The 56,719-nt window shown below is 66.5% G+C and carries 50 protein-coding genes (1 of these 50 cut by a window edge); 15 read left to right on the top strand and 35 right to left on the bottom strand.

The features are described from left to right. On the bottom strand, nt 1-1,114 hold the 5' portion of the coding sequence (locus tag ASF72_RS03180; protein WP_050684445.1) for an ABC transporter substrate-binding protein. The gene continues 158 nt to the left of window position 1, outside the view; the window shows 1,114 of its 1,272 coding nt (coding positions 1-1,114); the start codon lies at nt 1,112-1,114; the stop codon falls past the left edge of the window. A 271-nt stretch (nt 1,115-1,385) separates the two neighbouring features. Between ASF72_RS03180 and ASF72_RS03175 the strand changes: the two genes are divergently transcribed. The 4 genes from ASF72_RS03175 to ASF72_RS03160 all read left to right on the top strand — a co-directional run bounded on the left by ASF72_RS03175 (nt 1,386) and on the right by ASF72_RS03160 (nt 4,955). Next, the gene (locus ASF72_RS03175; RefSeq protein ID WP_050684444.1) at nt 1,386-1,826 is read left to right on the top strand and encodes a VOC family protein; all 441 of its coding nucleotides are present in this window, start codon (nt 1,386-1,388) and stop codon (nt 1,824-1,826) included. Between the two features lie 22 nt (nt 1,827-1,848). Continuing rightward, on the top strand, nt 1,849-2,802 hold the full coding sequence (locus tag ASF72_RS03170) for a 1,4-dihydroxy-2-naphthoyl-CoA synthase (protein WP_050684443.1): 954 nt from the start codon (nt 1,849-1,851) through the stop codon (nt 2,800-2,802). A gap of 14 nt (nt 2,803-2,816) precedes the next feature. Then, on the top strand, nt 2,817-4,001 hold the full coding sequence (locus ASF72_RS03165) for an AMP-binding protein (RefSeq protein ID WP_200933610.1): 1,185 nt from the start codon (nt 2,817-2,819) through the stop codon (nt 3,999-4,001). 72 nt (nt 4,002-4,073) lie between these two features. Continuing rightward, on the top strand, nt 4,074-4,955 hold the full coding sequence (locus ASF72_RS03160) for a 1,4-dihydroxy-2-naphthoate polyprenyltransferase (RefSeq protein WP_056596539.1): 882 nt from the start codon (nt 4,074-4,076) through the stop codon (nt 4,953-4,955). Between the two features lie 6 nt (nt 4,956-4,961). Here the strand turns inward: ASF72_RS03160 and ASF72_RS03155 are convergent, their stop codons facing one another. Beyond that, nucleotides 4,962-5,276 (bottom strand): DUF4229 domain-containing protein, encoded by a 315-nt coding sequence (locus ASF72_RS03155; RefSeq protein WP_050684474.1) that lies wholly within the window; start codon nt 5,274-5,276, stop codon nt 4,962-4,964. A 62-nt stretch (nt 5,277-5,338) separates the two neighbouring features. On the opposite strand from ASF72_RS03155, the gene ASF72_RS03150 reads away from it, so the two are divergent. Beyond that, a complete protein-coding gene (locus ASF72_RS03150; RefSeq protein ID WP_056596536.1) occupies nt 5,339-5,731 on the top strand; it encodes a PLD nuclease N-terminal domain-containing protein in 393 nt (130 codons plus the stop codon). A gap of 118 nt (nt 5,732-5,849) precedes the next feature. On the opposite strand, the gene ccsB is transcribed toward ASF72_RS03150, so the two are convergent. From ccsB to ASF72_RS03125, 5 genes are read right to left on the bottom strand one after another with little or no spacing between them, the layout of a single operon-like run. Then, nucleotides 5,850-6,938 (bottom strand): c-type cytochrome biogenesis protein CcsB, encoded by a 1,089-nt coding sequence (ccsB, locus tag ASF72_RS03145; RefSeq protein WP_056596533.1) that lies wholly within the window; start codon nt 6,936-6,938, stop codon nt 5,850-5,852. After that, nucleotides 6,938-8,665 carry a cytochrome c biogenesis protein ResB gene (gene resB / locus ASF72_RS03140; protein WP_056596530.1) on the bottom strand — a complete coding sequence of 576 codons (1,728 nt, stop codon included), beginning with the start codon at nt 8,663-8,665 and terminating at the stop codon, nt 6,938-6,940. Before resB ends, ccsB begins: the two co-directional genes overlap by 1 nt. After that, complete coding sequence (locus ASF72_RS03135) at nt 8,665-9,420, bottom strand: cytochrome c biogenesis CcdA family protein (protein ID WP_050684438.1); 756 nt, start codon at nt 9,418-9,420, stop codon at nt 8,665-8,667. The genes resB and ASF72_RS03135 overlap by 1 nt, the downstream gene beginning before the upstream one ends. Nucleotides 9,421-9,432: 12 nt before the next feature. Beyond that, nucleotides 9,433-10,011, bottom strand: coding sequence for a TlpA family protein disulfide reductase (locus ASF72_RS03130; RefSeq protein WP_050684473.1), 579 nt, complete (start codon nt 10,009-10,011; stop codon nt 9,433-9,435). Between the two features lie 59 nt (nt 10,012-10,070). Further along, nucleotides 10,071-10,751, bottom strand: a complete 681-nt coding sequence (locus ASF72_RS03125; RefSeq protein WP_050684437.1) for a histidine phosphatase family protein — start codon at nt 10,749-10,751, stop codon at nt 10,071-10,073. 197 nt (nt 10,752-10,948) lie between these two features. On the opposite strand from ASF72_RS03125, the gene ASF72_RS03120 reads away from it, so the two are divergent. Both ASF72_RS03120 and ASF72_RS03115 read left to right on the top strand, forming a co-directional pair. Continuing rightward, on the top strand, nt 10,949-11,497 hold the full coding sequence (locus ASF72_RS03120) for a YceI family protein (protein ID WP_050684436.1): 549 nt from the start codon (nt 10,949-10,951) through the stop codon (nt 11,495-11,497). A 243-nt stretch (nt 11,498-11,740) separates the two neighbouring features. After that, nucleotides 11,741-12,502 carry a Yip1 family protein gene (locus ASF72_RS03115; RefSeq protein ID WP_056596527.1) on the top strand — a complete coding sequence of 254 codons (762 nt, stop codon included), beginning with the start codon at nt 11,741-11,743 and terminating at the stop codon, nt 12,500-12,502. 52 nt (nt 12,503-12,554) lie between these two features. Here the strand turns inward: ASF72_RS03115 and ASF72_RS03110 are convergent, their stop codons facing one another. Both ASF72_RS03110 and ASF72_RS03105 read right to left on the bottom strand, forming a co-directional pair. Then, a complete protein-coding gene (locus tag ASF72_RS03110; protein WP_056596524.1) occupies nt 12,555-13,250 on the bottom strand; it encodes a redox-sensing transcriptional repressor Rex in 696 nt (231 codons plus the stop codon). 102 nt (nt 13,251-13,352) lie between these two features. After that, a complete protein-coding gene (locus tag ASF72_RS03105) occupies nt 13,353-13,607 on the bottom strand; it encodes a glutaredoxin family protein (protein ID WP_050684433.1) in 255 nt (84 codons plus the stop codon). A 76-nt stretch (nt 13,608-13,683) separates the two neighbouring features. Between ASF72_RS03105 and ASF72_RS03100 the strand changes: the two genes are divergently transcribed. Continuing rightward, complete coding sequence (locus tag ASF72_RS03100) at nt 13,684-14,502, top strand: HAD family hydrolase (protein ID WP_056596521.1); 819 nt, start codon at nt 13,684-13,686, stop codon at nt 14,500-14,502. Between the two features lie 121 nt (nt 14,503-14,623). On the opposite strand, the gene ASF72_RS19920 is transcribed toward ASF72_RS03100, so the two are convergent. The 10 genes from ASF72_RS19920 to ASF72_RS03055 all read right to left on the bottom strand — a co-directional run bounded on the left by ASF72_RS19920 (nt 14,624) and on the right by ASF72_RS03055 (nt 26,722). Then, on the bottom strand, nt 14,624-14,722 hold the full coding sequence (locus ASF72_RS19920) for a 30S ribosomal protein bS22 (protein WP_003792170.1): 99 nt from the start codon (nt 14,720-14,722) through the stop codon (nt 14,624-14,626). A gap of 189 nt (nt 14,723-14,911) precedes the next feature. Beyond that, nucleotides 14,912-15,124 (bottom strand): helix-turn-helix domain-containing protein, encoded by a 213-nt coding sequence (locus tag ASF72_RS03095; protein ID WP_050686732.1) that lies wholly within the window; start codon nt 15,122-15,124, stop codon nt 14,912-14,914. Between the two features lie 144 nt (nt 15,125-15,268). Continuing rightward, nucleotides 15,269-16,384, bottom strand: coding sequence for a 3-deoxy-7-phosphoheptulonate synthase (locus ASF72_RS03090; RefSeq protein ID WP_056596518.1), 1,116 nt, complete (start codon nt 16,382-16,384; stop codon nt 15,269-15,271). Nucleotides 16,385-16,712: 328 nt separating this feature from the next. Then, on the bottom strand, nt 16,713-17,792 hold the full coding sequence (locus ASF72_RS03085) for an Ig-like domain-containing protein (protein WP_056596515.1): 1,080 nt from the start codon (nt 17,790-17,792) through the stop codon (nt 16,713-16,715). Between the two features lie 119 nt (nt 17,793-17,911). After that, complete coding sequence (locus tag ASF72_RS03080; protein WP_056596512.1) at nt 17,912-18,931, bottom strand: acetylxylan esterase; 1,020 nt, start codon at nt 18,929-18,931, stop codon at nt 17,912-17,914. A gap of 46 nt (nt 18,932-18,977) precedes the next feature. Then, nucleotides 18,978-21,476, bottom strand: coding sequence for a glycosyl hydrolase family 95 catalytic domain-containing protein (locus ASF72_RS03075; RefSeq protein ID WP_162242787.1), 2,499 nt, complete (start codon nt 21,474-21,476; stop codon nt 18,978-18,980). A 101-nt stretch (nt 21,477-21,577) separates the two neighbouring features. Next, nucleotides 21,578-23,035, bottom strand: coding sequence for a rhamnulokinase (locus tag ASF72_RS03070; protein ID WP_056596507.1), 1,458 nt, complete (start codon nt 23,033-23,035; stop codon nt 21,578-21,580). Further along, nucleotides 23,032-25,068 carry a bifunctional rhamnulose-1-phosphate aldolase/short-chain dehydrogenase gene (locus tag ASF72_RS03065; protein WP_056596505.1) on the bottom strand — a complete coding sequence of 679 codons (2,037 nt, stop codon included), beginning with the start codon at nt 25,066-25,068 and terminating at the stop codon, nt 23,032-23,034. The genes ASF72_RS03070 and ASF72_RS03065 overlap by 4 nt, the downstream gene beginning before the upstream one ends. A gap of 6 nt (nt 25,069-25,074) precedes the next feature. Next, nucleotides 25,075-26,241: an L-rhamnose isomerase gene (rhaI, locus tag ASF72_RS03060; RefSeq protein WP_050686745.1), complete on the bottom strand. Its 1,167-nt coding sequence runs from the start codon at nt 26,239-26,241 to the stop codon at nt 25,075-25,077. A gap of 133 nt (nt 26,242-26,374) precedes the next feature. After that, a complete protein-coding gene (locus ASF72_RS03055; RefSeq protein ID WP_050686747.1) occupies nt 26,375-26,722 on the bottom strand; it encodes an L-rhamnose mutarotase in 348 nt (115 codons plus the stop codon). A gap of 151 nt (nt 26,723-26,873) precedes the next feature. On the opposite strand from ASF72_RS03055, the gene ASF72_RS03050 reads away from it, so the two are divergent. Further along, entirely contained in the window at nt 26,874-27,890 is a 1,017-nt protein-coding gene (locus tag ASF72_RS03050; RefSeq protein ID WP_050686748.1) for a LacI family DNA-binding transcriptional regulator, read from the top strand. A gap of 91 nt (nt 27,891-27,981) precedes the next feature. Here ASF72_RS03050 and ASF72_RS03045 read toward each other — a convergent pair whose 3' ends face one another. From ASF72_RS03045 to ASF72_RS03020, 6 genes are all read right to left on the bottom strand, one after another. Beyond that, nucleotides 27,982-28,647 (bottom strand): DUF1961 family protein, encoded by a 666-nt coding sequence (locus ASF72_RS03045; RefSeq protein ID WP_056596502.1) that lies wholly within the window; start codon nt 28,645-28,647, stop codon nt 27,982-27,984. Continuing rightward, on the bottom strand, nt 28,648-29,352 hold the full coding sequence (locus ASF72_RS03040) for a rhamnogalacturonan acetylesterase (RefSeq protein WP_056596500.1): 705 nt from the start codon (nt 29,350-29,352) through the stop codon (nt 28,648-28,650). A gap of 89 nt (nt 29,353-29,441) precedes the next feature. Beyond that, the gene (locus ASF72_RS03035) at nt 29,442-30,314 is read right to left on the bottom strand and encodes a carbohydrate ABC transporter permease (RefSeq protein WP_050686754.1); all 873 of its coding nucleotides are present in this window, start codon (nt 30,312-30,314) and stop codon (nt 29,442-29,444) included. Further along, entirely contained in the window at nt 30,314-31,324 is a 1,011-nt protein-coding gene (locus ASF72_RS03030; RefSeq protein ID WP_056596498.1) for an ABC transporter permease, read from the bottom strand. Before ASF72_RS03030 ends, ASF72_RS03035 begins: the two co-directional genes overlap by 1 nt. Nucleotides 31,325-31,411: 87 nt before the next feature. Further along, on the bottom strand, nt 31,412-32,941 hold the full coding sequence (locus ASF72_RS03025) for an extracellular solute-binding protein (RefSeq protein WP_056596495.1): 1,530 nt from the start codon (nt 32,939-32,941) through the stop codon (nt 31,412-31,414). A gap of 264 nt (nt 32,942-33,205) precedes the next feature. Then, nucleotides 33,206-33,928, bottom strand: a complete 723-nt coding sequence (locus tag ASF72_RS03020) for a YesL family protein (RefSeq protein ID WP_056596492.1) — start codon at nt 33,926-33,928, stop codon at nt 33,206-33,208. Nucleotides 33,929-34,167: 239 nt separating this feature from the next. On the opposite strand from ASF72_RS03020, the gene ASF72_RS03015 reads away from it, so the two are divergent. Both ASF72_RS03015 and ASF72_RS03010 read left to right on the top strand, forming a co-directional pair. Further along, nucleotides 34,168-35,382: a Gfo/Idh/MocA family protein gene (locus ASF72_RS03015; protein WP_056596487.1), complete on the top strand. Its 1,215-nt coding sequence runs from the start codon at nt 34,168-34,170 to the stop codon at nt 35,380-35,382. Next, on the top strand, nt 35,382-38,789 hold the full coding sequence (locus ASF72_RS03010) for a family 78 glycoside hydrolase catalytic domain (protein WP_056597401.1): 3,408 nt from the start codon (nt 35,382-35,384) through the stop codon (nt 38,787-38,789). The genes ASF72_RS03015 and ASF72_RS03010 overlap by 1 nt, the downstream gene beginning before the upstream one ends. A gap of 107 nt (nt 38,790-38,896) precedes the next feature. On the opposite strand, the gene ASF72_RS03005 is transcribed toward ASF72_RS03010, so the two are convergent. The 6 genes from ASF72_RS03005 to ASF72_RS02980 form a co-directional block, all read right to left on the bottom strand. Continuing rightward, the gene (locus tag ASF72_RS03005) at nt 38,897-40,183 is read right to left on the bottom strand and encodes an ABC transporter substrate-binding protein (RefSeq protein WP_082483988.1); all 1,287 of its coding nucleotides are present in this window, start codon (nt 40,181-40,183) and stop codon (nt 38,897-38,899) included. 105 nt (nt 40,184-40,288) lie between these two features. Beyond that, entirely contained in the window at nt 40,289-41,461 is a 1,173-nt protein-coding gene (locus ASF72_RS03000; protein WP_235504667.1) for an MFS transporter, read from the bottom strand. Nucleotides 41,462-41,663: 202 nt separating this feature from the next. Beyond that, nucleotides 41,664-42,293, bottom strand: a complete 630-nt coding sequence (locus tag ASF72_RS02995; RefSeq protein WP_056596484.1) for a hypothetical protein — start codon at nt 42,291-42,293, stop codon at nt 41,664-41,666. Nucleotides 42,294-42,304: 11 nt separating this feature from the next. Beyond that, nucleotides 42,305-43,222: a carbohydrate ABC transporter permease gene (locus ASF72_RS02990; protein WP_056596479.1), complete on the bottom strand. Its 918-nt coding sequence runs from the start codon at nt 43,220-43,222 to the stop codon at nt 42,305-42,307. After that, entirely contained in the window at nt 43,219-44,172 is a 954-nt protein-coding gene (locus ASF72_RS02985; protein ID WP_056596476.1) for a carbohydrate ABC transporter permease, read from the bottom strand. Before ASF72_RS02985 ends, ASF72_RS02990 begins: the two co-directional genes overlap by 4 nt. Before the next feature lie 30 nt (nt 44,173-44,202). Then, complete coding sequence (locus tag ASF72_RS02980; protein ID WP_050686768.1) at nt 44,203-45,492, bottom strand: ABC transporter substrate-binding protein; 1,290 nt, start codon at nt 45,490-45,492, stop codon at nt 44,203-44,205. Between the two features lie 176 nt (nt 45,493-45,668). Between ASF72_RS02980 and ASF72_RS02975 the strand changes: the two genes are divergently transcribed. Then, nucleotides 45,669-47,684 carry a beta-galactosidase gene (locus ASF72_RS02975; protein WP_050686770.1) on the top strand — a complete coding sequence of 672 codons (2,016 nt, stop codon included), beginning with the start codon at nt 45,669-45,671 and terminating at the stop codon, nt 47,682-47,684. Nucleotides 47,685-47,696: 12 nt separating this feature from the next. Here the strand turns inward: ASF72_RS02975 and ASF72_RS02970 are convergent, their stop codons facing one another. After that, nucleotides 47,697-48,284 carry a DinB family protein gene (locus ASF72_RS02970; protein WP_056597397.1) on the bottom strand — a complete coding sequence of 196 codons (588 nt, stop codon included), beginning with the start codon at nt 48,282-48,284 and terminating at the stop codon, nt 47,697-47,699. A gap of 162 nt (nt 48,285-48,446) precedes the next feature. On the opposite strand from ASF72_RS02970, the gene ASF72_RS02965 reads away from it, so the two are divergent. Then, the gene (locus ASF72_RS02965; RefSeq protein WP_056596473.1) at nt 48,447-50,192 is read left to right on the top strand and encodes an HNH endonuclease signature motif containing protein; all 1,746 of its coding nucleotides are present in this window, start codon (nt 48,447-48,449) and stop codon (nt 50,190-50,192) included. A gap of 157 nt (nt 50,193-50,349) precedes the next feature. On the opposite strand, the gene ASF72_RS02960 is transcribed toward ASF72_RS02965, so the two are convergent. The 3 genes from ASF72_RS02960 to ASF72_RS02950 all read right to left on the bottom strand — a co-directional run bounded on the left by ASF72_RS02960 (nt 50,350) and on the right by ASF72_RS02950 (nt 53,871). Beyond that, nucleotides 50,350-51,708 (bottom strand): ABC transporter substrate-binding protein, encoded by a 1,359-nt coding sequence (locus ASF72_RS02960; RefSeq protein WP_056596470.1) that lies wholly within the window; start codon nt 51,706-51,708, stop codon nt 50,350-50,352. A 281-nt stretch (nt 51,709-51,989) separates the two neighbouring features. Further along, nucleotides 51,990-52,937 (bottom strand): carbohydrate ABC transporter permease, encoded by a 948-nt coding sequence (locus ASF72_RS02955; protein WP_050684359.1) that lies wholly within the window; start codon nt 52,935-52,937, stop codon nt 51,990-51,992. Continuing rightward, on the bottom strand, nt 52,927-53,871 hold the full coding sequence (locus ASF72_RS02950) for a carbohydrate ABC transporter permease (RefSeq protein WP_050684358.1): 945 nt from the start codon (nt 53,869-53,871) through the stop codon (nt 52,927-52,929). The genes ASF72_RS02955 and ASF72_RS02950 overlap by 11 nt, the downstream gene beginning before the upstream one ends. Before the next feature lie 380 nt (nt 53,872-54,251). On the opposite strand from ASF72_RS02950, the gene ASF72_RS02945 reads away from it, so the two are divergent. Next, complete coding sequence (locus tag ASF72_RS02945) at nt 54,252-55,520, top strand: ABC transporter substrate-binding protein (protein WP_056596466.1); 1,269 nt, start codon at nt 54,252-54,254, stop codon at nt 55,518-55,520. Between the two features lie 51 nt (nt 55,521-55,571). Beyond that, nucleotides 55,572-56,719 (top strand): acetylxylan esterase (locus ASF72_RS19915; RefSeq protein ID WP_082484076.1); only part of this gene is annotated, 1,148 nt, incomplete at its 3' end.

The raw sequence follows: 56,719 nt of genomic DNA, 5'->3' as shown, positions 1-56,719 counted from the left end.
TGGCATCGTTCTCCGCGATCTGCTTCTGGTACAGGTCGAAGGACGGCTGCTGGAACTGGTACTCCACTTTGAGGTCCTTGGCCGGGATGTAGCCGCCCAGCTGTGCGAACTCGGTGTAGTTGGCGTCGTCGTAGAACCAGTCGATGAACTTCTTGGCTTCCTCATCGGCACCGGTGTCCTTGAAGGCGACCATAAAGCCGCCGCCGAGGTTGGTGGCGTTGACCGGCTGCTTGGGCAGCGGCACCGACATCCACTCGAAGTCCTTGATGTTTTTGTTGAAGTCCGCAACCTGCCAGCTGCCGGAGTAGTACGCGGCCACCTGGCCGGACTTGAACATCGCGTTGCCGTCCTCGCCGCTGAGCCAGACCGACTTGGGCATGGTTTTGTCGTCGTTGATCTTGGCAAAGTACTCAAGGGTTTCCACGGCTTTGTCGTCCGCAGCGTACTTGTCGCCCTCCTTGGCGAAGGCGGTGCTGCCGAACTCGTACATCATGGCGCGCAGGCGGTGGCCGGAGCGGTCCATCACCACGCCGTACTTGGCGCCGGCCTTCTCGCGCACTTCGGTGACTGCCGCGATGAACTCATCCCAGGTCCAGGCTTTGTCGATCTCGGTGGGGAACGCCACGCCGGCCTTTTCGAACAGGCTCTTGTTGACGAACAGGCCCACGGCCGTGAGGTCGGACGGGATGGCGGGGATGATGCCGTCCGGGGATTCCTGCAGGAAGTTTTCGCTGATGCCGTGGGACTTGGCGATGTCCGTGAGGTCCTGGAGCTGGTTGACCCAGAGCGGGTCGACGCTGGTGACCCGCGCCAGGGCCGGCAGGTCGTTGGCCGTGGCCGCGTTTTTGAGCTTGGTGGTGATGTCCGCGGTGGGGACGTCCACCACTTCGATGGTGATGCCGGTGGCTTCCTTGTACTTGGCCGCGGCGGCTGCGAACGCGCCGCCCTGGTTGGTGTCGCCGGAGAGGACCAGCTGAAGGGTCTTGGCGCCGCCGTCAGTGGAGCCGCCGCCACTGCCGCAGGCCGAGAGGCCCGCTGCCAGGGCTGAGAGTCCTAGTGCCGTCATGCCGAACTGCCGGCGGGTGATGCTGGAGATTCTTGTCTTCTCTGACAATGCCTTGTCCTGTCTCTCGCTAATGCTCCTGGGCCAGCTCGTAGCCCTTGGCTGGAGGCTTGTCCGCCACCGGCAACACCGCCGGGGGAAAAGCCTTTCCTGGTAAACTGTGACCCATGTCATGACATATTGTCAAGAGTACTTTCCAACGTTATAGGCGTTTTCCCGCAAGGCCTGGCAGCGCTTCCCCGCAGCCGCATGCCACCCCGATCCGAACCTGGCACGCAAGCGCAACCTTCCACCGGAGCACCTGCCACCGTACCTTGGTTGGATGGGACTGAATATCCAGATTGTCATTGATTGCCGGAACCCCCACCAGCTGGCCGACTGGTGGGCCGAAACCCTGCAGTGGGCGGTGGAACCGCAGGACGCAGCCTTCATCCGGTCCATGATCGAGCAGGGGTTCGCCACCGGGGACCAGACCATCACGCACCGCGGAAACCTGGTGTGGAAGGACGGCGCCGCCATCCGCCCGCCGGAGGAGATAGCGTCCAAGGCCCCCACCCGTCGGCTGCTCTTCCAGATCGGACTGGAGGAAAAGACCGGCAAAAACCGGGTGCACTGGGACCTGAACTTGGCAGGCCGGGACAAGGACGAGGTGCGCAGTGAGCTCGAAACCAGGGGCGCCACGTTCCTGTGGACCGCCAGCCAGGGCCCGCACTCCTGGCACACCATGGCGGACCCTGAAGGCAACGAGTTCTGCATCAGCTGAGGCCAATTACTAGACTTGCACGGTGAGCAATCAAATCCCCGCACCGGTGTCCGACGTCTTCGACCCCACCCGCTGGCGGGTTGTGTCCGGATTCGACGACTTCCAGGACATGACCTACCACCGCCAGGTGGAGCGGGATGCTGACGGCGGATGGGTCCGGGACCTGCCCGCAGTCCGGATCGCGTTCAACCGGCCCGAGGTCCGGAACGCCTTCCGGCCCGGCACCGTGGACGAGCTTTACCGCGCCATGGACCACGCCCGGATGAGCCCGGACGTGGCCACCGTCCTGCTCACCGGCAACGGCCCCTCGCCCAAGGACGGCGGGCACTCGTTCTGCTCCGGTGGGGACCAGCGGATCCGCGGCCGGGACGGCTACCGCTACGCGGACGGCGAGACCCAGGAAAGCATCGACCCCGCCCGCGCGGGCCGGCTCCACATCCTGGAGGTCCAGCGCCTGATCCGCACCATGCCCAAAGTGGTGATCGCCGTGGTCAACGGCTGGGCGGCCGGCGGCGGCCACTCCCTGCACGTGGTGGCTGACCTCACCATCGCGTCCCGCCAGCACGGAAAGTTCAAGCAGACGGACGCCACTGTGGGCAGTTTCGACGCCGGTTACGGCTCGGCGCTGCTGGCCCGCCAGATCGGCCAGAAGGCGGCCCGGGAAATCTTCTTCCTGGCCCGCGAATATTCCGCGGAGGACATGGTCCGGATGGGTGCCGTCAACGAAGCAGTGGACCATGAACGGCTCGAGGAAGTGGCCCTGGAGTACGCGGCGGACATCGCCCGGCAGTCCCCGCAGGCCATCAGGATGCTCAAATTCGCGTTCAACCTGGCCGACGACGGCCTGGCCGGGCAGCAGGTGTTCGCCGGCGAAGCCACCCGGCTGGCCTACATGACGGATGAGGCGGTGGAGGGCAAGGAAGCCTTCCTGCAAAAACGCGACCCCGACTGGTCCAACTTCCCGCACTACTTCTAAGGCAGGCAATGCAAATGAACAGTGCAGAGAACAGCACGGCAGCCCCCGGCGGGCCCCTGGACATCGATCCCGCACTCAAGGCCCTGGCGGCCGCCCTCCACGGTGAGGGTCCCGCCGTCGAACTTTCCCTCGGCGCGGACGGCGCCCTGGTGGTGGGACACGTCGAAACCCCCGGCTGCGACGACGCCGTGGCGGTGGTCCGCACCTCCGGATCCACCGGCACGCCCAAGGCGACCATCCTGACGGTGGAATCCCTGGCGGCGTCCTCCATGGCCACGGCGCTGGCGCTCAAGGGCGAGGGCCAGTGGCTGTTGGCGCTGCCCGTCCAGTACGTGGCCGGCATCCAGGTGCTGGTCAGGTCGCTGTTCGCCGGCACCCGGCCCTGGGTGATGGACATGTCCGGCGGGTTCACGCCGGAGGCCTTCACCCAGGCGGCCCTGGAACTGACGGACAAGATCCGCTTCACGTCCCTGGTCCCCACGCAGCTGCGCCGGCTGCTGGACCACCCCTCCCCCGAGACCCTCGCCGTGCTCCGCCGCTTCAACGCCATCCTGCTGGGCGGTGCGCCCGCGCCGGCGTCGCTGCTGGCAGCCGCCACGGAGGCCGGGGTCCGCGTAGTCACCACGTACGGTTCGGCCGAAACCTCGGGCGGCTGCGTCTACAACGGCTACCCGATGGAGGGCGTCTCCATGCGCGTGGCCGAGGACGGCCGGATCCTGCTGGGCGGCGACACCATCACCGCCGGCTACCTTGAGGCCCCGGATGAGGAAACCCGCACCTTCTTCGAGGAGGACGGCGTGCGCTGGTACCGGACCAGCGACCTGGGCAGCATTGACGGCGACGGCCGGCTCACCGTCCTGGGCCGGGCTGACGATGTGATCATCACCGGCGGCGTTAAGGTTTCCGCCGCGCTGGTGCAGGCTGAGCTGGAGAAGAACGACGGCGTCTCCGCGGCTTTTGTGGCCGGCGTTCCGTCCACGGAATGGGGCCAGGCCGTGGCGGCCTACGTCGCGTTCGCCGGGGCGGAGGGCGGCAGCGGGGACCCCGCCGCCGGGCTGGCCGCCGAATGGCACGATGCCCTGGGGCACCTCGCCCCCAAAACCGTGCTGGTGGCGCCGGACCTGCTGATGCTCCCCAACGGCAAACCTGACCGGCTGGCCATGACAGCGGAGCTCAGCGCCCGGCACGCGGGAAAGTAGAGTGGACCTGCACCATTGCGGCGGCCGCGTAGCCGGCCTGCCGTTTTCCCGAACCAACATGAGGTACTGACCGTGGCCACAGCCGCTCAATGGATCCAAGGCGCCCGACTCCGGACGCTGCCTGCCGCGATTGCGCCGGTGCTGATCGGCTCCGCCGCCGCCTACGGGATGGATTCATTCCTTCTGTTCAACGCCATCCTGGCGGCGCTCGTGGCGCTGCTGCTGCAGGTGGGCGTGAACTTCGCCAATGACTACTCGGACGGCATCCGCGGCACGGATGATGACCGGGTGGGTCCGCTGCGCCTGGTGGGGTCAGGGGCCGCCAAGCCGAACCATGTGAAACTCGCCGCGTTCGCGTGCTTTGGCGTGGCCATGGCGTTTGGCCTGGTCCTGGTGGTCATCACCCAGAGCTGGTGGTTGATCCTGGTGGGGCTGGGCTGCGTCATGGCGGCCTGGGGCTACACCGGCGGCAAAAACCCGTACGGCTACATGGGCCTGGGCGACGTGTTTGTGTTTGTGTTCTTCGGCCTGGTGGCCACGCTGGGCACCACCTATACGCAGGCGGGCCAGATCGACCTGCCTGCCATCATCGGCGCCGTGGGAACCGGCCTGATCGCCACCGCCCTGCTGATGGCCAACAACGTCCGGGACATCCCCACGGACTTGCAGGCCGGCAAAAAGACCCTGGCCGTCCGGCTGGGCGACAAGCACGCCCGGGAAAGTTACGTCCTGATGCTGGCCGTGGCCATCCTGCTGGTGGTCATCCTGGCCCCGACCCGCCCGTGGATGCTGATTGTCCTGCTGCTGATCCCCGCGTGCCTGATGCCCGCCTGGCTGATGATCAACGGCCGCAAGCGCAAGAGCCTGATCCCGGTCCTGAAGCAGACCGGCCTGATCAACCTCGGATACAGCGTGCTGTTCGCCGCAGGCCTGGTGCTCAGCCACGGCTTCTAGCAAACGCTAGCTGCGGGCCCCGGGGTCCTTGGTGTTGTTGCTGATGGCGATGTCCGGGTTGGCGTCCAGCAGGGCGTCCTCGGCGTTGGCGTCCTGGACCTCCCCGGCGGACCGCATGGGCTTGGCCTTGCCGGAGAACCGGTGGTGCAGGTTGGCTGCGGCGGCGTCACGCTGCTTCTGGAAAAAGAGGTAGCTGACGGCGAACGCAATCAGCGCAGCGCAGATGACTGACATCAGGGCGCCCAACTGCAGGATCGTGAACAACACAAAAAGCGGGACGAACAGCGCAAGACGGATGAGGGAATATTTCAAAAAGGCCACAGTCAAGTTTAGCGGCCTCCCGCCCGGGCCCTTGCCCTGCAGGTAACGATAGACTTGATGGCATGCTCTTCCGTGTGGCTCTGGCCGTCGCAGTCCTCGTCATCTTCGTGTATGGCCTCGTGGATGTGATCCGTACCGACGCCCGTCAGACCCGGGGCATCTCCAAACCGGCCTGGATCGTAGTGATGATCGTCCTGCCCGTGGTCGGCGCGATCCTGTGGCTGCTGATCGGCCGCCCGCGCGGCACCCCGCCGCAGCAGCAGGCCCGACGCCACCCCACCGCCCCGGACGACGATCCCGAATTCCTGCGGAACCTCGAGTCCCGCCGGCGCAACCAGGCTGAGGCGGAGCGGCTGAAGAAACTGCAGGCCGACCTTGAAGCCCGGGACCGGCAAGAGGGCACCGGCACGGACAAACACGAATCCGACGAACACGACGCAGACGGGCTGAAGTAGCAGCCCACTCCCCCGGCAACACCGCAACACCGACAACACACAACGGGCCCTGCCCGGCTGAATCAGCCAGGCAGGGCCCGTTGTGGTTTGCAGCCCCCTCCGGGGCGTTGCAGGTGCCTTACAGCCCCGAGTAGGAGTGCAGGCCGTTGAAGAACTGGTTCACGATGGTGAAGTTGAAGACCACGCACAGGTAGCCAACGATCGAGAGCCAGGCTGCCCGGGTTCCGGTCCAGCCCCTGGTGGCGCGTGCGTGCAGGTAGCCGGCGTAGACCACCCAAATGACGAAGGTCCAGACTTCCTTGGTGTCCCAGCCCCAGAACCGGCCCCAGGCCTTCTCGGCCCAGATGGCACCGAACATCAGCGTGAAGGTCCAGCCGATGAAAGCGATGGCGTTGATGCGGTAGGAGAGGTTTTCCAGGCTCAGCGCGGACGGGACCAGGCGCATGAAGCCCAGCTTGTCCGCGCCGCCGGCAGCCACGGTCTTCTGCCGGTGCGACTGCACCAGCTGCAGCGCGGACATGGCGAACGTCAGGGTGAACAGGGCGGAGGAGAGCACCGCGATGGAGACGTGGATGATCAGCCAGTAGCTCTGCAGGGCCGGCACCAGGTGCCCCACCGGGGTGAAGTAGGCAACGGATGCCGCCACCAGCATGATGATGGCCAGGCCCACCACAAAGGTTCCCAGGAACCGCAGGTCGCGGCGGATCAGCACCAGCAGGAAGACGGCAACGGCCACAAACGCGCCGGTGGTCAGGAATTCGTACATGTTGCCCCACGGCACCCGCCCGGCGCCCAACGCGCGGGTGATGACGCCGGCGGCGTGGATGAGGACGCCCAGGACGGTCAGGGCCACGGCAATACGCGCGGGGGCGCGGCGCTCGGCGGCGTACTTCATGTCGCCGTCGGCGGTGATGACCCCACCGCCGTTTCCGGCAGCCGCGGACGACGACGGCCGTTCGGCCCGGCCCGCAGGCCCGGCCAGATGCGACGCGTCGGAGCGGGAACCGGCTTGCGCCGCCCCGGCCGCAACCGGCACCCTGGTGGGCGACTCGGCCTGCGCGGCCTTCAGGTCGATGGCGCGCAGGGCCTTGCTGCTTTTGGCCAGGTCCCAGGCAAACGCGATGAACGCGATGGTGTAGGTGCCAGCGGCCAGCAGCATAAAGAGCTCGCTGTACTGGCCCATGGTCTCGTTGATTCCGAACGGCATTACTGGTCCTTTTCGGGCCCGGCGGGGCCTGCTGGGGTGGGGGAGCCTGCGTTATTATCGCGCTTGCTGCTGGGAGTTTGCTGGGATGCGTCCGGGGATTCGGGTTCCAGCTGCCATTCGGTGGCGAACAGCCCCTTCAGGGCTGCCGCTTCGGCGGCCAGCCGGTGGTCCTCGCCGCGGGCCAGGAGGCCGTATTCCACCATGGTCCGGCCGTCCTCATGGGTCCCGGTCCGGACCCAGACGCGGCGCCGGTTGATGTAGAGGGACAGGATAAGCCCGGCGACAGCCAGCAGCGCGAACGCCAGGGCGTAGGCCTGGCCGGGGTTGTGGTGGATGTCCACGCCGATGTAGCGCTTGACGCCGTCGAAGCTGATGCTGCCCTTACCGTCCGGAAGGGTGTAGGAGGCGCCGGGGGTGAGGGTGATGCCGCCGGCGTCGAGGTTCCGGGCGTTGAGCGGCGTGAGGTCCTCAACGTCGAGTTCGAAGACGTTCTGCGGTGCCCCGTTGTCCAGTCCCAGGTCCCCGTAGTAGGAGTTCAGCGTCAGCTGCGGGTTGAAGAGTTCGGGGTCGGCGCTGAAGGAGACGCCTTCCGGAGTGATGAACGCGGTGGGCAGGAAGAAGCCCACAAAGCCCAGCTGGTCCGGGGCGGCGTCGGGAACCTTGATCACCACGGAGGAGTAGTAGTTGTCGCCCTGGAGCTTGGCCACCACCGGGCCCTGCATGGACACGTTGCCGTCACCGTCGCGGACGGTCACCACGGGGGCGTAGCCGTTACCGGTGAGGTAGATGCTGGTGCCGCCCAGGGTGATGGGGTCGTTGACTTTGAGGGTCTCGTCCCGGGCGGGGGCGTCCGGGTTTTCCTTGGTGGTGACAGCCGCCGAAAAGTCGATGGGCTGGCCGAACTTACCCTGGGATTCCCGGTCGAAGGTGATGTCGAACTTGTTCAGCTGGATGGAGTACGGTTCCAGCTGCCCGGACTGGAAGTTGGTGCCGGGGGTGAACTGGTCGTAGCCCACCAGCGTGTTCACAAACGTGTCACCCTCCACCAGGATGCGCTGGCCGCTGTAGCCGAACAGGCCGCCCAGCGCCACGGAGACCAGGACACCGATCAGCGAGGTGTGGAAGATGAGGTTGCCCACCTCCTTGGCGAAGCCGCGTTCGGCACCGATCGAAGGCCGCGCGCCGTCCGCGTCCCGGACGTCCACGCGGTAGCCGCGCTTCCGGAGCAGCCCGGCGGCGCCGTTGATGGCGTCCGACGCCGGGATCCCGGCGTCGGCCGGTATCACCAGGGTGCCGTACTCGGGGAGGCGGGAGAGACGTTTGGGGGTCCGCGGCGGTTGCGACCGCATCGCCTTGAAGTGGGCGATGGCGCGGGGCACCACGCAGCCGATCAGGGAGACAAAAAGCAGCAGGTAGATCGCCGAGAACCACGCGGAGGAATACACATCGTAGAGCTGCAGCGCATCAAGCACCTTGCCGTAGTCCGGGTTGTCCTTGATGTACTGCGCGACGATCGAGGGGTTCGCGGGGCGCTGCGGGAACAGGGAACCCGGCACCGCGGCAACAGCCAGGAGCAGCAGCAGGAACAGCGCCGTGCGCATGCTGGTCAGCTGGGTCCATGCCCAGCGGAGCATACCTTTGATCCCGAGGGCTGGCAGCGCCGCGTCCGCTTTCGCGGCGGCGACGGGGGCCGGGGATTTCTTTTTTACCTTCACACGCTCGCTCATCAGATCGGCAACTTCACATCGGTTTGGAACCAGTACTGCAGCCCGGTCACCCAGGTTCCCCAGACACCGCTGGCCATCAGGATGCCCAGCAGCACCAGGATGCCGCCGCCGGTCCGCTGGATGGCCAGGCGGTGCTTGCGGAAGAAGGACATCACACCCATCCCCCGGCGGACCGCGAGGGCGATCAGGAGGAAGGGGATGCCCAGGCCCAGGCTGTACACAAAGGCCAGGAAGGCGCCCTTGGCGGCGGAGGAGCCGCCGGACAGGCTCAGCAGCTGCACTGCGGAGTAGGTGGGGCCGATGCACGGCGCCCAGCCCAGCCCGAAGGTCAGCCCCAGCAACGGGGCGCCCCAAAGGCCGGCGGGCGGCTTGGCATGGATCTTGGCGTCGCGCTGCAGCCAGCCGAGGCCACCCATAAAGACCACACCCATGATGATCACCAGGAGGCCCAGCAGCTGCGTGATCCAGGCGTTCTGCGAGCCGGTGATCAGGGTGCCCAGCTGGCCGAACGCGCCGCCCAGCAGGACAAAGATCACGGAGAAGCCCAGGACAAAGAGCCCGATTCCGGCGAACATCCGGCCGCGTTTCTGCTTCTGCAGGTCAACGCCGCTGAGCCCGGTCACGTATCCCAGGTAGCCGGGCACCAGGGGCAGTACGCACGGTGAGAGGAAAGACACCAGGCCGGCCAGCAGCGCCACCGGGATGGCCAGCAGCAGCGAGCCGTTGAGGATGGTTTCAGCGAAGGGGCTGTTCACGGGCGCCCGGGGCTACTCTGCCACGGCGGCGGTAATGAGGGCTTTCAGCGTGCCTTTTTGGATCTCGCCAAGGACGCGGGAAGCCACCCGGCCCTGCTTGTCCAGGACCAGGGTGGTGGGGACCGCGCCGGGAGGGACCAGCCCCGAGACGGCCAGCAGCACGCCGCCGTCCTTGTCGTCGAAGCTGGGGTAGGTGAGGTTGAACGTCTTATCGAACGCTTCAGCCGTGGCTTTCTCGTCCCGGAGGTTCACGCCGAAGAACTGGACGCCCTGGTCCTTGAACTCCAGGTGCAGTTCCTCCAGGAGCGGCGCCTCGACGCGGCACGGCGCGCAGGCGGCGAACCAGAAGTTCAGCACCGTGACCTGGCCCTGGAAGTCGGCGGGTGCCACGTCAGTGCCGTTAAACAGGGTGCCGCTGACCTGGATGGCGGATTTGCGGTCCGCGGCGGCGAATTCGGTGACGGAGCCGTCACCGGCCACGTAGTTTTTGTTGTCCCCTGCCTTGGCCTGCTTGGCCAGGGCGTCCTCCTGGGCGCAGCCGGAAAGGCCAACTGTCAGGGCCGTCAGGGCCAGGCCGCCGGTGACCAGCATGCTGCGGCGCGAGGTGAGGGGCAGGTTGCCGGTCCCCCGGTCGATGTTCCGGGCCATGGTCAGGCTCCCGGGGTGCTGGCCGCACCGGGGAGGAGTGCGGCAGCGGGCTCGCTGTAACGGACGTCCGCAAGGTTCCCGCCGTCGTCGAACACCAGGGAGGTCACCGACGTGAGCGTGCATTCGCGCTTGCGTGGATCGTGCCACAGCCGGCGGCCTTCCGCGCTGAGCCGCGTGGCCCAGATGGGGAGCTGGTGGCTGACCATGATGGCCTCGGGGCCGTCAGCGCCGAAATCGCCTGCAGCCAGGCTGATGGCCTGGAGCCTGGCGTCCTGGACGGCGGCCATCATCCGTGCCGCCTGCTCCTTGTACGGTTCGCCCCAGGAGGGCCGCAGCGGGTTGACCAGGTGCGGCCAGTGCCGGGGCCGGCGAAGCTCCGCCTTGCTGACCTTCATGCCCTCGAAGTAGTTCTGGGCCTCGATGATCCGGCTGTCCGTATGGACCGGCAGGTGCAGGGCGTCAGCCGTGGGCGCGGCGGTTTCCTGGGCCCTGACCAGCGGTGACGCTGCCAGGTAGGTGATGCGGGCACCGGCGGCGGCCCGTTCCCGGAAGTATTCCGCCAGCAGCTGGGCCATCTCCTGGCCCAGCCGGGACAGGTGGAATTCGGGCAGCCTGCCGTACAGGACGCCATCAGGATTATGGACCTCGCCGTGGCGGAGCAGATGGACAGTGGCTTGGGGCATGTTTACCAGTTTCTCAAAGATGGCGTGCGATCCGAAATCTTCTACATCCAGTAGAACTTAAGTTTTTGAAGAAATGTTCCGCGGGAGGGAACAAAACATGCAAATGCATGTTTATACTGGATGCAGCAGTTAGTTGAGACTTCAAGTTATCGAGTCCCAGCGAACCGAACCCGGCATAACACCTCAAGGAGCACACCATGGCACTTCCCGCAGACATCACCACCGGCACCTGGACCCTCGACAACTCCCACAGCGAGATCGGCTTCACCGTCCGGCACGCAGGCATCAGCAAGGTCCGCGGCCAGTTCACCGACGCAGCCGCCACCCTTGAGCTGGCCGAGGACGTCGCCGATTCCCGGATTAACGCCACCATCAAGACCGCCAGCTTCGACTCCGGCGACGCCAACCGCGACGGCCACGTCCGCGGCGGCGACTTCTTCGACGTCGAGCAGTTCCCGGAAATCTCCTTCGTTTCCAACGGCCTGGTTGCCAAGGGCAACAGCTACGAACTCGCCGGCGACCTCACCATCAAGGGCGTTACCCGTCCGGTCACCCTGGACACCGAATTCAACGGCGTGGCCGTTGACCCGTTCGGCAACACCCGCGCCGGCGTCTCCGCCGAGACCACCATCAGCCGCAAGGACTTCGGCCTCACCTGGAACGCCGTCCTGGAGACCGGTGGCGTCCTGGTCAGCGACAAGGTTGCCATCAGCCTGGAACTGGCCTTCATCGCTCCGGCCGCGTAACTGATCGCCCCCGCTGCCTGACTGGCAGTACCCGGAACCCCGGCACCGGACCGTCAGGTCCAGTGCCGGGGTTCGGCGTTTAACGCCCCGGCCGCGCAGCCCGCGGGCCCTCGGAATACCTCCCAGGAATGACCCATAACGCGCACCCGCAAGGGTACGGTGGAAGGAAGCCATGCTGGGGGTACGGCCCAGGTCCGCTCCCCCGGCAGCCCACCTGGAAATCCGAGAGCAAAGGACCGCTTCATGAGCACTCCTCCCGTCCCGAATGATCCGCAGTCAGGCGAGCCGCAGCCCGGCCAGCCCCGCTATGGCGAAAACGCACCGCAGTACGGCCAAAACCCGCCGCAGTACGGCCAGCAGCCGGGCCAGGACGCACCGCAGTACGGCCAGAACCCGCCGCAGTACGGCCAGCAGCCGGGCCAGGACGCACCGCAGTACGGCCAGAACCCACCGCAGGCTCCCGCCTGGAACCAGCAGCCTGCCGGACAGCCCCCGTACGGCCAGTCGCCCTATGCGCAGTCCCCGTACGGGCAGCCTGAGGATGCCGGCACCAATGGCGTTCCGCAGCTGGTGACCATCTCCTTCTGGCTCATCATCGCCTCGGCCGTGATCTATGTAATCTCGATGTTCACCGGCCTGGGCCAGCTGGATGATCCTGCAATGCGCGGTCCCATCGACGATCAGCTTGAGGGCAGCGGAGTCTCCTATGAAGACGTCAAGGGCTTTATGACCGGCTCCCTGGTGGTCTTCGCCATCATCGGCGTTGCCCTGTACCTCCTGGTGGCCTTCTTTGTCCGCAAGGGCAAGAACTGGGCCCGCATCCTGGGCACCGTCTTCGCGGCGCTGTCCATCATCGGCCTCTTTGGCATCCCCTCCATCGGCACCCTGGGCACCGTGGCCGGCATTGTGGCAATCGTGCTGCTTTACCTGCCCAAGGCTGCGCCCTACTTTCGGAAGCAGCAGCCGTTTGCCAACCCATACGGCGGCAGCCCGTACGGCCGCTAAGCCCGGCTGAAACCACCACCCCTGCGGGCGTGGGCCCCGGAACCGCCGGAACCTAGGCGGTCTGACCCGGGGCCTGCGCCCGCTGTGCGTGGTACGCAAGAATCTGCAGTTCGGTGGCCATGTCCACCTTTCGCAGGTTGACGCCCTCGGGGACCTGCAGCATCACGGGGGCGAAGCTGAGGACACTGTTCACTCCGGCCGCCACCACCCTGTCGCAGACGCCCTGGGCAACGGCGGCCGGCAAAGCCAGCACCACCATGTTCGCCCCTGTGCGCTGCAGCACGGCTTCAAGGTCTGCCACGTCGCTGACACGCAGCCAGCCCACCTCGTTCCCCACCACCATCTGGTCGGCATCGAAGATGGCCACCACGTCAAAGCCGCGGGACTCGAACCCGCCATACCTTGCCAATGCCTTGCCCAGGTTGCCGGCACCAACGATTGCGACTTTCCAGTCGTGGGTCAGGCCCAGGGCGGCGGCAATGTGGCGGCTGAGGTACTGCACCTCGTAGCCCACACCGCGGGTGCCGTAGGAACCCACATGGGAGAGGTCCTTGCGCAGCGTGGCTGAACTGACGCCGGAGGCCTCGGCCAGGGACTCGGAGGAGACCCGCTCCACACCGTCAGCCAGGAGCGTATTGAGGGCGCGCAGATAAATGGTCAACCGGGCCACGGCCGCGGGGGGAATCTGCTTGGCCGAGGCGTCCGGCAGGTCCGGGACAGCCTGGGGCGTTGGGTCCAGCGAAGTCACCAGCCCCTCCTTGCATCACGTTGGAACTCCACTCTAAAGCCCCGGCGCCAGTGCCAACAAAGCACCTGCCCGCAAAGGCCGGCCGCCTGCCACGTGCGGTCCCTACTCCGCCAGCGCGCGCCGCAGGAGCCGGGCCAGCCGGTTTTCATCAATTTTCCAGAAGTCGCGCTGCACCCCGTCCACCAGCACCACGGGAATCTCCTCGGCATACCGCTCGCGGAGTTCCGGCTGCTGGTCCACCTGTTCCTCGGACCACTCCAGCCCCAGTTCAGCGGCCACCCTGCCCACGGTGCGGCGGGCCTCCTCGCACAGGTGGCAGTCGGCTTTGGTGATCAGGACAACGGTGGGTGCAGCCATGCCTTAACCGTAGCCCCGCTGACGCTGCCCGGTGACGCGACGCCGCCGGGCCTGCGGATTGACTAGACTCGAGTCCATGCCCGTGGAGAGATATGTCGCCGTCGTCACAAGCCCGGTTGCTGCGCCGCAGCAGGGCGAGGCGGCGTTCTTCGACGTGGACAACACCCTGATGCGCGGTGCCAGCCTGTTCCACGTGGCCAGGAAGATGCACCAGCGCGGGGCGTTCACGCTGCGGGAGGCCGCGGGCATGGCGTGGAAGCAGTTCAAGTTTGTTGCCCGTGGCGAAAACATCGACGACGTCCATGCCGTCCGCGATTCAGCCCTCACCCTCGCCGCCGGCATCAGTGTTGCCGACATCAAGGCGCTCGGCGAGGAAGTCTATGACGAGATGATCGCCTCCCGGATCTGGCCCGGGGCCAAGGCCCTGGCCCAGCAACACCTCCGGGTGGGCAGGCGGGTGTGGCTGGTGACCGCCACTCCCATCGAAGTCGCCACAGTGATTTCCACCCGGCTGGGACTCACCGGAGCCCTGGGCACCGTGGGTGAAGTGGCGGACGGCCTTTACACGGGCCGCCTGGTGGGTGACATCCTGCACGGCTCCGCCAAAGCGGTGGCCGTCCGGGGAATTGCGGAAGCCGAGGGCCTGGACCTGTCGCGCTGCTGGGCCTACAGCGACTCCTACAACGACATCCCGCTGCTGAGCCTGGTGGGGCACCCGGTGGCCATCAACCCGGACGCCCGGCTCCGGCGGCACGCCCGGGACAACAACTGGCCAGTGTACGACTTCCGCGCCGGCCGCCGCGCCGCGACCTTCGGCCTGAAGGTGGCAACCGCCTGCGGCGCCGTCTACGGCCTGTGGAAAGGTTTCGCCCGGATCCGCGGCCCCCGCATCTAGCTGGCAGTTGTTGTCGTTATGAGCGCTCATAACGACAACAATTGCTACCTAGTTGGGAGAGGGCAGCAAAATGCCCGCCACCTGGAAGGCGACGGGCATTTCCACGCTGTACGAAGTATCTCTACTTCTTATTGCGGCGCTGGTGACGGGTCTTGCGAAGCAGCTTGCGGTGCTTCTTCTTGGCCATACGCTTGCGACGCTTCTTAATAACTGAACCCACGAAAGTTCCTCACAAACTAGATGCAGTACCTGTCTGTTGGGATGGTCCGTGGACAAAGCTACGAACTGCACAACCGACAGATTCCAACAATGACGTAAAACGTTCCTTAACAGGGTACCGCTTTCCGGGGGCGGCTTCTGACAACAAAGCGCACCACAGGCTCACGGTGCCCCATTAAGGCTGAAAACCTCAGGCGGTTTCGGTATGCCCGTCGACAACAGCACCCTTGAGGTACTGGTCCACGGCATTCTCGGGGACCCGGTAGGACCGGCCGAAGCGCACCGCCGGCATTTCACCGGAGTGCACCAGCCGGTACACGGTCATTTTGGAGACGCGCATGACCTGGGCTACTTCAGCCACTGTCAGGAACTTCGCGTTGGAGAAGTTCTGTTCTGCCGACATTTCCCTATTTTCCTTTGCTGACGGATGGACACAGAGACCCCAGGTACTTGCCAATGCGGTGTTCTTGATGCTGAGCCCATCCACCAACCACTTATTTAGATACTGTAGATGTTCCTGTGGCAGATGTGAAAGTAGTGCGACGGCTTATTTTGCCGTCCGGCGTTTCCGTGCGGAGGCAGCCAGCTGGGCCAGGACAGACACGGAGACGTCCCAGTCCATGCAGGCGTCGGTGACGCTCTGGCCGTAGACCAGCGCGTCCCGCCCTGCGCGGTGTTCGGCAACGTCCAGGTTCTGCGAGCCGCCCACCAGGAAGCTTTCGAGCATCACGCCGGCAATCGCCTGTGCCGACGGGCCGCCGTCCTCGAGCTGGGCGCCGATTTCCAGGGCCACCTCTGCCTGGCGGTGGTGGCTCTTGCCGCTGTTGGCGTGGCTTGCGTCCACGATCAGGCGCGGGTTCAGGCCCTTGCCTGCCAGCTTGCCGGAGGCGGCCTGGACGTCCACGGCGGAGTAGTTGGGGCCCTTCCGGCCGCCGCGGAGGATGACATGGGTGTCGGGGTTTCCGGCGGTGGACACCAGCGCGGCCCGGCCGTCGCCGTCGATCCCCAGGAACGCCTGGGCAGCCCCGGCGGCACCGCAGGCGTCGATGGCCACCTGGAGGTCGCCGTCGGTCCCGTTTTTGAACCCGATGGGCATGGACAGCCCCGAAGCGAGCTGCCGGTGGATCTGGCTTTCGGTGGTCCGCGCCCCGATGGCGCCCCAGGCGATGAGGTCCGCCATGTACTGCGGGCTGATGGGTTCAAGGAATTCGGTGGCCGTGGGCAGGCCCAGCGCGGTGACCTGCTGGAGGAAGTGCCGGGCGGTGCGCAGGCCGGTGACCATGTCGTGGCTGCCGTCCAGTCGCGGGTCGTTGATCAGGCCCTTCCAGCCCACTGTGGTGCGGGGCTTTTCGAAGTAGGTCCGCATGACGATCAGCAGGTCGGCTTTGTGCTGCTCCGCCTGGCTGACCAGCCGGCGGGCGTATTCCAGCCCGGCTTTGGGATCGTGAATGGAGCAGGGGCCCACAATGACCAGCAGGCGGTCATCCAGTCCGTCCATGATGGCGCGGACCTCGTCGCGGCCGCGTTCCACCACGGTGGCTTCCCGGGTGTCCAGCGGCAGCTCGGCGATGAGCTCCTGGGGCGTGGGGAGGGCCGTGAATTCGCTGACGCGCAGGTTGGACGTGGATTTTGCTGCGGGTGCGGCGGCTGATGCGGTGCTCATGATGGGTCCTGTTCCGGGAGAGGAAGCGGGCCCAGAATCAGAACCCGCCGGGAAATGGCGAAGGGCAGAGAATGGTCTCTGCCCTGTTGGCTCTGAAGGAAAGTTGGATGCGTGTCAGTTAGACGCGGGCCCCTCCAGAGCCAACGAAAAATACGCATACCAACGGTTAGTCATGGAAAGACCCTAACCGGGCGGCGCGGGCAGCGCAAAATTCCGGCGTCACACTCCGTCCCAGGCTTGTCCGCGGGACCGGCCCTTGAAGGACCTGCTGCGCGGACAAGCCAAGGAATCGTCCGACGGCGGCCGGCACCTGGCCGGCGACGGTCACCTAGCCAACCACAGTGACCGTCCTGGCCGGGGTGAACGCCGGCAGGTAGGTGCTGGAGCCGAGGTATTTCGCTTGCAGGACGTGCTTGCCGTAGCGCAGCGAGGTGTGGGTGTAGCCGGCCTTGCCGTTGACCAGTTTCACCGGCGCGCCCACCTTGGTGTTCCAGTCATAGAACTGCACCCACCCCGTGGGCGTTGCGCCGCCGCCAACAGCCGGCATGATGACGGCCTGCACCGTGACAGCAGTCCCCGGCCGGATGTCGCCGTGGTGCGAGCTGTGGAACTCACCCTTCACCGCGGCAAGGGCAGGCGTCACGGTGTGGGTCACCGGCCCGGAGGTTGACCCGAAGTAGTCGCCCTCCGCGTGCCTGAATTCTACGGTGAACACGTGCTGGCCCGCGGGCAGGTTGTTGATGGTGAAGACCGACTGCCAGCCCGGTCCGGGGGCCTGGGCCTGGACCTCGACGCCGTCGACAATCAGCACCAGGCTTCCCAGCGGCGTTCCGGTCAGTGGCCCTGATGGGAGCGCCGTGGCCCGCGCCGTGACGGTAACGGGTGCACCGAACACCGATGTGCCAGCCGGCGTAACGGTGATGGCCGTCCTGGTCCCCGGCCCGCTGATGGCAGTAATCGAGAACCTGATGGTTTTGGGGGCGAAGGTGCTGTCCCCCGAGTATCTGGCCTTGAAGAAGGTCGTTCCCAGGGCGAGGACCGGCGAGTCCATCAGCGCCAGCCCAAGGAACGGTTCTTCGGTGTCGACGTCCCCCACGCCAAGCACCGTGCCATCGGCGTCGGACAACAGGCTGACGGTTCCCGACGGGACACCTGTACCTGGCGCGGCCGGAACGACGCCTGCCGCCACCAGGACCGGGGCGTCCGCGAAGGGAAGCCCGAACGCATTGGCGCTCAGCGTGACCTCCGCCCTGCCTGTTCCGTAGGAGCTGGTTCCGGCAGCCTGCGCGGGCCCGGCCAGGCCTGCAAACGCGATGGTGATTGCCGCAAGGACCGGCAGGATGATGCCAACCCGCCGGAACCGGCTGGGTGCCGCTGTTGGAGGTGCGGCGTTGGATGCTGTGTCCATGTGGTTTCACTTTCCCGATGACTAAATGTCACGGAAAGCCCCAGCACCTCCGCAGGCCTGGTGTGGCCAACAGGCACAGGATAGTCCCGTCCCCCACCGCGCGGTAGGGACAGGAAGGGCTAAGCCAGCATCTTGCGGAGAAATTGCAGCTGCCTAATCCAGTGGTGCTCCTGGCCGCCCTCGTGGTTGTTGAACCTGTACACCTCGATGTCCTTGGCCACGCCGGCCGCGGGTGCGCCCGGCTCCCCCGTGCCGTAGGCGTTGAAGCTGGCAAACACGGTGGATGGCGGGCAGATGTCATCCATCTGGGCCGCCGAATAAAGGGCCGGCGCGGTGGCGAGGCGGGCCAGGTTGACGCCGTCGAAGTAGCGCAGCACGTCCAGGATGGAATCGTAGCTGTCCCGGTGCCGGGCCAGGAACGCGGCGATCTCCGGGTACGGCCCGCGCGGAGTGATGTCGATGGCGCGGGGGAAGTCCTGCAGGAACGGGACATCCGGCAAGGCGGCGATGACCCCGTCCAGGCGGCCGGCCGCAAGCCCGGCAGCGGCCACCACAATGCCGCCGCCCTGGCTGACGCCGGCCAGCACCACTTTGGCAGGGTCGACGGCGGGGTGGGCCTGGGCAGCCTCCACGGCACGGAAGGCGTCCATATAGACACGCCGGTAGTAGTAGTCCTCGCGGTTCCCGATGCCGCGGGTCATCAGGCCTGCGTGGGCCACTCCGCCTGCGGAGGGATGCGGGTCCGGTGTCTCCCCCAGGGTCCCGCCGTAGCCCTGGCCCCGGGTGTCCATGATGAAGTGGGCGTACCCGGCCTGCGCCCAGCGGGTGTCCTGGTTGACCAGTCCTCGGCCGCCCGAGTAGCCCACGTAGTGCACCACCACGGGCAGCCGGGTTCCGGCGTCGCGGTGCGCCGGCAAGTGCAGCCAGCCCTTGATGGGCGCGCCTCCGAAGCCTGCGAACGTGACGTCGAAGGTGTCGATGACCGTGAGGTGGTTCTCCACGGGTTCAAACGTTGGCGCCAGCGGGAAAGCCCTGGTTTCCTCGACGGTGGCGTCCCAGAACGCCGCAAAGTCATCCGGTGCTGTGACGTGGCTGCTGTAGCTGCGCAGCTGGGCGAGGGGCAGGTCAAAGAGTGGCATGCGGTGGTCCGGTCCTGTTGCTGGTGGAAGTGGTTTTCTGCTGATCCTAGGTCGTTTGGGGCGCAGCGTCATGCCGTGATGACGCCGTGTTCAGTACCAGCCCGCCGCCGGCTCCGAGGGTGATGGCGGCCGGCTCTCCGGGCAGCAGCCGGAGGGCCAGGATTTTGTCCCCGGACCGGAGCTGGACGGTGGCTTCGCGCTGGGCGGCAAGGGTGGCCCCGACCAGCCGGCCGTCCCGCCACTCGAGGTCCACTTCCACCCCGGGGCGGGCGCGGAGCCGGTTGGCTTTGCCGGCGGGAAGCTCGGCCGGCAGGGCTGGAAGCAGCTCGATTTCCTGCACCCCGGCGGCGGTCCGGTGGCTCTGGACCAGGCACTCAGCCACGCCGGCCACAAAGCCGAAGTTGCCGTCGATCTGGAACGGCGGGTGGGCCCCGAAGAGGTTCGGGTACAGCCCGCCGCTGTGACCCGACCGTTCGGCGGCCATGTCCCGGAAGTACAACCTGAACAGGTCGCTGACCTTCTCCGGCTGCCGGAGCCGGGCCCGCAGGAGGATTTTCCAGGCCAGGGACCAGCCGGTGGATTCGTCGCCGCGGCCGTCGAGGCTGGCTTTGACGGCCGCCTCGAGCTCCGGTGCCAGCGGTGTATCGCCGGGGTAGGCGAGGTAGAGGTGGCTGACGTGGCGGTGGTCCTGCTCCCACTCTTCCGGGTCGGCCAGCCATTCGCGCAGGCGGCCGTTGCGCCCGGGCGCGGGTTCCGGCAGCCGGGGCAGGGCACGCCGGGCGGCGGCAGCAACGGCGTCGTCCGGCTGGCCCAGCCCGGCCGCCAGGGCGTCCACCATCAGGAAGGTGTCCCGGATCAGCGTCAGGTCCAGGGTGGAGGACTCCGCGACGGCAGCCCGGCCACCGCCGCCGGGGAGGGTGAAGCTGTTTTCCGGCGAGGTGGACGGGATGGTGCCCAGCGTCCCGTCCGGGTTCTCCAGCAGCAGGTCCAGGGCGAAGGCTGCTGCGCCACGGACGGCGGGCCAGGCGGCGTCCCGGGCGAAGCCGGGCCCGGCGGCCCCGAACTGCAGGTGCTCCCACAGGTGGCGGACCAGCCACAGCCCGGCCATGGGCCAGTAGGACCATTCCGGGGAATGCCTGCCGTGCCCCACCGGTTTGCTGTACCCCCAGATATCCGAGTTGTGGTGCACCGCCCAGCCGTCGGCGCCGTAGTACTCCCTGGCCGTGCGGGCCCCGGTCACCTGAAGGGCTTCAATGAGGGCGAACAGGGGCTCCGCGCAGGCAGCCAGGCCCGTGGGTTCCGCGGCCCAGTAGTTCATCTGCAGGTTGATGTTGGTGGTGAAGTTGGAGCTCCACGGCGCGGTCAGCTCGGCGTTCCAGATGCCCTGCAGGTTGGCGGGGGTGCCCTGCCAGGCGGTTCCCGGCCGCGAGCCCGGGTGGCCCGCCCGGGAACTGCAGATCAGCAGGTACCGGCCGTAGTTGAACAGCAGCGCGGCCAGGCCGGGATCTGCCGCCAGCGGCCCGGCCGGATTCCGGTTGGCGGCCAGCAGCCGCTCGGCCGTGTTGGTGCCTTGCCACGGGGGCACGTCAAGGGTGAGGCTGCAGCTGTCGTACAGGGCTGCGTGGCTTGCTTCGTGCCGTTCCAGTAATCCTGCCGGACCGGTTGCCGCTGCGCTGGCGAGCAGTGCCCGGGCGGCGTCGGCAGCGCCGGCCGCCGTGCCCTGCGGTTGCCGGCCGAGGCCGTGGAACGTGGTTTCGGTGGTGATGAACACCGTGGCGCGGTGGACGCCGGTGGCGGCCAGGCCGCCGTCGTCCGCCGCCGCGTCGGTGCCGTCGTGTTCCCAGGACATCACGGCGGCGCCCTGGAGGCTGAGCGAATCATCATCGGAGTAGTCCACGGCGCCGCCGTCGTGGGAAGGCGCGACGCCGGACGGCAGCTTCAGTTCCATGGCCGCGGTTCCTGCCGCCGCGGTCCGCCGGAGGATGCGCAGCGGGGAATCGAGCCGGAGTGCCAGGTCCATGCCCTGCGGCGCACCGGACTCCACCGTCACCACGAGGACTGAGGGGTGGTGGGCCGCAAATGCCTCGATGCGGATGTTGTGGCCCGCCTGCTGGTACCGGGTGCTGTTGACGGCACGGGCCAGGTCCAGGCTGCGGCCGTAGCCGGCGGGGCCCCCGGAATCGCCGGCAACTGCGACCGCCAGGAAAAAGTCGGCGAACGGAAGGTAGGCCTGCGAGTTGCGGTGCTGCAGCTGCTTCATCGTTTCGTGAGCCGCCCCGAAATCACCGGCGCTGATCTGCCCCCGCGCCGCGGCCAGGATGGCGTCCGCTGATTCCCGGCTGAATGCAGGGCCGAGGTCCTGGCTGTGCGGGGAGCCGGACCAGGCCGATCCGTCATTGAGCTGGAACCGGTGCTCCAGTCCGGGCTGCCCGGGGACCGGCGCCCCGCCGAAAACCATGGCTCCCAGGCGTCCGTTGCCCAGCGGCAGCGCTGCCAGCCAGTCGGCTGCGGGCGAGTCATAAGTCAGGGAATGTTCAGTGCGCACGGAATCCAACCCTAGACAATTACATCGATGGAGAGAAGGGGTCCGGCAGGAAATCCCACCCTGCGGCAGGGCCCGGAGTTCCGGACCCCGCCGCACGGGCGTTATCGCCTGGCAAGCTCCGGGGTGAACTCCAGCAGTGCGTGCGAACCCACCACGAGGGACCGCAGGTCCGCCAGTCCGCCGGACACCTGGCCGGCAGCCCTGGCCTGGACCAGGACGTTACCCAGGGCCGTGGCCTCGACCGGGCCGGCCACCACGCGCTTGCCGGTGGCATCCGCCGTCAACTGGCAGAGCAAGCCGTTCTGGGATCCGCCGCCCACCACGTGCACCACGTCCACGGTGCGGCCCGCGAGCCGTTCCGCGTCGCGGATGGTGCGGGCGTACCCCGCAGCCAGGCTGTCCATGATGCACCGGGTGACCGCCGCCGGATCCGCCGGCAGGATATCCCCGGTGACCTTAACTGCCGAGCTGATCCGGGCAGGCATGTTGTCCGGCGCGATGAAGTAGGGATCGTCCGGGTTGACCTGTGGGCCGCCGGGCGGCAGCGCCGCAGCGGCTGCGAGCAGCGCCGGCAGGTCCTGCGTGAACCCTTCAGCAGCCCAGGACCGCTGGCATTCACTGAGCAGCCACAGCCCGCCCATGTTCCGGAGGTAACGGATGGTGCCGTCCACGCCGCGTTCGTTGGTGAAGTTCGCCTCGCGGCTGGCCTCGGTCAGCACCGGCGCGTCCAGCTCCAGCCCCACCAGGGACCATGTCCCGGAGGAAATGTAGGCGAAGTCCTTCGCTTGGGCCGGGACCGCGGCGACGGCGGAAGCGGTGTCGTGCGAGCCCACAGCCACCACGGTGGTGGTGGCCGGCAGGCCAACGTTGGCCGCGACGTCCGGCAGCAGCGTCCCCACGGTTTCACCTGGCTGGACCAGGGGCGGGAACAGCTTTTTGGGCAGGCCCAACTCGGCCAGGAACCCGGTGGCCCACTCCCCCGCCACGGCGTCGAACAGGCCGGTGGTGGAGGCGTTGGTGGCTTCGGTCCGCCGCTGCCCGGTCAGGAGGAAGGCGATCAGGTCCGGGATAAGCAGGGCCTGCAGCCCGGTCAGGTCCGGTTCCGTGGCGAGCTGGTACAGCGTGTTGAACTGCAGGAACTGCAGCCCGGTAGTGGCGTACAGGCGGGCCGGATCCAGTTTTGCGTGCACAGGCGCGACGGCGGCGCGGCTGCGGTCATCCCGGTAGCTGAACGGCTGGGCCGTCAGCTGGCCGGCGGCGTTGACCAGGCCGTAGTCCACGGCCCAGGTGTCGATGCCGATGCTGGTGATCGTTTCGTCCTGGCTCGCAGCCACGGTGGCCGCGGCAGCGAGCCCCGCTAGGACCTCCGCAAACAGGGCGTCGAAATCCCAGCGGAGGCCGCCGTCGAGCTCCACCACGCCGTTGGGGAACCGGTGGACCACTTCAAGGTCCACGGTGCCGCCGGTGGTCCGGCCCAGGATGACCCGGCCGGACGAAGCGCCGATGTCGACGGCGGCGAACACGCCGCCGCCGGCACCGGTTTCAGGCCTGGTGCTCATCGCAGGAAGGCTGCTGCCACACCGGCATCCACGGGGATGTGCAGGCCGGTGGTGTGGGACAGTTCGCTGCTGGTGAGGACGGCGGCGGCGTTGGCCACGTGCTCAGGCAGGACTTCGCGCTTGAGCAGGGTGCGCTGGGCGTAGTACTCGCCCAGTTTTTCCTCGTCCACGCCGTACACGGCGGCGCGCTTGGCGCCCCAGCCGCCGGCGAAGATCCCGGAGCCGCGGACCACACCGTCGGGGTTGATGCCGTTGACGCGGATGCCGTGCTCGCCCAGTTCAGCTGCGAGCAGCCGGACCTGGTGCGCCTGGTCCGCCTTGGTGGCGGAGTAGGCGATGTTGTTCGGGCCCGCGAAGACGGAGTTCTTCGAGGAGATGTAGATGATGTCCCCGCCCAGGCCCTGGGCAATCATGACCTTCGCGGCGGCCTTGGCCACCAGGAAGGAGCCCTTGGCCATCACGTTGTGCTGGAGGTCCCAGTCCTTTTCTGTGGTTTCGAGCAGCGGCTTGGAGATGGACAGGCCGGCGTTGTTGACCACCAGGTCCACGCCACCGAAGGCCAGGACCGCGGCGTCGATTGCCGCTGCCACCTGGGCTTCGTTGGTGACGTCCGCCTGGACGCCGATCGCGACGTCCGGGCCGCCCAGTTCCTCTGCCACCTTTTCGGCGTTCTCCAGGTTCAGGTCGGCAATGACCACGCAGGCGCCTTCCGCGGCGAGGCGGGTGGCGATGGCCTTGCCGATGCCCGACGCCGCTCCGGTCACCAGGGCGATGCGGGTGGCGTGCGACTTCGGCTTGGGCAGGCGGGCCAGCTTGGCTTCCTCCAGCGCCCAGTATTCGATCCGGAACTTCTCGGATTCCTCGATCGGGGCGTAGGTGGAGATCGACTCGGCACCGCGCATCACGTTGATGGCGTTGATGTAGAACTCCCCGGCCACGCGGGCGGTCTGCTTGTTCGCGCCGAAGCTGAACATGCCCACACCGGGAACCAGCACAATGGCCGGGTCCGCGCCGCGCAGTGCCGGGCTGTTTTCGTCGGCGTGGCGGTCGTAGTAGGCCTGGTAGTCCTCGCGGTAGTCCGCGTGCAGTTCGTGCAGGCGGGCGATCGAGTCCTCGATGGATGCGTCGGCCGGCAGGTCCAGGACCAGCGGCTTAACCTTGGTGCGCAGGAAGTGGTCCGGGCAGGAGGTGCCCAGCGCGCCCAGGCGCGGGTGTTCGGCTGCGGCCAGGAAGTCAAGGACGACGGCGTCATCGCTGAAGTGCCCCAGCTGCGGTTTGTCGGTGGAGGCCAGGCCGCGGATCACGGGTGCCAGGGCGGCGGCTTTGGCCTTCCGCTCTGCTTCCGGCAGGGCTGCGTAGCCGGGCAGCGCTGCACCAAAGGGTTCGGCTGTGCCGTTGTCCTTGATGTAGGCCTCGGCCTGCTCGATGATCCACAGCGAGTTGGCTTCGGCTTCCTCGCTGGTTTCGCCCCACGCGGTGATGCCGTGGCCGCCCAGGATGGTGCCGATGGCCTGCGGGTTGGCCTCCTTGATGGCGGCAATGTCCAGGCCCAGCTGGAAGCCGGGGCGGCGCCAGGGCACCCACACCACTTTGGTGCCGAAGATCTTGGTGGTCAGCGCCTCTCCGTCCGCAGCGGTGGCAATGGCAATGCCGGAGTCCGGGTGCAGGTGGTCAACGTGTGCGGCATCCACCAGTCCGTGCATGGCAGTGTCGATGGAGGGCGCGGCGCCGCCCTTGCCGTGCAGGCAGTAATCGAAGGCGGCCACCATTTCGTCTTCACGTTCGACGCCGGGGTAGACGTTCTTGAGGGCGTTCAGCCGGTCAAGGCGCAGCACGGCAAGGTTCCCGGCCTTCAGGGTGCCCAGGTCTCCCCCGGAGCCCTTGACCCAGAGCAGCTGGACGTCCTCGCCGGTGACGGGATCCTTCTCGGTGCCTTTGGCGGAGGTGTTGCCGCCGGCAAAGTTGGTGTTCCGCTTATCGGCGCCGAGGCGGTTGGAACGGGAAATCAGGTCTTCGACAGTCTTGTTACTCATGGCTGTTTATGCGCCCCATCCGGATTGCTGGCCGCCCACGCGGTCCTCGTTGATCTTTTTCTGGTATCCGCTGGCCTTGAAGGCGGCCATCGGGTCCGCGGGCAGGCCGCGGGATTCACGCCATTCGGCCAGGATGGGCCGGACGTCGGTGTAGAAGGCGTCGTTGAACACGCCGTTGGCGGCCAGGACGTCGCCGGCGCGCTGGGCTTCGGTCAGCGCCGCGGTGTCGATCAGCAGGGCGCGGGCCGTCATTTCCTGGACGTTGAGCACCGAGCGGATCTGGCCCGGAATCTTCTCTTCCAGGTTGTGGCACTGGTCCAGCATGAGGGCCACGCCGGAATCCTTGCCGAAGCCGCCGCCCCGGATGACCTCGTGCATGATGCGGAAGAGCTGGAACGGATCCGCTGCTCCCACAATCAGGTCATCGTCCGCGTAGAAGCGCGAGTTGAAGTCGAAGGAACCGAGCTTGCCCAGGCGCAGGAGCTGCATCACGATGAATTCGATGTTGGTGCCGGGGGCGTGGTGGCCGGTGTCCAGGCAGACAAACGCCTTCTCGCCCAGGGCCAGGGTCTGCGCGTAGGAGGTTCCCCAGTCGGGCACGTCGGTGTGGTAGGTGGCAGGTTCGAAGAATTTGTACTCGAGCACCAGGCGGTGGTCCTCGCCCAGGGCTGCGTAGATTTCCTGCAGGGACTCGGCCAGCCGGTCCTGGCGGCCGCGCATGTCGTCCTGGCCCGGATAGTTGGTGCCGTCAGCCAGCCAGACCTTCAGGTCCTTGGACCCGGTGGCGTGCATGACGTCGATGCAGTCCAGGTGGTGGTCCACGGCGCGGCGTCGCACGGCCTCGTTGGAGGAGGTCAGCGAGCCGAACTTGTATTCGTCGTCCTGGAACGTGTTGGAGTTGATGGTGCCTAGGCCAACACCGAGGCCCGCGGCGTATTCCTTGAGGGCCTCGTAGTCGTCCACCTTGTCCCAGGGGATGTGCAGGGCCACGGTGGGCGCAAGGCCCGTCAGTTCGTGGACCTTGGCGGCGTCCGCGAGCTTCTCGTGCACGGTCCGCGGCGTGCCGGGGGTGCCGAACACCTTGAACCGGGTGCCTGAATTTCCATAGGCCCACGACGGGACCTCGATGGCAAGCTCCTCGAGCCTGCCCAGCGCCATTGCTACGTCATTCATGATGGATCTTTCCGGTGTCTGGTGTTGCATGTGGTTTGGTGGCGGCCCGCTGCCGGCGCCGATTGGTGCGGCGCGGGCGGGCTGGTTGTGGTGGGCGGCCGCCGGGTGGGGCTGCCGGCCCGGTTGGGGCGGATCAGCCCGGGGCAGTGCCCGCCGCTGCGAGCTGGCCGTCAAGGTTGAAGACTTCCTCCAGTACCTGGAAGCCTTCATCGGGCGCCTGGCCGGAGTCCTCAAACAGGGTGGCCATTTCCGCCTGCCAGCGGGCATTGACCTCCGTCAGGCCCATCCGGGCCCGGACGGCATCGAAGTCGTCGCACTCGACGTAGCCCACGAGGAGCCCGTCCCCGCCAAGGAACAGCGAGTAGTTGTGCCACCCGGAATCCTTGAGGGCCTGCAGCATCTCCGGCCACACGGCGGCGTGGCGGCGACGGTACTCGTCGATCAGTGCCGGCTGGACGGAGGAGCGGAAGCACACCCTCATCTGGAACCCTCCTGAATTTCGCAATCTTTGAATCGTTTCATTGTTACGATTCAAAGTACTCTTGAACCTGAGTGGGTGTCAAGCATTCCGTCCGGTTGTCCAAGCAGCGGTTCGGAACACCCGGCACCTTCGCCTACCAGCACGGAGAATCATGAACCGCACCGCCAGTATCAAGGACGTCGCCAACCAGGCCAGCGTGGCGGTGGGTACCGTCTCCAACGTGCTCAATTACCCGGACCGGGTGTCCCAACGGACCAAGGACCGCGTCCTGCGGGCCATCGACGAGCTGGGGTTTGTCCGCAATGACGCGGCCCGCCAGCTGCGTGCCGGACACAGCAGGACCATCGGGCTGATTGTCCTCGACGTGGGGAACCCGTTCTTCACGTCCGTGGTGCGCGCGGCAGAGGACGCCGCCGCGCTGCAGGGCAGCGCCGTACTGCTTGGCGACAGCGGCCACGACGCCGGCCGGGAGGCGAACTACATCGACCTGTTCCAGGAACAGCGCGTCCAGGGCCTGCTGATTTCGCCGGTGGGGGACGTGAGCGAGCGCCTGGACCTGCTCCGCGAGCGCGGTGTACCCACGGTCCTGGTGGACCGGCAGGCGGACGAGTCCAAGTTCAGTTCCGTCGCCGTGGATGACGACGCCGGCGGGTACCTTGCTGCGCGGCACCTGCTGGACACGGGCCGCCGTCGGCTGGCCTTTGTGGGCGGACCCACCAGCATCCGGCAGGTGGCGGACCGGCTCCAGGGTGCCCGGCGGGCGGTGGACGAGGAGTCCGGTGCCACGCTGGAGGTGCTGGGTTCCGAGGGCCAGACAGTGCTGGCCGGGCGGAGCGTGGGCAACATGCTGGTGGAGCGCGGCCTGGACGGTTTGCCGGAGGGAATCTTCTGCGCGAACGATCTCCTGGCCCTGGGTGTGATGCAGTCCCTCACCATGACCCATACCGTCAGGATCCCCGAAGACGTGGCCCTGATCGGCTATGACGACATCGATTTTGCCGTGTCCGCCGTGGTGCCATTGTCCTCCGTCCGGCAGCCCACCGAAGCGTTGGGGCGCACCGCCATTGAACTCCTTGTCGAGGAGGTCGACTCGCAGAACGCCACCCACCGCGCCGTGGTGTTCACCCCGGAACTGGTGGTCCGCCAAAGCACTGCCGGTCCTGCCTGAGGCACCGCTGGCCCGGCGGACGCCCCGGCGGACGCCACGATGCGGCACAAGGCGGCACGAGGCGGCACGAGGCGGCACGGCCGCCGCGGGTTCAGGCCAGGGCTTCCACCACCAGGTTGCGGTAGGCCGCCCGGAGCGGTGCCATCTGGCGGAACCCGATGCGGCCGCCGGCCAGTGTGGTGGCAGCGGAATCGGTCCAGTCGAAGAGCGGCAGTCCGTTGGCGCTGAACGCCACCAGGGGACCATCCTTGACCACCTCCAGCCGGTAGAAGTCCGTGGCATCCTCCGCAGGCGGCAGCGGATCGGCGCCCTGCGCCACGAGTTCAAAGCCGGCGCTTTTGCGCAGGTTGCAGGTCCGGAAGGCCCGCTCGGACGCGTACTTGTGCCGGAAGTAGGACACATGCAGGGCGTCAATGTCCCCCGAGTGGTACTGCGGGTAGTAGCCGGTGCGCGGCGCGAGGTCCGGGGAGAACAGGTCCGTCCCGCCCTGCCCCACGGCAGCGAAGAAGAGCATGGCCAGGCCCGGTTCCGCCAGCGGCAGGAAGTCCCAGCTGATCCGGATCCGGTCCGGGAATTCCACCGGGCACCAGAAGGTCCAGTGCGCGTGATCACCGAATTCGGCGTCGTCCCTGGTTCCCCACAGTTCCAGGGCACCGTCCCGGGCACCCATTCCCAAGGGCCCTTCGGCCACCCAGCCGGCAGCATCCGCGGGCCCGGCCAGGGCGTTCCGGTAGAGGACGGTTGGTGCGGCGCCCACCTAGGCGCGTCCCGCCGTCGTGCTTAATGCCGGAACAGCTCCGGCGCCGCCGGGGCCGTACCCGGCCAAGGTGAGCTGCCGGGCCACCTCGCGCGCCACCCGGGCGGCGCCTTCCTGCGAGAAGTGTGTGTTGTCCGCCAGCCCTTCCGGCCAGTGGGCGTGCTCCCCGGGTCCGAAGTGGCAGAACAGCGCCCGCGAGCCTGACTCCCCCAGCTGCCGGTACAGCGCCCGCGTCCAGGCATTGAGGTCCAGCACCGGCAGCCCCAGCTCCAGCCCGATCTCGCGGACCACCTCCGGATAATCCTCCAGGCTCTCCGCCGGCACCGCGCCCGACGACGGCCCGGCAACAAAGTGCCGCCGCTCCACGGAGGTGCAGAGGACCGGGAGCCCGCCCAGGTTCCGGACGTCCTGGACCATGGTGCGGAGGTTGGCGGCGTACCCCGTGCGGGCAGCCAGGTGCTGCTGCTTCTGGTCGTTGTGGCCGAACTGGATCAGGACGAGGTCGCCCTCCCCCGTTTCCGCGAGGAGCCGGTCCCAGAGGCCTTCCGCCCGGAAGGATTCGGTGCTGGCCCCGCCCTTGGCGAAGTTGTGCACCGCCGCCCAGGTGTAGGTGAGCGGGGCCAGGTGGGCACCCCAGCCGGACATCGGGAACTCGTAGGCGGGGCAGGCGGCCACCGTGGAGTCTCCGGCGAGCAGGATCTTCATTGCATTCCTTTCCAAACAACGTGTTGCCCTATCACTTATGGTCCCCAAAACCCGGTTTTGGGGACCATAAGTGATAGGGCAAGTGGGGGTTAGCCCTTGACCGAGCCGATGAGCATTCCCTTGGCGAAGTGCTTCTGCAGGAACGGGTAGAAAATCAGGATGGGCAGCGTGGCCACCACAATCACGGCGAACTTGATGCCCTGCTCCGGCGGGATGTAGTTGGGATCCACGTTCCCCGTGCCCAGCAGGTCCGAGGCCGCGGTGACCTGGCGGAGGTACATCTGCAGGGTCCACTTGGAGTTATCGGACAGGTACAGCAGCGGGGACATAAAGTCGTTCCAGATGCCCACGGCGTAGAACAGCGCAAATGTGGCCAGGACCGGTTTAGACAGCGGCAGCAGGATCCGCCAGAGGATCCCCACCTCCGTGGCGCCGTCCATCTTGGCCGATTCCTCGAGCTCCGCAGGAAGCTCCTGGAAGAAGTTCTTGATGATGATCAGGCTGAACGGGTTGATGGCCGCCGGCAGGATCAGCGCCCAGTAGCTGTTGAGCAGGCCCAGGTCCTTGACCAGCAGGAACGTGGGGATCATACCGCCGGAAAACACCATGGCGAACACCACCAGGGACAGGATGACCTGCCGGCCGCGGAGGTTCTTTTTGGCCAGCGGGTACGCCATGGTCACCGTGAAGGCCAGCTGCACCAGGGTGCCGACGGCGGTCACCAGCACGGTGGTGACAAGGGCCCGGATGAACGCCGGGGTGGAGAAGATGTATTCGTAGGCGCCCAGGGTGAACTGCTCGGGCCAGATGAAGAACGGCCGGCTGGTGATCTCCGCTTCCGTGGCGAAGGAACCGGCGAAGACGTAGATGAACGGCAGCAGCGTCACGATGCCGATCAGGGACAGGAAAACGTAGTTGGCGACGTCGAAAATCCGGCCGCCAGTGGTGTTGTGGATCTTCATTAGAACAGTCCGCTCTGGTTGAACCGCTTGGCCAGGGCGTTGGTGCCGAAGATCAGCACAATGCCCACCAGGGATTTGAACAGGCCAACGGCCGTTGAGTAGCTGTAGGCGCCCTGGGTGATGCCCACAAAGTAGACGTAGGTATCAAACACATCGGCCACTTCACGGTTCAAGGCGTTGGTCATCAGGTAGATCTGTTCAAACCCGGTGTTGAGGGTCTGTCCGATGGCCAGGATCAGCATCACAATGATGGTGGAACGGATCCCGGGAAGGGTGATGTGCCAGACCCGCCGGAACCGTCCGGCGCCGTCGATGATGGCGGCCTCGTACTGGTCCTGGTCCACGGTGGCCAGGGCGGCGAGGAAGATGATGGTGCCCCAGCCCGTGTTTTTCCAGATGTCCTGCAGCACAATCAGCGGCCGGAACCAGGCGGGGTCGGACAGGAAGTCGATGTCGGTTCCCATGAGGTTGTTCAGCAGCTGGAACAGCGGCCCGATATCCAGGGCGAAGAGCAGGAAGCTCAACGACGCGACGATGGTCCAGGACAGGAAGTGCGGAATGTACACCAGGGTCTGGACTGTGCGCTTGAGGATGCTGAGCCGGACCTCGTTCAGCAGCAAGGCCAGGACGATGGTCAGCGGGAAAGCTATGCCCAGGTTCAGGAACGCCAGGATCAGGGTGTTGCCCAGCAGCCGGGGGAAGTCCGGGTTGGCGAAGAAGTCCTGGAAATGCGAGAACCCCACCCACGGGCTGCCGTTGACGCCCAGGAACGGGACGTACTCCTTGAACGCGATGCTGACCCCGTACATGGGGCCGTAGCGGAACACTGCGAAGTACAGCACCCCGGGAAGGAGGAGCAGGTACAGCCATTTGTAGTGCGCAAAATGGACGGAGAACTTGCCCCGCGGAACCTTGGCAGGTTTCCCGGGGCGCTTGCCTTTGCCCTTGCCAAGGCCCGGGCCGTCGCCGGCGCCGATGTTCGAGGCCAGCGCGTCTGTCAGCTGTGACATGCAGGGCCTCCTTTCTGGAAGTGGTGGAGTCAGGCCGGGCCGGGACCGCACGTCAGTGCCGGCCCCGGACCCCGGAGGAACTGGCTGTTACTTGTTGTCCTGCCAGAGCTTGTTGATCTCGTCCTTGACCTTGTCGCCGCCGCTGGTGTTCCAGAGCTTGATGGCGTCCTTCAGCCCCTGCTCATCGGTCTGGCCTGCGAGGTACTTGATCCGCGCGTCGGAGACGATGTTGTCCAGCTGGGCGCCCTTGGCCACGTAGGTGGCGGATACAAACGGTGCTGCCGGGTTGTAGACGGCGCTCTTGAGGTCCTCGGCCATGACTTCGGTACGCTTGTCGAAGACCTGCTGCTCGTAGTCGGTGGGCTGCTTGACCGGGTAGAAGGTGTTGCCGGCCACGTTCATGCCCAGCTGCGCGAAGCTCTTGATATCCGTGCTGACCGCCTTGCCTTCCTCCGTTTCAGGCTTGATGGTGGCAGCCTTGCCGTCTTCCAGGGCGAAGTTGACGCCCTCAATGCCGTTGTTGAGCAGGACTGCGACGTCCTTGCCGTTCATGGTGTTGAGGAATTCCAGGACCTTGGTCAGTTCCGCTTCGGTCCGGACGCTGGTCTTGGGGATGGCCAGGAAGCCCGAGTACCCGTCCGAGGGGTGGGCGTGGAGCTCGCCGTCGGGACCCTCAAGGTTCCCCACGAAGCCCACCTTGTTTTCAAAGTTGTTGGGGTCGGCCTGCTTGAAGAGGGTCACCAGCACGCTGACCCGGGAGTCGACGTCGACAATGATGCCGCCCTTGCCGTTGAAGAAGGGTTCGTTCCATTTGGTGCCATCAAAGGTGGCGAAATCCGGGTTGATGAGCTTTTCATCCACCATCTTTTTGACGAACCTGTTGGCTTCAAGGAATTCGTCGGTTTCGAAGCTGGGGATCAGCTTGCCGTCCTTCTCGGTCCAGCGGTTCCCGGCGCCGTACCATTCCTCGATGATGTCGTACGGGCTGTTGGTGCCCAGGGCGCCCCACTTGGGGATGGTGATGCCCCAAGTGTCGTTCTGGCCGTTGCCGTCCGGGTCCTGTTCGGTGAAGGCCTTGGCCACCTTGTACAGGTCCTCGGTGGTTTTAGGCGGCTGCAGGCCCAGCTTGTCCAGCCAGTCCTGGCGGAACATCACGGCGGCGCGCATCGGGGCGCGGCCGCGGTAGACGCCGTAGACCTTGCCGTTGATGCTGGCGTTCTGCTGGATGTCCGGGAACGTGGTCTTCAGGTTGGGGTAGGCAGCCAGCTTGTCGGTGAGGTCCCAGAAGGCGCCGGCCTCGGCGTTTTTGACGAAACCGGGCGTTTTGCCTTGGATGACCATGACCTGCGGGATCTCGGAGGACGCCAGGGTGATGTTGGTTTTGTCCTCGTAGGAGGCGTTGGGCGTCCAGGTGATGTTGATGTCCTTGCCGGTCAGCTCCTCAAGCTTCTTCTGCACGGCACCATCCGCGCCGGGCGGCTGCGCTTCGAGGAACGGGGCCATGATGGACACGCTGGTGAGGTCTGCGGCGGGCGTTTCGCCGCCGCTGCAGGCGGTGAGGGAGACGGCGGCAACGGTGACGACGGCGGCAGCCAGGGTCAGTTTCCTACGGATCATGATTGTTCCTTTTCCACTTCTTCGGGGTTCTTGTGCGGGTCAGTTCAGTAAGGCGTGCTGGGTTGATACGTTTCAGTTTTGCGGTGGCCGGTTTGTGCGGCGACCGGTGTGGGCCGGCCGGTTTGGGCCGGCCGGCTGCGCGGCAAAGGCCAGCCAGGGCAGGGCGGGATGGGACGGATGAGGGCAAGGGCAAGGGATGGGCACGATGGCCAAGCGGGCCGGCTGCTGGCAACACCGGACCACCGGCCCGCGTGCGCCGGGATCTTAGGTGGGAGTAGTCCCCTGCAGGACCCGGCCCGGCGTGGCCCCGGGCACCAGGGTGGCCGCAGCCGCCGGTTCAGGTGCCGGGGTGGCGGTTGCTCCCCCGGCGTCGGCCACCGATTCATCGTTGGCCGTAAAGAACCGGTCGCAGAGCCAACCGGTGATGTACAGCCAGGCGCCGATGCTGAAGAACGGAATCAGGCCAGGCAGGCTGCTGCTGGCAAAAAAAACTGCCGCAGAGACGAAAAGCAGGATCACGGTGCCGGCCAGGTGCCGGACCGCAAAACGTGATGACATCAGCAGGTACTGCGCCAGCGGCAGCTGGTACCGCGCATACATGGGGAACACATGGCAGGCGATGCCGGCAAAAACGAGGGCCAGCACAAAGATCAGGGCTGCCATAACCTCGGCAAGAACCCCGGCTGCTCCGGCGAACCAGTTCCAGTTCAGGAACAGCGCCAGTGACACTCCCATCAGCGGCAGCGCCAGGGCGTTGGCCCGGACGAAGTTGCGGAAGTAGCCGGCCACAAAGCCACGCAGCAGGGGTGCGGCCTCACCCCTGGACCGCTTGCGCACCAGGATCTGCGCCGAGGCCGTGGCCGGGCCTGCGCCCAGGATGCCGAGACCCAGCAGGGCGAAGACGATCCACAGCAGGTTCAGGCAGGCGATCCACAGCAGGGTGTCAAAGAACGAGTAGGCCCGGGCGCTGAAGGTTCCAGACAGCATGGCTCAACTCCCTTCTCCATCGTTGCAGAATTGTGGGCTTGCGTGGTCCACGTCACGTAAGTAATCGGTTTCTCGAAAATGTAGACCCTTGCCGGCAGTAACGTCAAGCCTTGGTTTGAATCGTTACAGAGCTGGACGGTCCGGCCGGGCATGGCGCACACTTGAACGTGGAAAGCGCTTGCTGGCATCGTGGCCGGCACCATCACCTTGCCCCGGAACGGGGGCGGAACTGGAGAACCATGGGCACGCCCGCCGGAACACTGTCCCCGAAAGCCGACCCGGAAGGCGGACCCCTGGCCGCTCCTGCCGCGCGGGTCGCGTTGGTGGGTGTGCACGGGTTCGGCACGCACCACCTCCGCAACCTGGAGCGGCTGGCAGCGGCGGGTGAGGTTGACCTGGTGGCGGTGGCTGATCCGCAGCCACCCGCCGAAGGTTCCGTCCCGCCGTCGGCGGCTGTATTTCCGGGCCTGGCGGAGCTGCTGGCCGGCACGCAGGACCTGGACCTGATCATCGTGGCCACCCCCATCCAGACCCACGCGCCGCTGGGCCTTGCCGCGCTCACCACGTCCGCCGATCTGTACCTGGAGAAGCCGCCCGTGGCGTCCCTGGCGGACTTCAACCGGCTGGCCGACGCCGCGGCAGCCAATGGCCGGAGCGTCCAGATCGGCTTCCAAAGCCTCGGCTCCCATGCACTCGGGGCCATCGGGGAACTGCTGGCCGCCGGCACCATCGGCACCCTGCAGGGCATCTCAGCCACTGGCCGCTGGGTTCGGGACAAGGCCTACTACAAGCGCTCCCGCTGGGCCGGCAAGCGCAGCATCGACGGGGTGGATGTGGTGGACGGCGTCGCCACCAACCCCCTGGCCCATGCGGTAGCCACGGCCCTCCGGATCGCCGGCGCCCGCACCACTGCCGATGTCGTGTCGGTGGAAACGGAGCTGTACCGGGCCAACAGCATCGAATCGGATGATACGTCCGTCATCCGCATCCGCACCGCGGCCGGGCTGCCCATCACGTGCGCCCTGACCCTGTGCGCGGCGGAGTCGGTGGAGCCTTATGTGACGCTGCACGGTTCCGCCGGGACCGCGGTCTTCCACTACACCGAGGACCGGCTGACCGTCCGGACGGCCGCCGGCACCACGGAGGAAACCTTCGGCCGCGATGACCTGACCGGCAACCTCCTGGCCCACCGCCGCAACGGCGAGCGGCTGATCAGCCCCTTGCTGGACAGTGGCGCCTTTATGCTGGTGCTCGAGGCCATCCGGACCGCCCCGCTGCCCGCGCCGATCGATGGCGCATACGTCCAATGGGTCGGTGACGCCGACGCGGCCCACGCCGTGGTGACGGGCATCGAGGAAGCCCTGGAGCAGGCAACCAGCCGGCATGCCACCTTCAGCGAACTGGGGCTGCCTTGGGCAAGCACCGTTCCCACCGCTTTTACCCTGCCCGCCTGATGCCTGCGACGGAGGGACCGCTGGCAGGGTTGGATGAAGACCCGGCCGACGGCGGCGCAGGCCACCTTCTCGCCGTTGGCCTGCTCACCGATGGGCTGACAGGGTGCCTGACGGCGTCGCTGCGCCCGGCATTCAGCTGGCAGTTCGATCAACCAGCCGGGGCGGATCCCGCGCTGGCCCGCCAAACCGGCTACCGGATTGTTGTGCAGGATGGGCAGGGAGCGGTGCTGTGGCGCTCGGGCACCGTCCCGGCAGCCGGCCACCGGGGTGTTCCGTACGGCGGGCCGGACCTCGACGGCGATACGGACTACGCGTGGCAGGTCCAGGTGCTGGACGCAGCGGGCATCCCTGGTGATTGGAGCGGCCCGACTGCGTTCACCACGGGGCCCGCCGCGGACGGCTGGGACGCCGAATGGCTCCGGCGCGCGCCCGGCGGCCGCGTTCCGGCAGCCATCCTGGCCGGCGCATTGCGTGTGGCCGGCACGCCGTTCCTTCCGGTTCCGGTCCCGCCGGTCCGCAGCTTCCGCCTGGCGGCCCGGCTCCGGCCGGCCATGGGCTGGGCCGGGATCATCCTGCGCAGCTCCGGCCCGGGCACCGGCCTGCTGCTGGAACTGAATTCGGCGGGCACCCTGGTCCTCCGGCATGCCCCGGACTGGGAAATCCCGGCCCCCGGTACCCCGGATACCCAGGTCCTGGCCACGGCTCAGGCCGCGCCCCGGGGCAAGGTCCATCAGGCCCGGCTGCCCGGCAAGGACCTGTACGCCGGGTCCTGGCACAACCTCGTGGTCTCGGACGACGGAACCACCGTCACCGCGGCCCTGGACGGCGAGGAACTGCTGGCGGTACAGACGTCAGAAGGAGCCCCGGCAGCACCCGCTGCGAACGGCGCGCCACCCCACCCGGGGCCGGACTCCCCCGCGTTTACCCCGCACGGCCAGCTGGCCCTGCATCAGGGCCCGCGCAGCCAGGCGGAGTACGCCTCGCTGCGCATCACCGGATCCGCAGCGGTAGCGCCGGCCGGAAAGACCGCCCCGCAGGATGCCCTGCTGCTGGACCACCGGTTCGACGGCACCGAAAACCACGCCGCCGCGTGCCTGGCCCACTGGCCGCACACCACGGCACACCGGCAGCCGGACGAGTGGACGATCTTCCGTAAGGATCTCCCGCTGACCGGCACCGTCCGGCGGGCCCGGCTGTTTATGGCCGCCAACCATCACGCGCAGCTCGCCCTGGCCGGCGTGCCCGCGCTGTCCAGCACCTCGTTCGGCTACCCCGGCGAGGGCTACTATGATGCGGCAGACGTCACGGCCCTGCTCGCCGCGCAGCCCACGGGCATCCCGGTTCCGCTCACTGCCGTGCTGCACTGGTACGGCCCGGGCCAGGGCCGGGCGGCGGGCCTGCCCGGCCTGCTGGTCCGGCTCAGCGTGGACTACAACGACGGCCGGCGCGAGGTCTTCGGCTCCGGGCCGGACTGGCACGCGGGCGAAGCGCCCTACCGGCAGGCTGGTTACCGCAACGATGAGGGCGACCCCGTGGAGCACCTGGACGGCCTGGCAGCAGCGGCGCCGCCCGCCATCACGGACCTTCCACACGCCATCAGCCTGGGCAGGCACCCGGTGGCGGACTTTCCCCTGCTGCACCCCCGGCGGACGTCGATGGCCGAGGACTTCGTGGCGCCGCAGGCTTTCCTGCGGGCCGAGGACGGCACGCTGGTGGCTGATTTCGGCCAGGTCCTGCCCGGCCGGCCGGAAGTCGTTTTCCGCGCCGGCGTCCCGGGCCGGACGGTCCTGATCCGGGCCGGCTACACCCTGCGGCCGGACGGCCGCGTGGATGCCGGCAAAACAGCCAGCCAAAACACGGACATGTCCTTCCCCTACACCCAGGCGGCGGGGCCGCAACGCTTCCGGGCCGCCGTGCACCTGGGCTTCCGGTACCTCGAGCTTCCCGGCGTGGATGCCAGCGACGTGACCCGGATGGGTGCCGTTGTGGTGCATGCCCGGCACCCGGAAATGGGCAGCTTCGGCAGCTCGGATGCCACGCTGGATGCCGTGTTCGGGCTGCTGCGCGACTCGGCGCTGTACGGCGTGCAGGAACAGTTCGTGGACACCCCCACCCGCGAAAAGGGCCAATTCCTGGCCGATGCGGTCAATATCTCCTACGCCACCATGGCCCTGTTCGGCGAACACGCCTACACCGCCCAGGCGCTTCGGGAGTTCGGCTGGTCCGCGGCCCGGTACTGGCAGGACCCGGCCGAGCGCGGCCGCTACAACGCCGTCTATCCCAACGGCGACGGGAAGCGGGACATCCCGGATTTCTCCCTGATGCTGCCGGAATGGACGGCCGAATACCATCACCGGACCGGTGACACTGCCTTGGTCGGGGATCTGCTGCCGCACCTGCGCGACACCGCGGACTACGCAATGCGCCACCTCGCCACGGAAGGGCCGACGGCGGGACTGGTCACCGAACTGGGCGGCGGCTCCGGGCCCTACCTGCACGGCATCGTTGACTGGCCGGAGCCCGGCCGGTTCGGGTACGACATGGCCTGTGCCGCCAAGACCACCGTCAACGCCCAGGCCTATTCGGCGCTGCTGGCCACGGCCGGACTCTGCGCCGCCGCCGGCCAGGAGGAAGCAGGCATCCGGTATGCAGCGGCTGCACGCACCCTTGGGCACTTCATCCGTACCCGGCTGCGGGTGGACGGCGTGATGGTGGATGGGCTGCACGCCGACGGCACACCCAGCTCCCACGCCTCCCAGCATGCAACGTCCTTCCCGCTCTCGCTGGGCATCACGGACCCGGCGCATACAGCCGGCGATGCACGCCGGGCAGCTGGGATGGGGATGCAACAGGGCCCGCTCACGGTGCACCGGCTGGTGCGGGCGTTGCTGGCGGCGGGCCTGACGGATGCGGTCCTTGACCTCCTGACAACCAAGGACCAGCCAGGGTGGGCTGCGTTGCTGGAGCGCGGCGCCTCGTTCACCTGGGAAGCCTGGGACCTGGTTGAGGGCACCGACTACAGCCAGTCGCACGCCTGGTCGGCCTCCGTGGTCAAGGAAATCCTGGAGCACCTGCTGGGCGTCCGCTTCACGGTGCCCGGCGGCAGCGAGGTCCTGGTGGAGCCGCCGCTGTGCCGGTTGGCGCACGCCCACGGTTCAGTCCCGGTGGCCAGCGGAAACGTCGCCGTGGCCTGGCGACGGGCCGGCGGGCTGATGCACCTGGAACTTACGGTTCCGGCCGGCGTCACCGCTGCCGTCCGCCTGCCGGCCGGCACCTACAAGGTCGAAGGCCCGGGGGCGCCGGCCGCCGTCGTGCGCTCCGGCCCGGAAGACGAAGGCAATGCCGGATCCACCCGGGACTTCCGGGTCCACCCGGGCGCTTGGGTGTTCACGCCCACAACAGGATAAGCATCCGCTCCCAACAGACCCTTGCGCGAGATGGCACTTCGCGGCAATGTTCGGCACCGCGACTGCCGCCAAGTGCCATCTCGCGGGGTGGGTAGGTGGGCGGCCGCCTAGAGGAGCGCGCTCTGCGCTTCCGAAAGGGCCCGCTTCGCGGCCTCCGCCGGTGACAACCGGCTGAAGTGGACTTCCAGGGAGTAGCGGGTCAGGGCCTCGACGGCGGCGCTGCCACCGGCCGGCGGCACGGGGACCGCACCGCCCAGCTGACTGGAGATCTCGTCGATGAATTTGGCCGTCTTGGCATCGGCCGGGGTCAGCTTGTCGGCCACGGCTGCCCTGATGTCGGAGTTGGCCGGAATGCCCCGGTCTGCAAGCCCGATGTCACCGGCGGCAGCGTTGTTGGTGACGAAGTCGATGAACTTCTGCGCCTCGGCCGGGTGCTTTGTCCTGGAGCTGGCGGACCAGAACATGGACGACTTGTAAAACTGCTGGGCTTCCGCGGCCTTGCCGGCAACGCTTGGCGGCCGGAGGATGGCCAGGTCCTGCCCGGATGCCTTGCTGAGCGCACCCAGCTGGTTGGACCAGTACATGTTCATCACGAACCGTCCGGTGGCCAGGCCCTGCTGGTCAATTGAGGCGCTGGCATCCTCGGTAATGATGGAAGCGGGCGGAACAGCTTTCGAATCGCGCATCCTGGCCTGGTACTCGTACCACTCCGTCAGGGCTGCCTCGTCAAAGCCGAGTTTGCCCTCGCTGGTGAACAGGGACTTGCCGTGCTGCCGGAACCACAGGTTGGCAGCGGCGTCGCTGTTGACCTGCCCGGTTCCGTATACGCCGTCAGCGCTGGCCTTGGTGATGTCCGCAGCCGTGGAATCGAGGTCGTCCCAGGTCCAGGTCTTGTCATCCGGCAGTGCGACACCGCTGGCGGCAACCAGGGCCGGGTTGGCCAGCACCACCATGGCGTTCACGCCGCTGGTCACGGCATACTGCTTGCCGTCCACCTTGCCGGAATCCGCCACGGGCTGGTCGAATTTGGACAGATCCACGTCCTTGAGCTCCAGCAGGGCACCGCGCCCGGAGTACTCGCCCAGATAGGCGGCGTCCATCTGGATGACGTCCGGCGCATCCTGGGAGGCCACCTGCGTGGCCAGCTTGTCCCAGTAACCACTCCAGTCGCCATACTCCCCCTTCACCTTAATGTTGGGGTTTTCAGCCTCGAAGGCAGCAATCAGCTTCTCGGTGAGCTTATGGCGGGTGTCCGAACCCCACCAGCTGAACCGCAGCGTGACCGGCCCATCCTGGTCCGCCGGCGCACCCCCACAACCCGAGACGGCCAGGACCACCGCCGTGAGCAGGGCCGCTGTTGCGGGAAGGGCGGGCTTTTTGGCGCGAAACATCATTGTTCATCCTCTGTTCTGGCAGTGGAGCGTCCATAGAAACCGCTTTCCGAACCAGACTAAGTGTGATGTGAATTACGCGTCAAGACCTCACAGAATCTTACTTTTTCAATCACCGGCGGTGCTGCGGACCCGCACGCGACGGCCGTGGAGCCACAGGAGCAGGCCAATCACGACGGCGGACACCACACAAAGTGCGCCCGTAACCACCAGCCCGGTCCGGACGCCGAACTGTTCCGTCAGCCAGCCGGCCAGCAGTCCACCCAGGGCGTGCCCGCCCATCAGCAACGGCAGATACAGGGCCATGACCCGCCCGCGGACAGCCGGCCCGGCCTCGAGTTGGACGGCGGTGGCTGCGCTGGTCAGGAACAGCAGGGTCATCAGCCCCACCACCACCAGCATCACCATAAACGTCTCCACGGTGGGCATCAATGCCGCAGCAGCCTGGGCGATGCCAAAGCCTGCGGCGGCGGCCACGATGCCCTTCCGGCCCATCCGTCCCAGCCTCGCGGCGAGCAGCGCGCCGGCAAGGGCGCCCACGGCGCTGACGGTGTTGAACAGGCCAAAGCCTGCCACCCCGTTGTGCCAGACGCGTTCCGCGAAGGCAGCCAGCACCACCGGACCGTTCATTCCAAACGCACCCAGCAGGCCGGCCAGCAAGATCGTGAGCATCAGCCTGGGCCGGTCCCGCACGTAGCTGAAACCGGCCAGGAGCTGGCCTCGGCCCCGCACCGCAGGAGTGCCGGGGTGCAGCTCAGCGCTGCGCATGGCCGCAATCAGGCCCAGCACCAGCACCCCGATCAGGGCGTTGGCGGCAAAGGCCGCTGCGGATCCGGCCTGGGCAATCAGGATTCCGCTCAGTGCCGGCCCGGCCATGGCGCCCAGCTGGCCCAGGGCGTTGTTGAGCCCGATCGCCGGCCGCAGCGCCGCGTCCCCCACCACCTCGTTGACAAAAACCTGGCGGGCAGGCTGGTCAACCGCCGCGGTGATGCCCAGCGCCACGCAGCTGGCGTACACCGCCCAAACTGTGATGGAGCCGGAGGCGACCCACGCCGCCAGGCCCAGCGCCAGGAGGATGATGACCGACTGGCACACCATCATGATCCTGCGCTTCGGGAACAGGTCCACCACCAGTCCGGCCAGCGGACCCACAATCAGCATGGGCAGGAACTGCAGCGCCACGGCCACGCCCACCGCCGCGGGACTGCCGGTCAGCTGCAGCACCAGCCAGTCCTGGGCCAGCCGCTGCATCCAGACTCCCACGCTGCCTGCCAGCTGCATGCCCAGGTAAAGCCGGTAGTTGTGCCGCAGCAGCGGGTGGTACCAGCGCAGCTGGCCCGCGGCGGGCAGCGGGCCGGAACGGGTCCGGGGGTTGGCGGAGCTGGAGCTTTCGGCGGGGTGCTGCTCGGGGGACACGTCGCTCAACTCGGTAGTGATGGGCATTAAAACAGGGCGGGCCGCCGGAATGGGCCCCGCGGGTGCTTCAGGCGCGGGCTGAACGGATTTTCACGGCAGCGGAAGCGAGGACCAGCATGCCGGGGACCACCACAAACAGGGCCACCAGCATCCAGACAAACACCACGGAACCGAAGATCGCCACGGCCAGCAGGACCGAGCCGGTCCAGTCCCGGAGGGAGATCGACTGCGCAGCGGCCAGCGCGGACTGCCAGGTTCCCCTGGCATCGGCCCGGTCCCCGGCGAAGTCGGACCAGGCGGACGCGGTGCGCAGCAGCAAAATGGTGGCGCAGGTGGCCAGGACCAGGGTGGCGGGAAGCACCACTTCCGGGCCCGGCAGCTGGCCCACCCAGGCGAGGAGAAGGTTGAGGATAATCACGACGGCGGCGGCCGCCGTCGTGATTCCCAGTTTCCAGCTGCCGGGCAGCGCCGCCCGGAACGTTCCCCAAAGGCTCCGGACGGAATCGTCGCGGCCCGAGAGGTGGCGTTCCAGGTGGGCGATGCCGGCGGCATAGGCTGCGGGGATGGTGACCAGCGGAATGGACAGCACCAGCACCAGCACCCCCGCCAGCAGGGTTTCGGAAAACAGCGCGAAGCGGTTCACCGGGAGGGGCTCCGGCCGGCCCGGTACGGGTGTGGTGCTGTCCATGATGCTCATTTCCTGCTCCGTCAGCCTTTGAGGCCCTGGGTGGAGACGCCTTCAACAATGTACCGCTGGAAGATCAGGAAGAAGATCAGCACCGGCAGCAGCGCCAGGACGGACATGGCGATCATGGCGCCGTAGTCGGAGGACTGGGTCTGGTCCACAAAGAGCCGCAGCGCCAGCGGAAGCGGGTACTTGTCCGGGGTGTTCAGGTACAGCAGGGGGCCCAGGAAGTCGTTCCAGCTCCAGATGAAGGAGAAGATCGACGTCGAAATCAGCGCCGGTTTCATCAGCGGAAGCATGATCGAGGTGAAGATCCGCACGTGGCCGGCACCGTCGATGCGTGCTGCCTCGTCCAGTTCTGCCGGGAGGTTGCGCATGAACTGGACCATCAGGAACACGAAGAACGCGTCAGCGGCGAGGAACTTACCGATCAGCAGGGGGACGTAGGTGTCCACCAGGCCCAGCTGGTTGAAGATGATGTACTGCGGAATGATCACCACGTGGAAGGGCAGGAGCAAGGTGGCGATCATCATGCCGAAGAACACGCTGCGGCCGGGGAACTTGATCCGTGCGAAGGCGTATGCCGAAACGCTGGCTGAGAGGACGGTGCCGACGACGGCGCCGACGGCCAGGATCAGGGAGTTGGTGAAGAACTGCAGGGTGCTGACCCCGCCGATCCCGTCCATCGCCGTAACGAAGTTGTCCATGCTGAAGTTGCTGGACCACAGCGAGGTGTTGGTGCCGCCGATCTCGGAGTTCGGCTTGAAGGAGGACGCCACCATCCACAACGCCGGGTACAGGACCACAGCCGTGAGTGCCAGGGCCACGATGTGGAAGAGGGTGCTTTTGACCCGCTTGGCGCCCATGGACTCGGATTTGGGGTTGTACTGGGGCATTTGGGCGTCGGGTGTGGACTGGGTGGGGGTTGCCATGGTTGTCATTTTGCGTCCCCGCTGTAGTGGACCCAGGACTTGGACGTGCGGAAGATGATCAGGGTAATGATGCCCACAACGATCAGGAGCAGCCAGGCCATCGCCGAGGCGTAACCCATCCGGAAATCGGAGAAGCCGCGCAGGTACAGGTAGAGGGTGTAGAAAAGGGTGGAACCGGCGGGTCCGCCTTCACCGTTGGAAATGATGTACGCCGAGCTGAAGATCTGGAACGCGTGGATGGTTTCCATCAGCAGGTTGAAGAAGACCACCGGGGAGAGCATGGGCCAGGTGATGTTGAAGAACTTACGCACCGGGCCGGCACCGTCCATGGACGCGGCTTCGTAGAGGTCCGCGGGGATCTGCTTGAGCCCGGCGAGGAAGATCACCATCGGGGCGCCGAACTGCCACACCGTCAGCAGGATGAACATCGGCATGGTCATGGTGGGGTTGCCCACCCAGCCGCCCAGGTTGATCCCGAAGAAGGACAGGCCCTGGTCCACGGGACCTGAGTCCCCGAACATTGCCTTCCAGACAATGGCGATGGACACGGACGCGCCGATCAGGGACGGGGCGTAGAACGCGGACCGGTAGAAGCCCTGGCCCATGCGGGCGCTGTTGAGCAGCATCGCCACGGCAAGGGCGGCGGCGAGCTTGAGCGGGGTACCGAAAACCACGTAGCCCACGGTCACGCCCACGGACTGCATGAACCGCTCGTCCTGGAACATGGTGGCGTAGTTGTCCAGCCCGATCCACTTGGGCGGGTCGAACAGGTTGTAGTTGGTGAAGGACAGGTACAGCGAGGAAACCATCGGTCCAAGGGTCAGGACAATGAATCCCAGCAGCCAGGGCAAGAGGAACGAATAGCCGGCGCGGGCGTCCACCCCTCGCTGCCGCGACTTGCGCGGCAGCGAGGAAGCGGACGTCGCTGAACGCCTGCTCAGGGTTGGGCTTTGAGTCACGAGTTCAGTCCGTCAGTAGTGAAGCCTGGATCAGGCATTCTGCTTGATGAGGTCTTCGGCTTCCTTGAACCAGGCATCGGCGGCACCGTTGATGTCGAGCTTGCCGTAGTTCAGGTCCGAGGCAACCCGCTTGAAAGAGGTTTCAAGCGTGCCGAAGCCCACGATCGGGGGTTCGGGAGCGTCCTTGAGGTACTGCGCGATGGAGGTTTCGTAGTCCACCACCACCTTGTCGGTTCCTTCGAAGGTGGTTCCGTCCCGCTGGGTCTTGGACGCCGGAACGCCGCGGGAGGTCTTGAAGATCTGGCCCACCTCGGGGTCATTGACCATAAAGTCGATAAAGCGGGCTGCCGCGTCCTTGTATTTGGTCTTGGCGCTGGCAACCATCAGCATGGAGGGCTTCAGGAACAGGCCCAGGTTGTCCTTGTCGTCCGACGGAACCGGCACAAGCTTGAGTTCCTTGGCGCCGCTGTCACCGAGGTAGCCCGCCATGAAGTTGTCCCACGTGACCTCCGTGGCCGTGACGTTGGATCCGAACGGTGACTTGGGTGCCAGCTGGGTGACCCGCTCTTCGGAAATGATGGCGGGGGTGCCGCGCAGGTCGGCGGTGAGGTTCCACCACTTCTTGAGGTCGTCCTTGCTGAAGCCGAGCTTGCCCTCCGAGGTAAAGGCTTCGATGTTGTTCTGGCGCAGCCAGACGTTGAACATCCACCAGACGCCGGTGTAATCGGTGCTGCCGAAGAGGGCCCCGTTGCTCTTGCTGCCCACGGACACAAGGAATTCGTTGAATTCCTTGTAGGTCCAGCTGCCATCCGGTTCGGTGATGCCCAGTGAAGCCAGCTTGGCGGGGTCGTAGTAAACGGCGAAGGCGTTGGTGCTGGTGGGGATGCCGAAGGTCTTGCCCTTGATCTGGCCCGACGGCAGCAGGGACTTCTCGAAGGCGTCCGTGTTGATCTTCACGGTGCTGAGGTCCAGGAGCTGGTTGCGCTGGCCGTAGTCCCGCAGGTAGGACAGGTCCCACTGCATTACGTCCGGCAGGCCGCCGCCGGCAGCTTCGGTGGCACGCTTCTGCCAGTAGCCGGCGAAGTCGGTGAAGTTGCCGTTGACCTTGATGTCCGCGTTTTTGGACTCGAACAAGGCAATGGCCTTGCGGGTGCGCTCGGCGCGGTCGTCGTTGCCCCACCAGGTGTAGTTGATGGTGACGGGTTTTTCCGCTGAACCGGTTTCGCCGGAGCTGCTGGATCCTGTTCCACACGCAGCCAGTGCCGCGGCAGATGCGGTGCCGACGGCGACGGTGGTGATGAAGTGCCTTCTGTTGATCACGGGAGCCTCCTTGCTCGATGTGTGTAATACCTTCGGTCTCACCACAACACGGGCAGTGAGCTGGCTTACACGGCTTCTGAAACGATACAATATCCCTATTCCGGAATTTGGGCAAGCGTTTTCCAATGATCAGATGTCCTACCAAATTCCGGCCCTTCAGCAGACAAAGGAGTCCCATGACAGCGCAGGAACCCATCGGCCCGGCAAGCGTGTGGAACAACGTGGACGGTATCGGCTTCGGCGGCGATTACAACCCTGAGCAGTGGCCCACCAGCGTGCGCCTGGAAGACCTTGAGCTGATGCAGGAAGCCGGCGTGAACTTCCTCAGCGTCGGCATCTTTTCGTGGGCGCTGCTGGAACCCAGCGAAGGCACCTACGACTTCGGCTGGCTGGATGAGGTGCTGGACAACCTGGCGGGCATCGGCGTGAAGGTGGCCCTGGCCACCGCCACGGCGGCGCCGCCGGCCTGGCTGGTCCGCAAACATCCGGAAATCCTCCCGGTGACGGCTGACGGTACCGTGCTGGGACCGGGCTCACGGCGGCACTACACCCCGTCGTCGGCCGCGTATCGCCGCTACGCCACCGGGATCACCCGCAAACTGGCCGAACGCTACAAGGACCACCCCGCCCTGGCGCTCTGGCATGTGGACAACGAACTGGGCTGCCACGTCTCTGAGTTCTACGGCCCGGAAGACGCAGCGGCGTTCCGCGTGTGGCTGGAACGGCGCTACGGCGATATCGGCGCGTTGAACGCCGCCTGGGGTACCGCGTTCTGGAGCCAGAACTACGGCGCCTTCGACGAGATCCTGCCGCCGTCCGCCGCGCCCAGCACCCTGAACCCCGGCCAGCAGCTCGACTTCCAGCGCTTCAACTCGTGGGCGCTGATGGACTATTACCGCGACCTCGTGGCGGTCCTGCGGGAGATCACGCCCGCGGTCCCCTGCACCACCAACCTCATGGCGTCCAGCGCCACCAAATCCATGGACTACTTCGACTGGGCCAAGGACCTGGACGTCATCGCCAACGACCACTACCTGGTGGCGGCCGACCCCGAACGGCACATCGAACTGGCGTTCAGCGCGGACCTCACCCGGGGAATTGCGGGCGGCGACCCGTGGATCCTGATGGAACATTCGACGTCGGCCGTGAACTGGCAGCCGCGCAACCAGCCCAAGATGCCCGGTGAAATGCTCCGCAACTCGCTGGCGCACGTGGCCCGGGGCGCGGACGCCGTGATGTTCTTCCAGTGGCGGCAGAGCTTTGCCGGCTCCGAGAAGTTCCATTCGGCCATGGTCCCGCACGCCGGCCGGGACACACGGGTATGGCGCGAGGTGGTGGAACTCGGCGGCGCGCTGCAGCGGCTGGCGCCCGTGCGTGGTTCCCGGGTGGAATCGCGGGCGGCCATTGTCTTTGATTACGAGGCCTGGTGGGCCAGCGAAATAGATTCCAAGCCCAGCCAGGACGTGAAGTACCTGGATGTGCTGCGCGCCTTCCACCGGTCCCTGTTCCTGCGGGGCGTCTCCGTTGACATCGTGCACCCGTCGGCTTCCCTGGCCGGCTACGACCTGGTGCTCGTCTGCACGCTCTACGCCGTCAGCGACGAAGCCGCGGCCTCGGTTGCTGCTGCTGCGGCGGCCGGCGCCACCGTGCTGGTCAGCTACTTCAGCGGCATTGTGGACGGCTCGGACCACGTCCGGCTGGGCGGCTACCCCGGCGCCTTCCGGGACCTGCTGGGCATCCGCGTGGAGGAATTCCACCCGCTGCTGGCCGGGTCCGCGCTGAAGCTGGACGACGGCACCGTTGCCGCCGTCTGGAGCGAACACGTCCACCTCACCGGCGCGGAGGCCATCCGGTCCTTCACGGAATACCCGCTCGAAGGGGTTCCCGCCCTGACCCGGCACGCAGTTGGCGACGGCGCTGCGTGGTACCTCGCCACGTTCCCCGGCCCGGAGGGCATCGAGTCCGTGGTGGACAGGCTGCTTGCCGAATCCGGGGTTGGCCCGGTGGCCGCCGCCGACCCCGGCGTGGAGTTGACCCGGCGCCGCGCGGCGGACGGCAGCAGCTACCTTTTCGCCATCAACCACACCCGGGAGGCAGCCAGCGTCCGGGCTGCCGGCACGGATGTGCTGACCGGCGAGGCTTTCGCCGGTTCCGTGGGGGCCGGGCTGGTGGCGGTCATCGCGGAGGACTGAGCCGGGGGCCGGTCAGGGCTGCGTTTTGGACGCCGCCCTGGCCGCGGCTTCCACTCGGGCATGGTGCTCCGCCCAGCCGTCCGCACCACGGTCGGTGAGGTTGGGATCGCCCGGCCGGAAGCCGGCCTGGCCGTCAATCAGTTCACGGAGGATGTCGGCGTGGCCGGTGTGTTGGGCGGTCTCCACGCATAGGTGGACCAGGATCCGGTGCAATGTCACGGCCCTGCGCTCGACTGGCCACCACGGGACGGCGCCCGCGGCGTCCAGGGGCAGCGCCTCGATGGTGGCGTCCGCGTGCCCGGCGGAAAAGTGATGCAGCTCAACGATGTCGTCCCGGCTCTCCGCGGCGGTGGCCCACATGTCCGAGTCCGGGGCCGCGTCATCGTCCAGGCTGGGAAGGTGGCGTCCGCTCGGCCGGCCAAACACTTCGCCGAAGTAGCCCAGCTGGACACTGGCCACGTGCTTCACCAGTCCCAGCAGGTTGGTACCGGTGGGGGTCAGTGGCCTGCGGATGTCGTACTCGTCCAGGCCGTCCAGCTTGCCCAGCAGATCCTGGCGCCGGATCCGCAGGTAGCTGTGGAGGGTCTCCTTGTGGTCCATGTCCTGCACGCTACCGGCAACAGGGTCCGATTGGCAGCTTCTGCGCGGCGTGGAATTCTGCCGTGCCTTGCGCCGGGAAAAACGGAGCGCCGCGCCGGCACCGTGACTGCCCGGCGCCCGGGCAGGCCCTTAAATGTCGTACCCCCTTGAGAGAATTTTCTTATGGACGCTTCCAAGGTTCAGCACACAGGGCACGGCGCAAACGCCGCGCTTCCGTGCGGCGCTGGTCCGACTTTAGGGAGCTCCTCCTGCAGCACGGATGAGGCCGGCGTCGCAAAAGCGCTTACTGCGCTGCAGGCGGTCGCCGCGGCTGGGCCGGGCCAGCTGGCACTTGCCACCTTCGCCGAGGCAGCCGAATACGCAAGCCAGATTGAGGAGATCTCCCGGACTCTGGAGTACGTGCAGATCCTCGCCGCCTCCGCCGTGGACCGCACGCGCGCGCAGGCCATCGCAGACGCCAGCCGCACCGGGACGGGCCGGACCTGGATCACCGGCTGGGACAACACCACCGGCAGCTCCGCTGACGTTGCTGGGAGCGACCCATCCTGGCCCCATGGCAGTCCCGACCCTGCCGGCCTGGGCGACGCAGCATTTACTGCCGCCACAGCCCAGGCCTCCCCCGATAGGGCCATGGGTTCACCGGCTGATGACGGGTGTAAAAACACCGCCGAGTTCCTCCGCGTCCGGCTCCGGATTCCCGTCGCCGAAGCACATCGTCGTATAAGTCTTGCCGCCGCGGTACTGCCCCAGTCGGGGCTCACCGGCCACACCCAAGCACCGGCACGCCCGCAGCTCGCTGCCGCCCTTACCACCGGGTCCGTCGCCTCCCGCCCTGCGACCATCATTACCCTGGCCCTGGACCACGTCAGCCACCACGTCACCGAAGACGTGACCACCCGGATGGAGCACGCCCTCACACAGGCAGCCGCCAACAACGACGCCGACTTCCTGGCCCGTATCGCCCGGCACTGGACCGAAGCGATCGACGCCGACGGCACCGAACCCAGTGAACACGAGCTGCGCCAGCGGCAAGGAGTCTTCATCCGGCCCGCCCGCCGCGGACTGAACCGCCTGGATATTTTCGCCACACCCGCCCAATACGAATGTCTCCTCACCGCCATGAGTACGGCCACCAACCCCAGGACCACCAACGCAAACAACTCCGATGGGGCATGCGACGCTGGGAACGCGGGTATCGGCAGTGAACCCGGACATACCGGTTCGGCCACAGCCACTGTGGACCCGGATCTCAACCTGGACCGGCGGACCCGCGCCCAGCAACTCCTCGACGGCCTGGTCGGGGCCTGTAAAACAGCCCTCACCTCCGGCAACCTCCCCAGCGCCGGAGGACTCCGCCCCCAGGTCCTGGTCACCATCGATTACCGTGACCTCCTGAACCGTCTGGAACAGACCACCGGCAAAGGACCCCGTTACGGCTATGGCACGTCCACAACCGGCGGCCGCCCGGTCCCGGACCCCGGTAGCATCCCGGGCGCCGGATCGTTTGCGTTCACTGGACCCGTCACCCCTGCGACCGTCCGCGAAATCGCCTGCGACGCCGACATCATCCCCATCCTCCTCGGCAGCGCAGGACGCATCCTCGACATCGGCCGGACCACCCGGATTTTCCCACCCCACATCCGCAAAGCCATCACCGCCCGCGACCACGGCTGCGCCTTCCCCAACTGCACCATCCCCGCCCCCTGGTGCGAAGCCCACCACATTTCCTACTGGTCACACGGTGGACCCACCAACACCGATAACGGCACCCTTCTCTGCACCAGCCACCACCACCTCATCCACAAGGAGCAATGGCAGGTACACGTCGCAAACGGCGTCCCCTGGTTCATTCCGCCACCGCACATTGACCCGCGCCAAAAGCCACAGCGAAACCACCACCAGACATAAACCCGCATCGATCGGAGCGGCCTGGCGTCATGGCTGAAACCCGAAGCGCGGCAGGCGGCATCCGATCAGAAACGACGCAAAACACCCCGGCCCCNNNNCCCCGGCCCCGGCAGGAACCGTGGAGTTCCTGCCGGGGCCGGGGTGTTGTAACTGAAACCTAGTTGCTGATGGCTGACTTCATTTCGTCGGATGCCTTCTTGCCGGCGTCCTCAGGGGACAACCGTTCGAAGAGGACCTCCGAGGTGTAGCGCTTGATGATCTCCTGGATGGCGCCGGCGCCCTTCGGCGGCGGCGCCGGAGCCTCGCCCAGCTCGTCCTTGATCTGGTCGATGAACTTGACCACCTTGACGTCGGCAGGCGTTAGCTTGGGCTCGATTGCTGCCCGGACGTCGGTGTTGGGGTAGACGCCGCGGTCGGCCAGGAGCGATTCGCCGGCCTTGACGTTGTTGGCCAGGAAGTTGATGAACTTGGCGGTCTCTTCAGGGTGCTTGGTCCGGGAGGACGCGGACCAGAACTGGGATGCCTTGTACCAGAGGCCGGCGTCGTCGGCCTTACCGGTGTTGGTGGGGAAGCGCAGGATCTTCAGGTCGCTGCCCGAAGCCTTTTCCAAAGCCGGGGCCTGGTTGGACCACCAGAAGGCCATGCCGTTTTTGCCGGTGGCGAGGCCGCTCTGGTCCAGGGCCGCAGCTTCGGCTTCGACTACCTCGGAGGCTGAAGGGACACCTTTCTTTTTGCTCATGTCCTTCAGGAAAGCCCACCATTGTGCAATGTCCTGGGGTTCAAACCCCAGCCTGCCGTCGGAGGTGTAAAGGGACTTTCCGTCCTGGCGGAGCCAGACACCCAGCGACGCTTCGTCGGTGCCGTAGGCCGCAGCGCCGTAGGTGCCCTTGGGCGACTTCTCCGTGATCTCAGCCGCGATGCGCTCAAAGTCGGCCCAGGTCCAGGTGGCATCATCCGGCAGGGCAACGCCGGCGGCTTCGAAGACCTTGGGGTTGGCCAGGATGGTGGCGGCGTTGATGCCGGCGGCGATGCCGGTCAGGCCGTCTTCGCTCTTGCCTGCGTTGAGGGCTGCCTCATCAAGCTTGGCAGTGTCGATGTCGTACTTGGACAGGTCAAGCAGGGCGCCGCGGCTGGAGTACTCCGTGATGTACTTTTCGTCCATCTGGATGATGTCCGGGGCGTCGTTCGCTGCCACCTGGGTGGCCAGCTTGTCCCAGTATCCGCTCCAGTCGCCGTATTCGGGCTTGATCTTGATCTTGGGGTTTTCGGCTTCGAACTTGGCGATCGCGTCCTGAGTCAGCTGGGCGCGCTTGTCGCCGCCCCACCAGGAGAACCGAAGTTCCACGGTTCCGTCGGCACTTTGCGGTGCCGAGCCTCCGCCGCAGGCACTGAGCGCCATGACGGCGGCTGCGGCCGCGGCCACCAGGGCCGTCTTGCGGATTCGGCGGGGAGCGCCGTGGGATGGTGCGGCTGCTGCCTTTTTGGCGGCCGGCGCAGTGCGGGAAAAGAGCTGCACTGGTAACTCCGATCTTCGTTGATCTGGTGCTGGGGATGGATGCGGGATGTTGGGCGTGAGCCGCCGGGTTACTGCGAAAACGTTTACTGGACCTAATAGTACAAGTGGCTAACTTGTATTACAAGACGTTTTTGCGGCAATTTTCCGGCCCGGCCCGGCAGCCCGGTAACGCGACCGGAAAGTCCCGGGAGCGGCCTCATCCGGACAGCGGACAAGCGGACGGCCCGCCGGATCGACGGGCCGCCCGCTTGCGGGAGGGCTGGTGCTGCGGGGCAGCAGGCCTATTTGATGCCGGTGGTGGCAATGCCCTTGATGAGGAAGCGCTGGCCAAAGAGGAACACCAGGAACACGGGCAGGAGCGAGACGATGGACATGGCGAACAGTGATCCCCAGCTCGTGGCGGACTGCGAGTCAACGAAGGCCCGCAGCGCCACGGGAACGGTGAACATGTCCGGGTCCGTGAGGTAGATCAGGGCGCCGAAGAAGTCGTTCCAGGTCCAGATGAAGGTGAAGATGGTGGTGGTGGCCAGGGCCGGCACCATCAGCGGCAGGATCACGCGGAGGAAGATCCGCGGGTGTCCGGCACCATCGATCCGGGCCGCCTCGTCCAGGTCCTTGGGGATGCCGCGGATGAACTGGACCATCAGGAACACGAAGAACGCATCAGTGGCAAGCAGCTTGGGAACCAGCAGCGGCCAGAAGGTGTTAACCCAGCCGATCTGCGAGAACAGGATGTACTGCGGGACGATCACCACGTGGAACGGCAGCATGATGGTCAGCAGCATGATGCCAAAGAACAGCTTCTTGCCGGTGAACTGCAGCCGGGCAAACGCGTAGGCGGCCATGGAACAGGAGATCAGGTTGCCCAGGATGGAGCCGATCACCACAATGGCGGAGTTGAGCATGTAGTGGCCGAACGGGTGGGTCAGGGCGGACCAGCCGTCCGTGTAGTTGGACATTTCCAGGCTGCTCAGCCACAGGCCGGGGTCGCGGAAAATGAGTTCGTTGGGCCGCAGGGAGGACACCACCATCCACAGCAGCGGATAGATCATCAGGCCGCCGGCCAGGATGAGGATGGCATGCTTCGTCAGCGCCTTGGTGCGCTGGGCCCGGCTGAACGCCAGGGTTCCCCTGGACTCGCGGACTCGGGCCTTGCGGTTGTTCGTAGGCTTGCCGGCGCCTCCGGACTTCTTCTCCGGGGTGGGCAGCGTCTCCAGCTTAGTCGTCATAGAAAACCCAATACTTAGAAGCGATGAAGTTGATGGCGGTGAATACACCGATGATGACCAGCAGGAACCATGCCATGGCCGAGGCGTAGCCCATGTCGAACTGGCCGAATCCCTTTTGGTAGAGGTAGAGCGTGAAGAACATGGTGGAGTCGGAGGGTCCGCCGTTGCCGCCCGAGACGATGAACGCCTGGGTGAACGACTGGAAGGATCCGATGATCTGCAGCACCAGGTTGAAGAAGATGATGGGGCTCAGCATCGGCAGGGTGATCCGCCAGAACTGCTGGAGGGTGGACGCGCCGTCAACCTTGGCTGCCTCGTAGTACATCACCGGGATCTGCCGGAGGCCGGCCAGGAAGATGATCATGGGGGCGCCGAAGGTCCAGACGTGCAGCAGGATGATGGAGCCAAGCGCCGTGCTGGGATCCGAGATCCAGCCCGGCCCCTGGATGCCGAACATCGCCAGGACCTGGTTGACCAAGCCTGTGGTGCCAAAGATCTGCTTCCAGAGGATGGCAACAGCCACCGAACCGCCCAGCAGCGACGGCAAGTAGAAAATGGAGCGGTAGAACGGAAGGCCGCGCAGGCCCTTATCCAGCACCAGCGCGATGAGCAGGGCCACCGCCAGCTGCAGCGGAACGCCGATGAACACGTAGGTGAACGTGACACCCAGCGAGTTGTGCAGGCGCGCGTCGGTCAGCATCCGGGTGAAGTTCTCCAGGCCGGTCCATTCCGGCGGCTGGAGCAGGTTGTAGTCCGTGAAGGACAGGTAGAGGGACATCAGCATGGGGCCGATGGTGATGGCCACCAGGCCCACCAGCCACGGCAGCAGGAAGATGTACGCGGCCTTGTTGTCCCGGCCGTTGGCCTTCTTTTCCTCGGCGGTGATCTTGCCCTTCCGCCGGCTGATGGAGCTGAGCTCGCTCATGGCGCTCATTGCGGGGACTCCGTCCCTGTCATCAGGACCGCTGCTGCCGGCATTCCTGCCGGGCGCGGTGTCCTGGGTATGTGCTTCGCGGCCATGTGGTCTCCTTTGGTCATCGTGGCCTCCACGTAGGTGAAAATCGCCGAGGGCGATAAGTTCGGCACCCCCTGCTGCCGGGCCCGCTGCATCCGTGTACCGGAAAACGGGTGGCCCTGCGCTGCAGGAGTGGTGCTGTCGAAAAAGCGGCTCCGTACCAAAGTAAACGCTTTCTTGACTCCTGTATAGCCCTTTGTTAGTTTTTGAGAAAACGTTTTCTGTGTTGGGCGTCACTCAACACTAGATCACACAAGCAAAGGGGCAGGACAATGCGGTTTCGTCTTAATAGATCTGTAATGGGGGTTGCCGGGGCGACGGCGGCACTGGCAATGGTCCTGACAGGTTGCGGCAGCAGTCCGCAGGCCGGAAAGGTCGGAACCGTGGATGATCCGGTCACCATCCGGTTCGCCTGGTGGGGCAACGACTCCCGCGCCAAGACCACCCTGGACGTGATCAAGGACTTCGAGGCCGCCAACCCCACCATTAAGGTCCAGGGCGAAAACACCGAGTTCAGCTCCTACTGGGACAAGATGGCCACCCAGATCGCCGGTGGCACCACCCCTGATGTTTTTGCCATGAGCGGCTCCTACCCCAGCGAATACGCCAGCCGGGGCGTGCTGCTTGACCTCGGCACCGTCAGCGAGCAGCTGGATACGTCCAAGTTCGCCGAAGGTACCGTGGATCTGGGCAAGATCGACGGCAAGCAGTACACCATCACCGCGGGTGTGAACTCCATGTCCATGGTCATCGATCCGGTGGTCTTCGAGGCCGCCGGTGTGCCGTTGCCGGATGACGAGACCTGGACCTGGGACGACTACGTGGACATCGCGGCCGAAGTGGCCAGCAAGTCACCGGCCGGCACCTTCGGCACCACGCCGATGTCCAACGATTCGTTCCTTGCCGTGTGGGCGCGCCAGAACAACGAAACCCTTTACACCGACGACGGCAAAAAAATGGGCATCAGCGAGGACACCCTGGCCCGCTGGTTCGAGCTGAACAAGAAGCTGATGGACACCGGCGGGGCACCGTCAGCATCCCAGACCGTGGAGGACGGCTCGGCCCAGCCCGAACTGACCCTCATGGGCCAGGGGAAGCAGGCCATGAAGATTTCCTGGAGCAACCAGATGACGTCCTACTCCGGTGCGCCGCTGGTCATGATGAAGATGCCCGGCGAGAGCAAGCAGCCCGGCGCGTGGCTCCGTTCCTCCATGGAATACGCCATCTCCGGCAAGTCCGCCCAGTCCAAGGAAGCAGCGTTGTTCATCAACTACCTGGTCAACAACATGGACGCTGCCACCAAGATCAAGAGCGACCGCGGCATGCCGGCCAACACCGAGCTCAAAGCCGGAATTTTGCCGCTGCTGAAGGACGCCCAGCAGAAGGAGGCGGGCTATCTTGACCGCATCGCGGAGCTCAATGTGTCCGCTCCCCCGCCGTTCCCCGCAGGCTCGTCCGCCACGCTGGAAGTACTGAACCGGTACAACACGGACGTATTGTTCGGGAAGGTCTCCCCACAGGAGGCCGCCAAGGCCATGATTTCCGAGGTCAACCAGAACCTGGGCTGACCGGCCCCACGTAACGCCAGTGCACATCAACCACAGTCCGGAGGCTGTTTCGTGAACAACACAGTGCGGCCCAGCGCGATTGCCGCCTACGAGGACTGGCCTGCCTATGTCCGGGCCCATCCGCGGTACCGGGCCGGAACGCCGGCTTCGCAGGAGTTCGCCGACGCGCTGGGGGTTCCCGGCGCGTCGGCAGCGCCGCAGGTGCAAGTGCAGTGGGAGGAAGAGCACGACGGCGTCACCACCTCCCAGCTCAGCTGGCAGTTGGGTTTTGGCCCCCGCACCACTGGCTGGCTGGTCCGGCCGGCCGGCAGTTCCGGCCAGCTCCCCGGGGTACTGGCGCTGCACTGCCATGGCGGCAACAAGTTCGGCGGCGCGGACCGGCTGGTGGAGCTGCCGGACAGCCACCCGTCGGCGGCCGCAGCCCGGGCCAACCTGTACGACGGACAGGCACTGGCCACGGAAACCGCCCGGCGGGGATTCGCCGTCCTGGCCCACGATTCGTTCGCCTGGGGCAGCCGCGGTTTCGACCTGTCCACCCCGCCGTGGCGGACCGGGGCGGGGCTGGAGGCAAGGCGGGCGCAATGGCGGCAGGACGGCGTCGTGCCCTCCGATGCTGACCTGTACAACGCTGCCGCGGGCATCCACGAGGACACCGTCGCCAAAACGGCCGGCCTGCTGGGCACCAGCCTGGCCGGGATGGTGGCCCATGACGATCTCGCCGCACTGGACATCCTGGCCGGCCTGCCAGGCGTGGACGCCGGCCGGCTTGGCTGCATGGGTTTCTCGGGTGGCGGCGGCCGGTCCCTTGCACTGGCTGCGCTCACCCCGGCGATCCGCGCCTCGGCCATCACCTGCATGATGACTACCTTCGAATCGCTGCTGCCCGCCTACCTCGATGCCCACTCCTGGCTGCTGCAGACACCCGGGCTGTGGAAACTGGGCGATTGGCCCGAACTCACCGCACGCTCCCCTGCCGCGGCCTTCCTGGTCCAGTACGCGCTGGCCGACCAGTTGTTTCCCGAAGCCGGCATGCGCCAGGCCCACACCATCCTTGAAAACCTCCACCCGGCGGACAGGTACACCGGAGCGTTCTGGCCGGGCGGGCACGTTTTCACGGCCGCCATGCAGGACCAGGCCTTCGAATTCCTCGGCCGCACCCTGGGCGCCACCGCCCCGCTACCTGCAGACGACGCCTCCCA

The sequence above is a fragment of the Arthrobacter sp. Leaf141 genome (genome assembly GCF_001424565.1).
In the GTDB taxonomy this organism is placed as follows: domain Bacteria; phylum Actinomycetota; class Actinomycetes; order Actinomycetales; family Micrococcaceae; genus Arthrobacter.
Note: the sequence above shows the minus strand (reverse complement) of the source record. Positions and strands in the feature narration are given on the sequence as shown.

What these genes read in the sequence shown, in the direction of transcription:
- ASF72_RS03175 (WP_050684444.1), top strand. Translation starts at nt 1,386, where the DNA reads ATGGGACTGAATATCCAGATTGTCATTGATTGCCGGAACCCCCACCAG.
- ASF72_RS03165 (WP_200933610.1), top strand. Translation starts at nt 2,817, where the DNA reads ATGAACAGTGCAGAGAACAGCACGGCAGCCCCCGGCGGGCCCCTGGAC.
- ASF72_RS03150 (WP_056596536.1), top strand. Translation starts at nt 5,339, where the DNA reads ATGCTCTTCCGTGTGGCTCTGGCCGTCGCAGTCCTCGTCATCTTCGTG.
- ccsB (WP_056596533.1), bottom strand. Translation starts at nt 6,938, where the DNA reads ATGCCGTTCGGAATCAACGAGACCATGGGCCAGTACAGCGAGCTCTTT.
- resB (WP_056596530.1), bottom strand. Translation starts at nt 8,665, where the DNA reads ATGAGCGAGCGTGTGAAGGTAAAAAAGAAATCCCCGGCCCCCGTCGCC.
- ASF72_RS03130 (WP_050684473.1), bottom strand. Translation starts at nt 10,011, where the DNA reads ATGCTGGTCACCGGCGGCCTGGCCCTGACGGCCCTGACAGTTGGCCTT.
- ASF72_RS03125 (WP_050684437.1), bottom strand. Translation starts at nt 10,751, where the DNA reads ATGCCCCAAGCCACTGTCCATCTGCTCCGCCACGGCGAGGTCCATAAT.
- ASF72_RS03120 (WP_050684436.1), top strand. Translation starts at nt 10,949, where the DNA reads ATGGCACTTCCCGCAGACATCACCACCGGCACCTGGACCCTCGACAAC.
- ASF72_RS03115 (WP_056596527.1), top strand. Translation starts at nt 11,741, where the DNA reads ATGAGCACTCCTCCCGTCCCGAATGATCCGCAGTCAGGCGAGCCGCAG.
- ASF72_RS03105 (WP_050684433.1), bottom strand. Translation starts at nt 13,607, where the DNA reads ATGGCTGCACCCACCGTTGTCCTGATCACCAAAGCCGACTGCCACCTG.
- ASF72_RS03100 (WP_056596521.1), top strand. Translation starts at nt 13,684, where the DNA reads ATGCCCGTGGAGAGATATGTCGCCGTCGTCACAAGCCCGGTTGCTGCG.
- ASF72_RS03095 (WP_050686732.1), bottom strand. Translation starts at nt 15,124, where the DNA reads ATGTCGGCAGAACAGAACTTCTCCAACGCGAAGTTCCTGACAGTGGCT.
- ASF72_RS03090 (WP_056596518.1), bottom strand. Translation starts at nt 16,384, where the DNA reads ATGAGCACCGCATCAGCCGCCGCACCCGCAGCAAAATCCACGTCCAAC.
- ASF72_RS03085 (WP_056596515.1), bottom strand. Translation starts at nt 17,792, where the DNA reads ATGGACACAGCATCCAACGCCGCACCTCCAACAGCGGCACCCAGCCGG.
- ASF72_RS03080 (WP_056596512.1), bottom strand. Translation starts at nt 18,931, where the DNA reads ATGCCACTCTTTGACCTGCCCCTCGCCCAGCTGCGCAGCTACAGCAGC.
- ASF72_RS03070 (WP_056596507.1), bottom strand. Translation starts at nt 23,035, where the DNA reads ATGAGCACCAGGCCTGAAACCGGTGCCGGCGGCGGCGTGTTCGCCGCC.
- ASF72_RS03065 (WP_056596505.1), bottom strand. Translation starts at nt 25,068, where the DNA reads ATGAGTAACAAGACTGTCGAAGACCTGATTTCCCGTTCCAACCGCCTC.
- rhaI (WP_050686745.1), bottom strand. Translation starts at nt 26,241, where the DNA reads ATGAATGACGTAGCAATGGCGCTGGGCAGGCTCGAGGAGCTTGCCATC.
- ASF72_RS03055 (WP_050686747.1), bottom strand. Translation starts at nt 26,722, where the DNA reads ATGAGGGTGTGCTTCCGCTCCTCCGTCCAGCCGGCACTGATCGACGAG.
- ASF72_RS03050 (WP_050686748.1), top strand. Translation starts at nt 26,874, where the DNA reads ATGAACCGCACCGCCAGTATCAAGGACGTCGCCAACCAGGCCAGCGTG.
- ASF72_RS03040 (WP_056596500.1), bottom strand. Translation starts at nt 29,352, where the DNA reads ATGAAGATCCTGCTCGCCGGAGACTCCACGGTGGCCGCCTGCCCCGCC.
- ASF72_RS03035 (WP_050686754.1), bottom strand. Translation starts at nt 30,314, where the DNA reads ATGAAGATCCACAACACCACTGGCGGCCGGATTTTCGACGTCGCCAAC.
- ASF72_RS03030 (WP_056596498.1), bottom strand. Translation starts at nt 31,324, where the DNA reads ATGTCACAGCTGACAGACGCGCTGGCCTCGAACATCGGCGCCGGCGAC.
- ASF72_RS03025 (WP_056596495.1), bottom strand. Translation starts at nt 32,941, where the DNA reads ATGATCCGTAGGAAACTGACCCTGGCTGCCGCCGTCGTCACCGTTGCC.
- ASF72_RS03020 (WP_056596492.1), bottom strand. Translation starts at nt 33,928, where the DNA reads ATGCTGTCTGGAACCTTCAGCGCCCGGGCCTACTCGTTCTTTGACACC.
- ASF72_RS03015 (WP_056596487.1), top strand. Translation starts at nt 34,168, where the DNA reads ATGGGCACGCCCGCCGGAACACTGTCCCCGAAAGCCGACCCGGAAGGC.
- ASF72_RS03010 (WP_056597401.1), top strand. Translation starts at nt 35,382, where the DNA reads ATGCCTGCGACGGAGGGACCGCTGGCAGGGTTGGATGAAGACCCGGCC.
- ASF72_RS03005 (WP_082483988.1), bottom strand. Translation starts at nt 40,183, where the DNA reads ATGATGTTTCGCGCCAAAAAGCCCGCCCTTCCCGCAACAGCGGCCCTG.
- ASF72_RS03000 (WP_235504667.1), bottom strand. Translation starts at nt 41,461, where the DNA reads ATGCAGCTGGCAGGCAGCGTGGGAGTCTGGATGCAGCGGCTGGCCCAG.
- ASF72_RS02995 (WP_056596484.1), bottom strand. Translation starts at nt 42,293, where the DNA reads ATGAGCATCATGGACAGCACCACACCCGTACCGGGCCGGCCGGAGCCC.
- ASF72_RS02990 (WP_056596479.1), bottom strand. Translation starts at nt 43,222, where the DNA reads ATGACAACCATGGCAACCCCCACCCAGTCCACACCCGACGCCCAAATG.
- ASF72_RS02975 (WP_050686770.1), top strand. Translation starts at nt 45,669, where the DNA reads ATGACAGCGCAGGAACCCATCGGCCCGGCAAGCGTGTGGAACAACGTG.
- ASF72_RS02970 (WP_056597397.1), bottom strand. Translation starts at nt 48,284, where the DNA reads ATGGACCACAAGGAGACCCTCCACAGCTACCTGCGGATCCGGCGCCAG.
- ASF72_RS02965 (WP_056596473.1), top strand. Translation starts at nt 48,447, where the DNA reads ATGGACGCTTCCAAGGTTCAGCACACAGGGCACGGCGCAAACGCCGCG.
- ASF72_RS02955 (WP_050684359.1), bottom strand. Translation starts at nt 52,937, where the DNA reads ATGACGACTAAGCTGGAGACGCTGCCCACCCCGGAGAAGAAGTCCGGA.
- ASF72_RS02950 (WP_050684358.1), bottom strand. Translation starts at nt 53,871, where the DNA reads ATGAGCGCCATGAGCGAGCTCAGCTCCATCAGCCGGCGGAAGGGCAAG.
- ASF72_RS02945 (WP_056596466.1), top strand. Translation starts at nt 54,252, where the DNA reads ATGGGGGTTGCCGGGGCGACGGCGGCACTGGCAATGGTCCTGACAGGT.